At 62.0% G+C, this 56,166-nt stretch carries 53 protein-coding genes, 2 tRNA genes and 1 pseudogene (1 of these 56 only partly in view); 38 read left to right on the top strand and 18 right to left on the bottom strand.

What is annotated here, in order from left to right:
- The first annotated feature begins 112 nt into the window (after positions 1-112).
- The gene (locus EJ076_RS18645) at positions 113-370 is read left to right on the top strand and encodes a hypothetical protein (protein WP_126068882.1); all 258 of its coding nucleotides are present in this window, start codon (positions 113-115) and stop codon (positions 368-370) included.
- A 26-nt stretch (positions 371-396) separates the two neighbouring features.
- On the opposite strand, the gene EJ076_RS18650 is transcribed toward EJ076_RS18645, so the two are convergent.
- On the bottom strand, positions 397-603 hold the full coding sequence (locus EJ076_RS18650; RefSeq protein WP_126068883.1) for a hypothetical protein: 207 nt from the start codon (positions 601-603) through the stop codon (positions 397-399).
- A gap of 226 nt (positions 604-829) precedes the next feature.
- Between EJ076_RS18650 and EJ076_RS18655 the strand changes: the two genes are divergently transcribed.
- The 4 genes and pseudogenes from EJ076_RS18655 (at position 830) to EJ076_RS18670 (ending at position 4,275) form a co-directional block, all read left to right on the top strand.
- Positions 830-903, top strand: a tRNA-Cys gene (locus tag EJ076_RS18655).
- A 90-nt stretch (positions 904-993) separates the two neighbouring features.
- Positions 994-1,661 (top strand): annotated as a pseudogene (locus tag EJ076_RS18660) (protein-L-isoaspartate O-methyltransferase).
- A gap of 181 nt (positions 1,662-1,842) precedes the next feature.
- The gene (locus EJ076_RS18665; protein WP_109668830.1) at positions 1,843-3,234 is read left to right on the top strand and encodes a TolC family outer membrane protein; all 1,392 of its coding nucleotides are present in this window, start codon (positions 1,843-1,845) and stop codon (positions 3,232-3,234) included.
- 216 nt (positions 3,235-3,450) lie between these two features.
- Entirely contained in the window at positions 3,451-4,275 is an 825-nt protein-coding gene (locus tag EJ076_RS18670; RefSeq protein ID WP_126068884.1) for a PopZ family protein, read from the top strand.
- Between the two features lie 61 nt (positions 4,276-4,336).
- Here the strand turns inward: EJ076_RS18670 and EJ076_RS18675 are convergent, their stop codons facing one another.
- On the bottom strand, positions 4,337-4,984 hold the full coding sequence (locus tag EJ076_RS18675; protein WP_126068885.1) for a VOC family protein: 648 nt from the start codon (positions 4,982-4,984) through the stop codon (positions 4,337-4,339).
- Between the two features lie 306 nt (positions 4,985-5,290).
- Between EJ076_RS18675 and EJ076_RS18680 the strand changes: the two genes are divergently transcribed.
- The 5 genes from EJ076_RS18680 (at position 5,291) to EJ076_RS18700 (ending at position 14,148) form a co-directional block, all read left to right on the top strand.
- The gene (locus EJ076_RS18680) at positions 5,291-8,074 is read left to right on the top strand and encodes a valine--tRNA ligase (protein ID WP_126068886.1); all 2,784 of its coding nucleotides are present in this window, start codon (positions 5,291-5,293) and stop codon (positions 8,072-8,074) included.
- 358 nt (positions 8,075-8,432) lie between these two features.
- Positions 8,433-9,719, top strand: coding sequence for an outer membrane protein transport protein (locus EJ076_RS18685; protein WP_109668836.1), 1,287 nt, complete (start codon positions 8,433-8,435; stop codon positions 9,717-9,719).
- Between the two features lie 368 nt (positions 9,720-10,087).
- Complete coding sequence (locus EJ076_RS18690; RefSeq protein WP_109668838.1) at positions 10,088-11,308, top strand: OmpP1/FadL family transporter; 1,221 nt, start codon at positions 10,088-10,090, stop codon at positions 11,306-11,308.
- A 289-nt stretch (positions 11,309-11,597) separates the two neighbouring features.
- Positions 11,598-13,322, top strand: a complete 1,725-nt coding sequence (ilvD, locus tag EJ076_RS18695; protein ID WP_109668840.1) for a dihydroxy-acid dehydratase — start codon at positions 11,598-11,600, stop codon at positions 13,320-13,322.
- On the top strand, positions 13,309-14,148 hold the full coding sequence (locus tag EJ076_RS18700) for a tetratricopeptide repeat protein (protein WP_126068887.1): 840 nt from the start codon (positions 13,309-13,311) through the stop codon (positions 14,146-14,148). Before ilvD ends, EJ076_RS18700 begins: the two co-directional genes overlap by 14 nt.
- A gap of 48 nt (positions 14,149-14,196) precedes the next feature.
- Here the strand turns inward: EJ076_RS18700 and EJ076_RS18705 are convergent, their stop codons facing one another.
- The 4 genes from EJ076_RS18705 to erpA are packed head-to-tail and all read right to left on the bottom strand — an operon-like array spanning position 14,197 to position 16,125.
- Positions 14,197-14,514 (bottom strand): hypothetical protein, encoded by a 318-nt coding sequence (locus EJ076_RS18705; protein WP_164548680.1) that lies wholly within the window; start codon positions 14,512-14,514, stop codon positions 14,197-14,199.
- Between the two features lie 53 nt (positions 14,515-14,567).
- A complete protein-coding gene (xth, locus tag EJ076_RS18710; RefSeq protein WP_126068889.1) occupies positions 14,568-15,362 on the bottom strand; it encodes an exodeoxyribonuclease III in 795 nt (264 codons plus the stop codon).
- 17 nt (positions 15,363-15,379) lie between these two features.
- A complete protein-coding gene (locus EJ076_RS18715; RefSeq protein ID WP_109668846.1) occupies positions 15,380-15,775 on the bottom strand; it encodes a VOC family protein in 396 nt (131 codons plus the stop codon).
- Positions 15,776-15,777: 2 nt separating this feature from the next.
- Entirely contained in the window at positions 15,778-16,125 is a 348-nt protein-coding gene (gene erpA / locus EJ076_RS18720; protein WP_027024881.1) for an iron-sulfur cluster insertion protein ErpA, read from the bottom strand.
- A 105-nt stretch (positions 16,126-16,230) separates the two neighbouring features.
- Here erpA and EJ076_RS18725 point away from each other — a divergent pair, with 105 nt between their 5' ends.
- The 14 genes from EJ076_RS18725 (at position 16,231) to EJ076_RS18790 (ending at position 32,798) form a co-directional block, all read left to right on the top strand.
- Entirely contained in the window at positions 16,231-17,445 is a 1,215-nt protein-coding gene (locus EJ076_RS18725) for a deoxyguanosinetriphosphate triphosphohydrolase (RefSeq protein WP_109668849.1), read from the top strand.
- A 75-nt stretch (positions 17,446-17,520) separates the two neighbouring features.
- Complete coding sequence (gene argS / locus EJ076_RS18730) at positions 17,521-19,278, top strand: arginine--tRNA ligase (RefSeq protein ID WP_126068890.1); 1,758 nt, start codon at positions 17,521-17,523, stop codon at positions 19,276-19,278.
- A gap of 103 nt (positions 19,279-19,381) precedes the next feature.
- A complete protein-coding gene (locus EJ076_RS18735) occupies positions 19,382-22,723 on the top strand; it encodes an SPOR domain-containing protein (protein ID WP_126068891.1) in 3,342 nt (1,113 codons plus the stop codon).
- A gap of 132 nt (positions 22,724-22,855) precedes the next feature.
- Positions 22,856-23,875, top strand: coding sequence for a beta-N-acetylhexosaminidase (nagZ, locus tag EJ076_RS18740; protein WP_056581993.1), 1,020 nt, complete (start codon positions 22,856-22,858; stop codon positions 23,873-23,875).
- 62 nt (positions 23,876-23,937) lie between these two features.
- Entirely contained in the window at positions 23,938-24,738 is an 801-nt protein-coding gene (locus EJ076_RS18745; protein WP_126071092.1) for a ScpA family protein, read from the top strand.
- Positions 24,735-25,502 (top strand): SMC-Scp complex subunit ScpB, encoded by a 768-nt coding sequence (gene scpB, locus EJ076_RS18750; protein WP_126068892.1) that lies wholly within the window; start codon positions 24,735-24,737, stop codon positions 25,500-25,502. Before EJ076_RS18745 ends, scpB begins: the two co-directional genes overlap by 4 nt.
- Before the next feature lie 169 nt (positions 25,503-25,671).
- Positions 25,672-25,893, top strand: a complete 222-nt coding sequence (locus tag EJ076_RS18755; RefSeq protein ID WP_013531295.1) for a twin-arginine translocase TatA/TatE family subunit — start codon at positions 25,672-25,674, stop codon at positions 25,891-25,893.
- Positions 25,894-25,923: 30 nt separating this feature from the next.
- The gene (tatB, locus tag EJ076_RS18760) at positions 25,924-26,742 is read left to right on the top strand and encodes a Sec-independent protein translocase protein TatB (RefSeq protein ID WP_126068893.1); all 819 of its coding nucleotides are present in this window, start codon (positions 25,924-25,926) and stop codon (positions 26,740-26,742) included.
- A complete protein-coding gene (gene tatC / locus EJ076_RS18765; RefSeq protein WP_109668862.1) occupies positions 26,739-27,614 on the top strand; it encodes a twin-arginine translocase subunit TatC in 876 nt (291 codons plus the stop codon). Before tatB ends, tatC begins: the two co-directional genes overlap by 4 nt.
- Before the next feature lie 108 nt (positions 27,615-27,722).
- Positions 27,723-29,027 carry a serine--tRNA ligase gene (serS, locus tag EJ076_RS18770; protein ID WP_109668864.1) on the top strand — a complete coding sequence of 435 codons (1,305 nt, stop codon included), beginning with the start codon at positions 27,723-27,725 and terminating at the stop codon, positions 29,025-29,027.
- Entirely contained in the window at positions 29,027-29,785 is a 759-nt protein-coding gene (surE, locus tag EJ076_RS18775; protein WP_024503850.1) for a 5'/3'-nucleotidase SurE, read from the top strand. The genes serS and surE overlap by 1 nt, the downstream gene beginning before the upstream one ends.
- A complete protein-coding gene (locus tag EJ076_RS18780; RefSeq protein WP_109668866.1) occupies positions 29,782-30,435 on the top strand; it encodes a protein-L-isoaspartate(D-aspartate) O-methyltransferase in 654 nt (217 codons plus the stop codon). Before surE ends, EJ076_RS18780 begins: the two co-directional genes overlap by 4 nt.
- Positions 30,436-30,730: 295 nt before the next feature.
- Positions 30,731-32,251, top strand: coding sequence for a peptidoglycan DD-metalloendopeptidase family protein (locus EJ076_RS18785; protein ID WP_126068894.1), 1,521 nt, complete (start codon positions 30,731-30,733; stop codon positions 32,249-32,251).
- A gap of 262 nt (positions 32,252-32,513) precedes the next feature.
- A complete protein-coding gene (locus EJ076_RS18790) occupies positions 32,514-32,798 on the top strand; it encodes a hypothetical protein (RefSeq protein WP_126068895.1) in 285 nt (94 codons plus the stop codon).
- Between the two features lie 132 nt (positions 32,799-32,930).
- On the opposite strand, the gene EJ076_RS18795 is transcribed toward EJ076_RS18790, so the two are convergent.
- Entirely contained in the window at positions 32,931-33,806 is an 876-nt protein-coding gene (locus EJ076_RS18795) for an ATP-binding protein (RefSeq protein WP_126068896.1), read from the bottom strand.
- Between the two features lie 277 nt (positions 33,807-34,083).
- Between EJ076_RS18795 and yajC the strand changes: the two genes are divergently transcribed.
- The 6 genes from yajC to EJ076_RS18825 all read left to right on the top strand — a co-directional run bounded on the left by yajC (position 34,084) and on the right by EJ076_RS18825 (position 39,755).
- On the top strand, positions 34,084-34,422 hold the full coding sequence (gene yajC / locus EJ076_RS18800) for a preprotein translocase subunit YajC (RefSeq protein ID WP_109668872.1): 339 nt from the start codon (positions 34,084-34,086) through the stop codon (positions 34,420-34,422).
- A 51-nt stretch (positions 34,423-34,473) separates the two neighbouring features.
- Positions 34,474-37,023: a protein translocase subunit SecDF gene (gene secDF, locus EJ076_RS18805; protein ID WP_109668874.1), complete on the top strand. Its 2,550-nt coding sequence runs from the start codon at positions 34,474-34,476 to the stop codon at positions 37,021-37,023.
- Between the two features lie 28 nt (positions 37,024-37,051).
- The gene (locus tag EJ076_RS18810) at positions 37,052-37,444 is read left to right on the top strand and encodes an Mth938-like domain-containing protein (RefSeq protein ID WP_109668876.1); all 393 of its coding nucleotides are present in this window, start codon (positions 37,052-37,054) and stop codon (positions 37,442-37,444) included.
- Between the two features lies 1 nt (position 37,445).
- Positions 37,446-38,288 carry a phytoene/squalene synthase family protein gene (locus EJ076_RS18815; RefSeq protein WP_164548681.1) on the top strand — a complete coding sequence of 281 codons (843 nt, stop codon included), beginning with the start codon at positions 37,446-37,448 and terminating at the stop codon, positions 38,286-38,288.
- Positions 38,289-38,370: 82 nt separating this feature from the next.
- A complete protein-coding gene (locus tag EJ076_RS18820; RefSeq protein ID WP_109668880.1) occupies positions 38,371-38,805 on the top strand; it encodes a hypothetical protein in 435 nt (144 codons plus the stop codon).
- Complete coding sequence (locus tag EJ076_RS18825; protein WP_206438727.1) at positions 38,805-39,755, top strand: sterol desaturase family protein; 951 nt, start codon at positions 38,805-38,807, stop codon at positions 39,753-39,755. The genes EJ076_RS18820 and EJ076_RS18825 overlap by 1 nt, the downstream gene beginning before the upstream one ends.
- Positions 39,756-39,760: 5 nt before the next feature.
- Here the strand turns inward: EJ076_RS18825 and trmFO are convergent, their stop codons facing one another.
- The 3 genes from trmFO to EJ076_RS18840 form a co-directional block, all read right to left on the bottom strand.
- Positions 39,761-41,179 carry a methylenetetrahydrofolate--tRNA-(uracil(54)-C(5))-methyltransferase (FADH(2)-oxidizing) TrmFO gene (gene trmFO / locus EJ076_RS18830; RefSeq protein ID WP_126068898.1) on the bottom strand — a complete coding sequence of 473 codons (1,419 nt, stop codon included), beginning with the start codon at positions 41,177-41,179 and terminating at the stop codon, positions 39,761-39,763.
- Positions 41,180-41,748: 569 nt separating this feature from the next.
- Positions 41,749-41,889, bottom strand: coding sequence for a DUF1127 domain-containing protein (locus EJ076_RS18835; protein ID WP_013531314.1), 141 nt, complete (start codon positions 41,887-41,889; stop codon positions 41,749-41,751).
- A gap of 49 nt (positions 41,890-41,938) precedes the next feature.
- Complete coding sequence (locus EJ076_RS18840; protein ID WP_013531315.1) at positions 41,939-42,079, bottom strand: DUF1127 domain-containing protein; 141 nt, start codon at positions 42,077-42,079, stop codon at positions 41,939-41,941.
- 236 nt (positions 42,080-42,315) lie between these two features.
- Between EJ076_RS18840 and EJ076_RS18845 the strand changes: the two genes are divergently transcribed.
- The 3 genes from EJ076_RS18845 to EJ076_RS18855 are packed head-to-tail and all read left to right on the top strand — an operon-like array spanning position 42,316 to position 45,490.
- The gene (locus tag EJ076_RS18845) at positions 42,316-43,434 is read left to right on the top strand and encodes a DUF2157 domain-containing protein (protein WP_109668887.1); all 1,119 of its coding nucleotides are present in this window, start codon (positions 42,316-42,318) and stop codon (positions 43,432-43,434) included.
- Positions 43,431-44,015, top strand: a complete 585-nt coding sequence (locus EJ076_RS18850; protein WP_126068899.1) for a GDYXXLXY domain-containing protein — start codon at positions 43,431-43,433, stop codon at positions 44,013-44,015. Before EJ076_RS18845 ends, EJ076_RS18850 begins: the two co-directional genes overlap by 4 nt.
- 26 nt (positions 44,016-44,041) lie before the next feature.
- Complete coding sequence (locus EJ076_RS18855) at positions 44,042-45,490, top strand: aromatic amino acid lyase (RefSeq protein WP_126068900.1); 1,449 nt, start codon at positions 44,042-44,044, stop codon at positions 45,488-45,490.
- A gap of 157 nt (positions 45,491-45,647) precedes the next feature.
- Here EJ076_RS18855 and EJ076_RS18860 read toward each other — a convergent pair.
- Together EJ076_RS18860 and EJ076_RS18865 are read right to left on the bottom strand one after the other, a co-directional pair.
- Positions 45,648-45,730: transfer RNA gene (locus EJ076_RS18860), tRNA-Leu, on the bottom strand.
- 254 nt (positions 45,731-45,984) lie between these two features.
- Positions 45,985-46,995: a zinc-binding dehydrogenase gene (locus EJ076_RS18865; protein WP_164548682.1), complete on the bottom strand. Its 1,011-nt coding sequence runs from the start codon at positions 46,993-46,995 to the stop codon at positions 45,985-45,987.
- 564 nt (positions 46,996-47,559) lie between these two features.
- Between EJ076_RS18865 and tig the strand changes: the two genes are divergently transcribed.
- The 4 genes from tig to EJ076_RS18885 all read left to right on the top strand — a co-directional run bounded on the left by tig (position 47,560) and on the right by EJ076_RS18885 (position 51,392).
- Entirely contained in the window at positions 47,560-49,050 is a 1,491-nt protein-coding gene (tig, locus tag EJ076_RS18870) for a trigger factor (protein WP_109668895.1), read from the top strand.
- Positions 49,051-49,212: 162 nt separating this feature from the next.
- Complete coding sequence (locus EJ076_RS18875; RefSeq protein WP_126068902.1) at positions 49,213-49,737, top strand: hypothetical protein; 525 nt, start codon at positions 49,213-49,215, stop codon at positions 49,735-49,737.
- 195 nt (positions 49,738-49,932) lie between these two features.
- Positions 49,933-50,313: a cytochrome c family protein gene (locus EJ076_RS18880; RefSeq protein WP_109668897.1), complete on the top strand. Its 381-nt coding sequence runs from the start codon at positions 49,933-49,935 to the stop codon at positions 50,311-50,313.
- 149 nt (positions 50,314-50,462) lie between these two features.
- On the top strand, positions 50,463-51,392 hold the full coding sequence (locus tag EJ076_RS18885) for a heme o synthase (protein ID WP_109668900.1): 930 nt from the start codon (positions 50,463-50,465) through the stop codon (positions 51,390-51,392).
- A 103-nt stretch (positions 51,393-51,495) separates the two neighbouring features.
- On the opposite strand, the gene EJ076_RS36050 is transcribed toward EJ076_RS18885, so the two are convergent.
- Complete coding sequence (locus EJ076_RS36050; RefSeq protein WP_281036065.1) at positions 51,496-51,624, bottom strand: hypothetical protein; 129 nt, start codon at positions 51,622-51,624, stop codon at positions 51,496-51,498.
- A 245-nt stretch (positions 51,625-51,869) separates the two neighbouring features.
- On the opposite strand from EJ076_RS36050, the gene EJ076_RS18890 reads away from it, so the two are divergent.
- A complete protein-coding gene (locus tag EJ076_RS18890; protein ID WP_109668902.1) occupies positions 51,870-52,682 on the top strand; it encodes a DUF2189 domain-containing protein in 813 nt (270 codons plus the stop codon).
- Positions 52,683-52,738: 56 nt separating this feature from the next.
- On the opposite strand, the gene EJ076_RS18895 is transcribed toward EJ076_RS18890, so the two are convergent.
- The 5 genes in view from EJ076_RS18895 to ctaD are tightly spaced (at most 38 nt apart) and all read right to left on the bottom strand, a layout consistent with a single transcriptional unit that may run on beyond the window.
- A complete protein-coding gene (locus EJ076_RS18895) occupies positions 52,739-53,212 on the bottom strand; it encodes an aminoacyl-tRNA deacylase (RefSeq protein WP_126068903.1) in 474 nt (157 codons plus the stop codon).
- Between the two features lie 38 nt (positions 53,213-53,250).
- Entirely contained in the window at positions 53,251-53,652 is a 402-nt protein-coding gene (locus EJ076_RS18900; protein WP_126068904.1) for a cytochrome C oxidase subunit IV family protein, read from the bottom strand.
- A gap of 9 nt (positions 53,653-53,661) precedes the next feature.
- A complete protein-coding gene (locus EJ076_RS18905) occupies positions 53,662-54,381 on the bottom strand; it encodes a heme-copper oxidase subunit III family protein (protein ID WP_126068905.1) in 720 nt (239 codons plus the stop codon).
- Positions 54,382-54,394: 13 nt separating this feature from the next.
- Positions 54,395-55,099 (bottom strand): cytochrome c oxidase subunit 3, encoded by a 705-nt coding sequence (locus EJ076_RS18910; protein WP_126068906.1) that lies wholly within the window; start codon positions 55,097-55,099, stop codon positions 54,395-54,397.
- Positions 55,096-56,166 carry the 3' portion of a cytochrome c oxidase subunit I gene (ctaD, locus tag EJ076_RS18915; RefSeq protein WP_126068907.1) on the bottom strand. Its footprint extends 699 nt past the window's final position, so 1,071 of the gene's 1,770 nt are visible here — the last part of the coding sequence; its start codon lies off the right edge, out of view — the gene reads right to left on this strand; the stop codon is at positions 55,096-55,098. The genes EJ076_RS18910 and ctaD overlap by 4 nt, the downstream gene beginning before the upstream one ends.

Genomic DNA, 56,166 nt, shown 5'->3' on the forward strand with positions numbered 1-56,166 from the left:
ACAGATGCCCTCATATTAGCCGTCTTGGCAGGGGCAGGGAACCGAAAGCGTGGCTGCGGCCTTAGTTTAATGGTGCTCCTGAATGATCAAAACGGATTAACCTTTCGAGACGATGACAGCACAAGACAACCGGATGCCAGCGCGAAAAATCTCGGTTCTCGGGCGTGAGTTCAAGATGCCGCGCTCGCGCGGGCTCAGAATCACCATCGGTATCCTGCTGACCATCGGCGGCATCCTCGGTTTCCTGCCGATCCTCGGCTTCTGGATGGTTCCGCTCGGATTGCTGGTGCTGTCCTATGAATTCGCCATGGTTCGGCGTCACCGCCGCCGCTTTGTCGTCTGGTGGGAACGGCGCCGCCGGCCGGATTGACGGCCGATATCGCAAGATGACGCGCCTTAGCGTCCAGCGTGCTCTTCCAGTGCCTCACAGATCTGTTTGAGAATTGCCGCGGCTGAGGCAAGTCTTGCCTTGTCGTGCGGCGACAGGCTGCCCGCACCTTCGATGGACAGACGATCGATGGCGTAGTGCAAAAGCTCTCCGCACTGCGGCAGAGACAGGCTGGCCGGCGCGTTCTTGTCTTTTGCCACCGTTGCCTGATGCATGGCTTTGCCTCCTGGCGTGCTCAACGCATGGGCCGTGGATGCGTTTCTTCCGACGACAAGCCATGCTTAACAATCCGCTAATATGCCGTTGTGTTGCCTGGGTAATGAGGATTTGACGGATGCTCCCCGCGCTGGTGCAGAGGAAACCGTTCGGAATGCACGGTCGCCGCTTGACGGCATTTTCGCCGCAACCTATTGGAACCGGGTGGAACGCCGGGAGCAACGAGGCCTCGTGGCGGAGTGGTTACGCAGAGGACTGCAAATCCTTGCACCCCGGTTCGATTCCGGGCGAGGCCTCCAATGCCCGGGCCCCCGCGCAGCAGCGCAGGGGCCTGAAGTTCCTGACATAATGAACCGCGGTTCTGGCGCGGCAAGCGGATTGGTTGGGACATGAGCGCTGATTTCTCCGAGCTTCGCGTCAAGATGGTCGACGGCCAGGTTCGCACCACCGATGTGACCAGCGCGCCGCTGCTCGACGCCATGCTTGTCGTGCCAAGAGAGGTCTTTGTCGGCGCCGCCCAGCGCGATCTCGCCTATATCGACGAGGACATCCGCATTGCCGCCGGCGCCGACGGCGCGCGCTACCTGATGGAAGCCTCGCCGCTCGCCAAGCTGATCCAGCTGGCTGAGATCAACCCGACCGATTCGGCGCTCGATGTCGGGTGCGGCACGGGCTACGCATCGGCCATCCTGTCGCGGCTGGCCGGATCCGTAGTGGCGCTCGAAAGCGATTCGGCGCTGGCCGAAACCGCTAGATCGACGCTTTCGTCGCTTGGCTGCGGCAATGTGACCGTCGTTCAGGGGGCGTTGCCGCAAGGGTATGCAGCCAACGCGCCATATGACGTCATCTTCATCGGCGGCAGTGTCGCGGAAGTGCCGGCCCCGCTGCTCGACCAGCTTGCCGAAGGTGGCCGACTCGTCGCCGTCGAAGGACAGGGCAATTCCGGCGTGGCCCGACTTTTTTTCAAAGCCGGGGGGTTGTAACCGGAAGACGCGCGTTTAATGCGGCAATTAAGCCACTACCGGGGTTCGAACGTATTCGCGCCTTCGAATTCTGAATGATTTTGCCTTGCAGGAGAGACGTTGTCATGGTCGCTTGCATTTGAACGATCATTGCTGATCCCAGACTGGGGGCACTTTGGGGCTGAGCAGCAGGGAACATGAAACACGCCGCTACAGCTGCTCAAAGGAGAAGCTGGGGCGGCGCGGTTCCCATGGAAAACGAATGAGGGTTTAACCGTGCCGTCTGTACGAAAGTCACTTTTCACCGCCGTCCTCGTTTCGGCGACCATGCTATCCCCATTGGCCGCTTCGGCCGAAACCATCTCCGGCGCGCTTGCAAAGGCCTATCAGTACAATTCTTCGCTGAATTCGGCCCGCGCCGGCGTCCGTGTCACCGATGAGGGCGTCGCCATCGCCAAGTCGGGCTGGCGCCCGACTGTCACCGGCTCGGCGAATATCGACTATTCGAGCAGCCATCTCAACGGCACCAACTCAAGCGTGCGGCTGACCACCGGCAATTTTGGCGTCCAGATCAATCAGACGCTGTTCGACGGCTTTCAGACCAGGAACAATGTCGCTGCCGCCGAAGCGCAGGTCCGCGCGTCGGTCGAAAGCCTGCGCAACACTGAAGAGGGCATCCTGTTCACTGCTGCCCAAGCGTATATGAACGTCATTCGCGACCGGCAGGTCGCCGTGTTGACCGAGCAGAACCTGCAATTCCTGACCGAAACGGCGCGCGCGGCGCGGTCGCGCTTCGAGGTTGGCGAAGGCACACGCACCGACGTCGCGCAGGCCGACGCTTCGCGGGCCGCCGCAGTGGCATCGCTGAGTGCTGCCCGGGCGCAGGCGCTGGCAAGTGCGGCAAGCTATCGCCAGATCGTCGGCGACGAACCGGGCAAGCTCAAGGGTGCTTCGCCGGTTGCAAAATTGTTGCCGTCGAGCCTCGCCGCCGCCGTCGGGGTGGCCGCGAACGAGCACCCGGCCATCCTTGCCACCCAACACCTGGTCGATGCCGCCGCGTTTTCTGTGAAATCGGCTGAAGGTGCGCTACTGCCGCAGCTGTCGGCTTCCGCCGGCGTTTCGAGCGCCTATCGCAACACCTCGCCCTTGCCGGGCGTCAGTTCGCAGGACGGCACCACCAATTCGGCCAGTGTCGGGGCAACGCTGACCATCCCGATCTATTCTGGTGGCCGCACCTCGGCGATCGTGCGCCAGGACAAGGAATCGCTCAGCCAGGCTCGCATCGAGGTCGACGTCAGCCGCGACCAGGTCCGCCAGGCCGTTACCGCCGCCTGGACCGAGTACACCGCCGCGCAGCAGCAGCTGACGGCCAACAGGCAAGTGATCGAGGCCGCGAAGCTGGCGCTGAACGGTGTCATCGAAGAACGCAATGTCGGCCAGCGCACCACGCTCGACGTCCTCAACGCGCAGGCGACGGTCATCACCGCCCAGATCAACCAGGCCGGCTATGAGCATGATGTGGTGGTGGCGAGCTACGCCATCCTGCAGGCGACAGGCCGTCTGTCCGTCGACCGGCTTGGCTTGCAGGTGACGAAATACAAGCCTGAAGAGCACTACAACGCGGTCAAGGACAAGTGGTACGGCCTGCGCACGCCGGACGGCCGCTGAGGGCGTTCGGCCCGGGCTTTGCCGTCTCCCTGTTTGAGCGGGCTCTTTTGGCTCCGCTGCTCTTGGGTTCGGGATCGCGCTAATCTGTTGAAATCCCACAAGTCCCCAGATTGGGGATTCTCGTGCGGCGCTCTGTCGGTTACGCTGTCGCCATGATTCGATCCGGCTTTGCCGGAACGGAAACCCACAGGGGTCACAAAGGCGGCGGATGTGACGATGGCAACGGCAAGCAGCGCACAGCGCGAACCTTCCATGGAAGAGATACTGGCTTCCATCAGGCGGATCATTGAGGACAGCGACGGCGGCCGCAAGCAGCCGGGCGATGCCGATGAACTGCTCCAAGATCTGGAGCCGGCGTCGAGCGCCGCCGCAGCCCCCGACGTCGAAGCATTTCGTGCCGACCTGCATGCTGCTCCCGAGGTCAGGAAGCCGGTCACGTTGGCGGAAGTCCAGGCACAATTGCCGGCGGCCGAGCCGGTGATCGCGCGCATGGAAACGCCGGTGCGCCCCGATCCCGCCCCGGCAAAGCCAACAATGACACTTGCCGAGGTCAGCGCCCGCGTTGCCGCCGAGCCGGCTGCGGTCGATGCACCAGCACCGCGTCCTATCCCTGCTACCGAGGCCCCCGTCGCCGATTGGCGGCGCGAGATCGCCGCGGTTGGTGAGCAGGCGAGGGCGGTGTCGGACACGGGCGAGGTCCGCAAGGCGGTTGCCCAGCCACCGGTGGACAATCTCAGGGACGAGTCGGCCACGGAACCGGTCGTCGAGCCGTCTCGTCCGGATGCAAGCGTGGTGCGGCCGGCGGCGGCCAGTGATGCGCCGCGTCCGGCGATCGTTTCCGAGCACACCGGCCGGCAGGTCGCAGCGGCCTTTGGTGAGCTTTCCGACGCGTTTGCCAGCCGCAGCAAGAAGACGTTCGACGAGATGGCCGAAGAGATGCTGCGGCCGATGCTGCAGGATTGGCTCGACAACAATCTGCCGACACTGGTCGAAAGGCTGGTGCGCGAGGAGATAGAGCGCGTGGCGCGCGGGGCACAGTAGTCCCCATACCGATTGCCCAGGAGAAACGGCGCCTTCGTGGCGCCGTTTCTCTTTGGTGAGGTCAGTTCGCGCTGGTGGCGAAGCAGATGAGGTTTCCGTCGGGATCCCTGACGATGAACGTGCGGGCGCCCCACGGCTCGGTTCGCAATGTCTGGTGGAAAGGGGCCATCGCTACCTGATACTCCAGAAACAGCGCCTTGATGTTGTCGACGGCAATCGTCGCCGCCAGCAGATCGTCGCCGTGGCTGTTGGTGAAAGGCGGCTTGTCAACATGGCGCAGGTTGAGCCGCGCACCGTCCCGGAACACCTGTGCGTAGAAGGGCGGTTCGCCATAGGTGAAGCGTGTCTTGAAGCCGAGTATTCGCCGGTAGAAATCACAGGCTGCTTCGATATCGGAGACAAAGAGCTGCGGCTCGGCGAAGGCGAGGTGCGGTTTTGCGACATCTGTTGCTATGCGGTCAGTCACGGTTTGAGGGCCTTTCTTCAGCGCCTGCCAGCTATCGAAGCCTGACTTCCTGGCAACCAGTTCCTGGGCATCGGCAAGCTTGAAACCGTGATCGAGGATCTGACTATCGGTCAAATTGCGGAAAAGCGGCAAAATCCATCCAATCACAGCGGCGACGGGATAGTACCGTTCGCGGTGCCATTTGAGATAGAGCTTGTTGAGATAGAGCTTGGCCTGTTTCTTGTGGTGTTCGAGCGTTGGCATGGGCGCATTGCGGGTTGAGGTGGCGTAGGCGGGCAATGCCCCTCCGGCCGGAAGCCGATGCGCCCTACAGCAGCGTTGGTACGGTATTGGGATGACGCTTGGCGGTCAAGGCGGTCAAGCCCCCCTTTTCCCAGGCAACAAGTGGCTGCTTTCTTTGAAGGACGATCGCAAGTGGTCTTCCTTGATCGGATCATGGCCATGCCTATTTGACGTCTAGGGTCCAAGACAGCCGCGGCGGTTGACTTGGCCAAAACCTTCCGATTTACACCGGACCAGCAAAACTCCCGACAGCGCGGACCATTTCCCATGCTTGAAAAGACCTACGACGCCAAAACCGTCGAGCCGAAGATCGCCAAAGTCTGGGAAGAGGCCGACGCGTTTCGCGCCGGTGCCGGGGCCGAGGAGGGGGCCGAGGCCTTCACCATCGTCATCCCACCGCCGAACGTGACCGGTTCGCTGCACATGGGCCACGCACTCAACAACACGCTGCAGGACATATTGGTGCGCTTCGAGCGCATGCGCGGCAAGAACGTCTTATGGCAGCCAGGCATGGACCATGCCGGCATCGCCACGCAGATGGTGGTCGAGCGCCAGCTGATGGAAAAGCAGATCCACCGCCGCGACCTGACCCGCGAGCAGTTCATCGAGAAAGTGTGGGAGTGGAAGGCCGAATCCGGCGGCGCCATCTTCAACCAGCTGAAGCGCCTCGGCGCCTCGGCCGACTGGTCACGCGAACGCTTCACAATGGACGAAGGCCTGTCCAAGGCCGTGCTCGAAGTGTTCGTCACGCTCTACAAGGAAGGGCTGATCTACAAGGACAAACGCCTTGTGAATTGGGACCCCAAGCTGTTGACCGCGATCTCCGATCTCGAGGTCGAGCAGCAGGAGGTCAACGGCAATCTCTGGCACTTCCGCTATCCCATCGAGGGCCAGGTCTTCGACCCGGAAAACCCGAAAACCTTCATCACCGTGGCGACGACACGCCCCGAGACGATGCTGGGCGATACGGCCGTCGCGGTGCATCCCGACGACGAACGTTTCCGGCATCTGGTCGGCAAGAACATCGTTCTGCCGATCGTCGGCCGCAAGATTCCTGTGGTGGCGGATGAGTATTCCGATCCGGAGAAAGGCTCGGGCGCGGTCAAGATCACGCCGGCGCACGACTTCAACGACTTCGAGGTCGGCAAGCGCCACAAGCTGCCGGCGATCAATATCCTGACCACGGAAGCGGCGGTGAGCCTCAAGGACAATGAGGATTTCCTCGCCGGTCTCGAGGTGACGCCGGAGCGCCAGGCGGTCTGGGATGAACTCGACGGCCTCGATCGCTTCGTCGCGCGCAAGAAGATCGTCGAGCTGATGGACGAAGGCGGCTTCCTCGAAAAGGTCGAACCGCATCGCCACGCGGTGCCGCATGGCGACCGCGGCGGCGTGCCGATCGAGCCGTTCCTGACCGAGCAGTGGTATGCCAACGCGGCGGAACTGGCCAAGCCGGCGATCGCATCGGTGCGCGAAGGCCGCACGAACTTCGTGCCGAAGAACTGGGAAAAGACCTATTTCGACTGGATGGAGAACATCCAGCCCTGGTGCATCTCGCGCCAGCTCTGGTGGGGTCACCAGATCCCGGCCTGGTACGGACCGGACGGTCGTGTCTTCGTCGAGAAGACCGAGGAAGAGGCGCTGGGCGCGGCGATCGAATATTATCTGGCGCTGGAAGGCCCATGGAAGGCCTGGGTCGAAGACAAGCTCGAGAACTACAAGCCAGGTGAGATCCTGACCCGTGACGAGGACGTGCTCGACACCTGGTTCTCGTCGGCGCTGTGGCCGTTCTCGACCTTGGGATGGCCCGATGAGACGCCCGAGCTGAAGACCTACTACCAGACCGACGTGCTGGTGACAGGCTTCGACATCATCTTCTTCTGGGTCGCCCGCATGATGATGATGGGCCTGCACTTCATGGACGAGGAGCCGTTCCACACCGTCTATGTCCATGCGCTGGTGCGCGACAAGAACGGGCAGAAGATGTCGAAGTCGAAAGGCAACGTCATCGACCCGCTCGACCTGATCGACGAATACGGCGCCGATGCGCTGCGCTTCACGCTGACGGTGATGGCGGCGCAAGGCCGCGACGTGAAGCTCGACCCGGCGCGCATCGCCGGCTATCGCAATTTCGGCACCAAGCTTTGGAACGCGACGCGTTTTGCCGAGATGAACGAGGTCGCGCGCAATGACGATTTCTGGCTGAACGACGCCAAGCTGGCGGTCAACCGCTGGATCTTGACCGAGTTGACGCGGGCCGCGCGTGAAATCACGGACGGCATCACCTCATACCGCTTCAACGAGGCGGCGGGCGCTGCCTACCGCTTCGTCTGGAACCTGTTCTGCGACTGGTATCTGGAACTGCTGAAGCCGGTGTTCATGGGCACCGACGAGGCGGCCAAGGCCGAAAGCCGCGCCTGCGTCGCCTTCGTGCTCGACGAGATCTACAAGCTTTTGCATCCGATGATGCCGTTCATGACCGAGGAACTGTGGGCGCAGACCGCAGGCGAAGGCAAGGAACGCCCCTCACTGCTGTGCCATGCTGCATGGCCGTCGCCAGATTTCGAAGATGCCGAGGCTGCTGCCGACATCAACTGGCTGGTCGACCTTGTCTCCGGCATCCGCTCCGTGCGCTCGGAGATGAACGTGCCGCCGGCAGCCATCGCACCGCTCGTCGTCGTCGGCGCCAATGATGTGACACGTGAACGGCTCGTTCGCGAGGAGTCTGCGATCAAGCGGCTGGCGCGGGTCGGCGACATCTCGCTCGCCGATGTCGCGCCAAAGGGTTCGGCCCAGATCGTGCTCAACGAGGCGACGATCTGCCTGCCGCTCGGCAGCCTGATCGATCTTGCCGCTGAGGCTGCGCGGCTGCAGAAGGAACTGGCCAAGGTGACCGAGGAAATCGCGCGCCTGCACAAGAAGCTGTCCAACGAAAGATTCGTCGCCAGCGCACCGGCCGAGATCGTCGACGCCGAGCGTGAAAAGCTCGCCGAGTACCGCGACGCGCAGGGCAAGCTATCGGTGGCGTTGACCCGGGTTCGGGACGCCGGTTGAGGATGGATTCGAGAGACTTTAGTTCTCTTTAAAATGGCGGTGTTTTGCCTGGAAAATAGGCATTCCGTTGCGTTAATGTTGACGTAAACGGAAGTTTTAGCCCCATTGTTGCCATAATGTAACAATGGGGCCATATACCCCGCAAAACACCCTCTTCTAGAGCCGTTTTGCACAAGTTTGCCGATTTTATTGATCCATTCGCACCCAAATGGCGGGTTTTCGGTCTTAAGGGGAACGTCGGAACTTTGCCGAAAACGCACTCTGATCAACTGTACGCGTACGCTTCTAGAATTCGTTGTTGCACCGTTAACCTGAATTGGTTCTAGCTCGATGCACTAGTTATTCGGGGAGGACATTCATGAACAATCTGCGTCTGAAAGCACTGCTGGGGGCAGGGTGCTTTTCGCTGGCTTTGATGGGCTCAGTGCACGCTGGCGGTTTCTCGCGCGGCTCGGCCGACACCGACATTATTTTTGAAGACGGCAACTTCAACATGCGTACAAGCGTGACGTATGTTTCGCCGCATCGCGAATTCACCAAGAACCCGAATCCAGCGCTCGTCGGCACTGAATACACAGACGATTACGTTATCCCGTCCGCCGCGGTGAAGTTCAATCTCACCGACAATTTCCGCTGCGCCGGGACCATGGTCGACAACAATGGTGGTTCGACCACTTATGATTTCCCGAAGGTGAGCGGCAAATTGGCCGAGGAGTTTACCACCAACGAAAAAGCGGTGACCTGCGGCGTTAAATTTAGCCTTGGACGCGGCAATCTGTGGCTTCTGGGCGGTGGGTTTGTCGAAAATCTTGATTACAACCGAGTGAATGCGCTTGGTTCTCTTCCGGGTAACGTCGTGCTGCCGAATGCAAACCTCGAGCTGGCGGGGCAGGATTATGGCTATCGCCTCGGGGTGGCGTATGACATTCCTGAGATTGCCTTGCGGGCTCAACTTATGTACCGGTCCGGAACCAGCTATGGTGCAGACGGGAACCTGACCGTGCCGACGGCGGCATTGCTGGGTGCGCAGGCCAAGCAATTGCAGGCAGCCGCTGTAGCTGCCCTGGGGCAGGGCAATATACCGCTTGCCCAGCAGTTGGGTGCGCAAGCAGCAGCGACGCTGCAGCAAGCCTATCTCGCCGCCGCCAATGGCTTGGACACGACGGCGCCTGCCACGGGAACCGGCAATCTACCCCAGAGTGTTGAATTGAAACTTCAGTCTGGCATCGCGCCTGGCTGGCTGGCTTTTGGTTCGGTGAAATGGATGGACTGGAGCGTTCAGCAGGCGTTGATCGTAAACTCCCCCATAACCAACACTATCGATACTTATAACTGGAAGGACGGATGGACCGTCACCGGCGGCGTCGGGCACGCGTTTACGGAGCGCCTCTCTGGTCTTGTCAGCCTGACCTGGGATCAGGGCGTTGGGACTGGTTGGGATCTGACGAGCGACACCTATACGCTCGGCATCGGCGGCTCCTACAAGGACGGGATCGGCGGAGAATTGCGCGGCGGCGTTGGTTTGAGCTATCTGACATCTGCAACCGAGACGCAATACGCGGAAGTTCCGGGCGTATCCGGGAACCAGGCCGTTAAGGCTGGCTATGCTGTTGCGCTGAACCTGGGCTACGCCCTGAAGTGGTAAGCTCTTTTGTATGTTAAAAAGGCCGGGCACCGCCCGGCCTTTTTGTTGCCTTGCCGACTTCGAAGAACCTTCAAACGGGGCACTCCGGTGCGTTGCTGTTGACGTAAGCGGAAGTTTTTGCCGTATTGTTGCCATAATGTAACAGCGGGCAGGCCGGCTATCGAAGGTATCATTTTTGAGCGGTTTCGGGCGGATTTTCCTTGGTTTCTTGCCAATGCATGCGCGCAGACGGGTGCTTTTAGACTCGGTGGCATCAGGTTGAAAATGCGCTCCGCGAATATGTACGTGTACGCCCCTTGAAATCGTTGTTGCGTCACCTAGGCGAATTGGTTCTTGCTTGGGTTGTGCTCGAATTCGGGGAGAGACTCATGAACAATCTGCGTCTGAAAGCGCTGCTGGGGGCAGGGTGCTTTTCGCTGGCTTTGATCGGAACGGCGATCGGCCCGGCGCATGCCGGCGGCCTGGAGCGCGGTGGCTACGACATCGACCTGCTGTTTGATCCGGCACCGTTCGCTTCAGACGTTGGTGCGACTTACGTTATGCCGCAACGTGATCTCAAAAACGCGGTGGATACATCCGGTGGAGGGCTGACGGGCAAGAGCTCGGCCCGTAACACCGAGGGCTACTGGGTGCCCTATGTTGGCTTCAAGGCCTCGCTTGGTCATGATGTCGACTGTCTGGTGGATTATTCGCAGCCATGGGGGGCCAGTTCCAACCCCGGCATCTGGAACGGCTCCTATTCCAACATCAACACCCAAATCAAAAGCAACAACTATGCTGGCACCTGCTCCTACAAGATGGATGTCGGCAAGGGGCAGCTTCGCTTTATTGGCGGCGTGTTCTACCAGGAAGTCTATGGCTTCAAGGAGAGCTATGCCAGCCCGGCTCTAGGCACTACGCTTGGCCGGGTGGATCTCGATAGCAGTGGCTGGGGTTGGCGCGCCGGCATCGCCTACGAAATTCCGGACATCGCGCTGCGCGCCAGCCTCGTCTACAATTCGCAGGTGAAGCTCGACAATATCGCGGGTACTCTGAACATCGGTGGCAGCATCGCTGACATCTATGCTCCGACGGAGTCGATGCCGGATTCGTTGGAACTGAAATTGCAGTCTGGCATTGCGCCCGGTTGGCTCGCCTTCGGTTCGATCAAATGGGTTAATTGGAGTGTGCTGCAGAGCGTTCCGATTTGCTCGCAGGCGACCAAGCCTCTTGGATGCACAACGGTTTCCCCATATCCGATCAGGTTGACGTCGCTCGACCTGATGTACCGTGATGGTTGGACGGTTACCGCCGGCATTGGTCACCAATTCAATGAGCAATGGAGCGGCGCCGCGCAGATTTCGTGGGATCGTGGCACGTCGCATGGCTACGGCGACCAGACCGATACCTGGACGTTCGGCGGCGGTGTTGCCTACACGCCAAGACCCAATATCGAACTGCGTCTCGCCGGCGCTGTCGGAGTGCTAACCAGCGGCCATTCTGGAGTGCTGGTTGATGGTAATGGCTATCCAGCCGGCACTGACGTCAGCTACGATTTCGGCAATGATCTGGTCACTGCGATTTCCGGTGGTCTCAAGATCAAGTTCTAAGCTTTTGAAAATTTAGACGAAAGGCCGGGCAACGCCCGGCCTTTTCTATTGAGCTGGCATTGCCTGCGATCCTCTCATCCAAGCGGCGTTGCATATTAGCCGCACCGCTTTCGCCTCGTGCGATTGTGACGTTTTGGCAACACTTTCTGAACAACCCCTGCGCTAGAAGTCAGGCTGAAGAAATTGCCCATTTCCCGCCATAAACCCGGCGCACCTCGATCTTGTCTCGGGACACGCGCCAAAAGGCTCGGCGATGGGGCAGGCCGCACCGCCCGCGGCAAGGAAGAGTATGGACGCCAAAGTCGTTTCCAAGGCCAAGCTCCCCAGCCGCTATGTGACCGTCGGTCCGGCGCGTGCGCCGCACCGTTCCTATCTCTATGCGATGGGCCTGTCGGCGGCCGAGATCGCGCAGCCGCTGGTCGGTGTCGCGTCATGCTGGAACGAGGCGGCACCCTGCAACATCTCGCTGATGCGTCAGGCGCAGGTGGTCAAGAAAGGCGTCGCGGCCGCCAGCGGCACGCCGCGCGAATTCTGCACCATCACCGTCACCGATGGCATCGCCATGGGCCACCAGGGCATGAAGTCGTCGCTGGTGTCGCGCGAGGTCATCGCCGATTCGGTCGAGCTCACCATGCGCGGCCATTGCTACGATGCGCTGGTTGGCCTGGCCGGCTGCGACAAGTCGCTGCCCGGCATGATGATGGCCATGGTGCGTCTCAACGTGCCGTCGATCTTCATCTATGGCGGCTCGATACTGCCCGGCAGCTATCGCGGCCGCCAGATCACCGTGCAGGACGTGTTCGAGGCGGTCGGCCAACACTCGGTCGGCACGATCGACGATGCTGAACTGCTTGAAATCGAGCAGGCCGCCTGTCCTTCGGCCGGCTCCTGCGGCGCCCAGTTCACCGCCAACACCATGGCCACCGTTGCCGAGGCGATCGGCCTGGCGCTGCCCTATTCCTGCGGCGCGCCGGCACCTTACGAGATGCGCGACCGTTTCAATTTCGCCTCGGGCGAAAAGATCATGGAGCTGATCGCGAAAAATATCCGGCCGCGCGACATCGTCACGTTGAAGGCGCTGGAGAATGCGGCGACCGTGGTGTCGGCAACCGGCGGCTCGACCAACGCAGCACTGCATCTGCCGGCGATCGCGCACGAGGCCGGCATCAAGTTCGACCTGTTCGACGTGGCCAAGATCTTCGAGAAGACACCTTACATCGCCGACCTAAAGCCGGGCGGCAAATATGTCGCCAAGGACATGTTCGAGGCCGGCGGTATTCCGCTGTTGATGAAGACGCTGCTCGACAACGGTTATCTGCATGGCGACTGCCTGACTGTGACTGGCCGCACTTTGGCCGAAAACATGCAGCACGTTGCCTGGAATGAACATCAGGATGTGGTCCGCCCGGCCAACAGACCCATTACCCAAACCGGCGGCGTCGTGGGCTTGAAGGGAAACCTTGCCCCCGAAGGCGCGATCGTGAAGGTCGCGGGCATGGCGGAGTTGAAGTTCTCCGGCCCGGCACGCTGCTTCGATTCGGAAGAGGAATGTTTCGAGGCGGTGACGCATCGCAACTACAGGGAAGGCGAGGTTCTCGTCATCCGCTACGAAGGGCCGCGCGGCGGTCCTGGCATGCGCGAGATGCTGTCGACGACGGCAGCGCTCTACGGCCAGGGCATGGGCGGCAAGGTGGCGCTGATCACCGACGGGCGCTTCTCGGGCGCGACGCGCGGTTTCTGCATCGGCCATGTCGGCCCCGAGGCAGCCGTGGGCGGTCCGATCGGGCTGCTCAGGGATGGCGACGTGATCTCGATCGACGCGGTGAACGGCACGATCGACGTGGCGTTGTCCGATAGCGAACTGGCGGCGAGGGCAAAGACATGGAAGGCGCGCACGACAGACTATCAGTCGGGCGCGATATGGAAATATGCACAGACGGTAGGGCCGGCGCGCGATGGCGCGGTGACCCATCCGGGCGGTGCGAAAGAAACACATTGCTATGCGGACATCTGAGTTGTTGAGGTCGTCTGTCTTTTCGGCACTGGTCGTGATCGCCACTTTTGGCGCGACCTTTGGCGCCGTAGGCCAGGCCATGGCCTTCGACGACAAGGTGTTCGACGACAAGACCGGCGTGAAGCCGCAATCCAGCCCCTGGGCGGTGTTCCAGTTCGGCTTCTCCGCCTACAAGAACGGCCACAAGGAACAGGCCGCCGAGGCCTACAAATACGCCGCAGAGAACGGCCAGATCGGTGCCACCTGGAAGCTTGCCCGCATGTATGCCGAGGGCGATGGCGTGGCGCGCGACGACTATGAGGCGTTCAAGTTCTTCTCGGAGATCGTCGACCAGGATGTCGAGCCCGGCTCGCCCGAGGAAAGCTATGTCTCCGATGCGCTGGTGGCGCTTGGCGACTATCTGCGCAAGGGCATTCCCGGCAGTCCGGTCACCGAGAACGAGGTCGCGGCCCAGGAATATTACATGCGCGCCGCCGCCAACTATCGCAATCCGAACGCGCAGTTCGAAATGGGGCAGATGTTCCTGAAGGGCGAGGGCGGCGTGAAGGCCAGCGTCAAGCAGGCCGGGCGCTGGTTCCAGCTCGCTGCTGAAAAGGGTCATGCCGGCGCCCAGGCGACGCTGGGCCACCTGTTGTTCCAGAGCGGCAAGATCGTTCGCGGCCTGGCGATGATGACGGCAGCGCTCGAACGCGCTTCGCCGGCCGATCAGCCGTGGATTCGCGGCATGCAGGAGGAGGCATTTGCCACCGCCGGCGAGGCCGATCGCCGCACCGCGATCTCGTTGGCTGATGACATCCTCACCAAAGGCGGCAACGCGGACCAGTAGTCTCGCGGCCGCGCTGGCCTCGCCAAAAGCACTCGATTTCGATCTTGATCAGTTCTCGGTCGGCTCCGTCGGCACCATGCTGGGAGCCGGCGTTGAGATCGGCGTGACGTGCAGGTGCGGCGCCATCGTGTTTGCGGGGCAGCTGTCGCCGACCTTCGTCCACGACGTGTTGTTGAGCACCATGTCGCAGCGGGCCAGATGGCTCTGCTCGGCAACCGTCAGGCAGGCGACCTGGCCAAGCTGGTAGGATTTTCCATTGGCCAGGCATTCCTGGTCGGCAAGTGCCGCCGCAGGTGCGGCCATGGCAAATGCCAGGCCGATCGGACAAAGAGAAAATCGAATGGTCATGGGAACCCCAGCCGCCATGCTGGCCCGCAATGAACGGCGCGAAATGTGGCGATATGAGGGTTTAGCCGCTGTCAGGCCGGCTGCAGCGCGAGATCAATCGCCACCGGCACGTGATCGGACGGCTTCTCCCAGGCACGCACATGCTTTTCGATCGAGGCCGATGAGAATCGGTTGGCGGCTTCCGGCGACAAAAGCAGATGGTCGATGCGGATGCCATTGTTCTTCTGCCAGGCGCCGGCCTGATAGTCCCAGAACGTATATGTATCGGGCGCGTCGGTGACCGCGCGCACCGCCTCGGTGAAGCCAAGGTTGAGCAGCCGCCGGAAGGATTGCCGCGTCTGCGGCTGGAACAGCGCGTCGCCCAGCCAGTTCTCCGGAAACCGCGCGTCGATCGGCTCGGGAATGACGTTGTAGTCGCCGGCCAGTACCAAGGCCTCTTCAAGCCTGAGTCGCTCCTGCGCCCAGCGCTCCAGCCGCGCCATCCAAGACAGCTTGTATGGGAACTTCTTCTCGTCATCGATTGGATTGCCGTTCGGCAGATAGAGCGAGACGACGCGCAGCGCGCCCTTGTCGGTGGAGAAAACGCCTTCGATGAAACGCGCCTGCTCGTCGGCATCGTCGCCAGGCAGGCCGCGATTGACTTCATCGAAGCGCAATTTCGACAGGATGGCGACCCCGTTGAAACCCTTCTGGCCATGGGTTTCGACGTTGTAGCCAAGCGCCTCGATCTCGGCGCGCGGGAATTGCTCGTCGACGGTCTTGATCTCCTGCAGGCAGACGATGTCGGGCGCGCTTTCGGTCAGCCAATGGGTCAGGTTGCCGATGCGGGCGCGGACGCCGTTGATGTTCCAGGTGACGATTTTCATGACGGTCTCGATGCTGTTCAGTTGGGCTCTTGCGGCGGATGGCGTTCGACCAATCCGATCGTATTGCCAGCCGGGTCCTTTAGGAAGGCCATCCATTCGCTTTCCCCTGCTGGACCGAACTGGCCCTGGGTGTCGCGATGGACAAGCGTCGGCGGCGCGGTGAAGGGCATGCCCGCCGCGACCGCCGAGGCATGGAAGTCGTCAAGGCCCGATATGTCGAGATAGACGGTTCCGGCCGGTATGCCGTCGGTGAACAGCAGCCTGATATCGCCGGCCATGATGAAGGCGATGCCCGGCGGATCAAAGCGCGCGTGGACAGCCATACCGAGTACGTCGCGCCAGAAAGCCAGCGTGGCGTCGAGGTTGCGTCCGGCCGCCAGCGCGATCTGACGGACCGCGCCGATGGCAGGCATGGCTATATGGAGAAGCTCGTGCCACAGCCGCAGGAGGCGACTGCATTCGGGTTCCGGATCTGGAACGACTGGCCCATCAAATCGTCGACGAAGTCGATTACCGAGCCGCCCATATAGACCAGCGACAGATCGTCGATCAGCACCGTGGCGCCGTCCTTCTCGATGGCGACGTCATCGTCATTGCGAGTATCGACCAGGTCGAACTTATAGGAGAAGCCCGAGCAACCGCCGCCTTCGACCGAAACGCGCAGCGCAGTCTTGCCGGCCTCGCCCGAGACAATCTTGGCGATCCGCCTGGCGGCGGCCTCGGTCATATCGACTTTCATGGCAGTCTTGGCATCAGCGCCCATGGGCGTCACCTTGCTTTCGGTTTCACATGATAGGTATGAAGCGCGAGGGGCCAAGTCAACTAGACCCAAATTATCTAGACCAAGTCAACTGCGGCAGCATCAGCCATGACCAATGAGTTGGGCGACATAGGATTCGGTTATCGGCCACGCGCCGCCTATGCCTGCGATCCGGCAAAGTCGCGCGGACGACTGTTCGACGAGGTGGAAAGCCCGACACGCACGCCGTTCCAGCGCGACCGTGACCGCATCATCCATTCGACGGCCTTCCGCCGGCTGAAACACAAGACGCAGGTCTTCATCGCGCATGAAGGCGACCACTACCGCACCCGGTTGACCCATTCGATCGAAGTGGCTCAGATCGCGCGCGCCCTGGCACGGGCGCTGCGTGGCGACGAGGATCTGGCCGAGGCGGTGGCACTGGTGCATGATTTCGGCCACACGCCCTTCGGCCACACCGGCGAGGACGCGCTGAACGAGAAGATGGCCGCCTGGGGCGGCTTTGACCACAACGCGCAATCGCTGCGCATCGTGACAAGGCTGGAGGCGCGCTACGCCGAATTCGACGGGCTCAATCTGACCTGGGAAACACTGGAAGGCCTGGTCAAGCACAATGGACCGCTGACGGATGCCAACGGCAAGGGTCTGAAAGGGCCGGTGCCGCAGGCGATCCGTGATTACTCTGAGCTGCATGATCTCGAACTGGACCGGTTTGCCGGCATCGAGGCGCAATGCGCGGCGATCGCCGACGATATCGCCTACAACACGCATGATATCGATGACGGGTTGAGGGCGGGGCTGCTGACGCTGGACATGCTGGAGACGGTTTCGCTGCCGGGAACCATTCTGAAAGGCGTGCGCGCACGCTATCCTTCCCTCGATGACGTGCGCACCGGCCACGAACTGATGCGGCGGCAGATCACAGCCATGGTCGAGGATGTCATTGTCTCCACGTCAGCTAATCTGGAGCGCATCAAGCCGCAGAGCGCCGACGCGGTGAGAGCGGCGGGCGAGACGATGGTCACCTTTTCCGCGGAAATGGCCGCCTTGGAGAAGGAACTGAAGGCCTTTCTCTACAAGCATCTTTATCGGCATGCCGAGGTGATGCGGGTGCGCGCGGACGCCGAGCAGATCGTCAAGCAGCTGTTCGACGCCTATTTCGCCGATCCGCGAGCCATGCCGGACGGCTGGCGCGAGGGGCTGGATCGGGCCGACGATCGCATCAAGGCGCGCAGCGTTGCCGACTTCCTGGCGGGTATGACCGACACCTACGCGCTCAAGGAACACCGGCGTTTGTTTGACCATACGCCTGAATTGAGCTAGGGCGGGCTCGATTTTGCCGGCCAACGAGCCGGATTCGCTGCAAAGCCGCCAGAGCCAGACCCCAGAGTCACACAAATGAACATCTTCGCCGATTTCACCGCGCGAATCATAAAAGCCGTCGAAGCGCTTGATCTGAAAGACAATGATGGCGTTTCGCCGGATTTGTCGCGCATTGCCGTCGAGCCGCCGCGCGACGCCAGCCATGGCGATCTGGCGACCAATGCGGCCATGGTGCTGGCCAAGCCCACCGGCCAGAATCCGCGCGCACTGGCCGAAAGACTGGCGCAAGCGCTGCGCGACGACAAGGATGTCGCCGCGACAGAGGTGGCCGGTCCTGGTTTCGTCAATCTCAGGCTCAAGGACGGCTTCTGGCAGACACATCTGACCGCACTGCTTGGCGAGGGCCGCAACTATGGCCGCTCGACGGTTGGCGGCGGCAGGAAGACCAATGTCGAATATGTCTCGGCCAATCCGACGGGGCCGATGCATGTCGGCCATTGCAGGGGCGCTGTCGTCGGCGACGCGCTCGCCAATCTGATGGCCTTCGCCGGCTACGACGTGACCAAGGAATATGTCATCAACGATGCCGGCTCGCAGATCGACGTGCTCGGCCGTTCCGCATTCCTGCGCTACCGCGAAGCGCTTGGCGACGACATCGGCGAAATACCTGCCGGCCTCTATCCCGGCGATTACCTGGTGCCAGTCGGTCAGGCGCTGGTCACGGAATTCGGCCGCTCGCTTCTGCAGATGCCGGACTATGAGGCGCTCGCCATCGTCAAGGACCGCACCATCGATGCGATGATGGCGATGATCCGCGAGGATCTGGCGATGCTCAACGTGCATCACGACGTGTTCTTCTCCGAGCGCACGCTGCACGCCGACAATGCCAAGAAGATTCGCTCGGCGATCAACGATTTGACTCTGAAAGGCCATATCTACAAGGGCAAGCTGCCGCCGCCCAAGGGCGAGAAGCCCGACGATTGGGAGGACCGTGAGCAGACGTTGTTCCGCTCGACCGCGGTCGGCGACGACATGGATCGGGCGCTGGTCAAGTCGGATGGCTCATTCACCTACTTCGCCGCCGACGTGGCCTATCTCAAGGACAAGGTCGATCGTGGTTTCGTCGACTTGATCTATGTGCTCGGCGCCGACCATGGCGGTTACGTCAAGCGGCTGGAAGCCCTGGCGCGGGCGATCGCCGGCGAAGAGTTGAAGCTCACCGTGCTGCTTTGCCAGTTGGTGAAACTGTTTCGCGATGGCGAACCGGTGCGCATGTCGAAGCGGTCCGGTGATTTCGTGACGCTGCGCGAAGTGGTGGAGGAGGTCGGCCGCGACGCGATACGCTTCATGATGCTCTACCGCAAGAACGATGCACCGTTGGATTTCGATTTCGCCAAGGTGACCGAGCAGTCCAAGGACAATCCGGTGTTCTATGTGCAGTATGCCTCGGCGCGCTGCCATTCGGTGTTCCGTCAGGCGAGCGAGCAATTGGGCGAAGCCAATTTCGACCGCAACAGCCTGGCGTCCGCCGTGGCTTTGCTGACCGACGAGGGCGAGATCGGCCTAATCCGCAAGCTTGCCGAGTACCCGCGTCTGATCGAGTCAGCGGCACTTGCGCTCGAGCCGCACAGGCTGGCATTCTACCTCTATGATTTGGCTTCCAGCTTCCACGGACACTGGAACCGTGGCACGGATAATCCGGACTTACGTTTTGTTAAGGTTAACGACCGACAATTGACGCATGCCAGACTAGGGCTGGTGCAGGCTGTTTCGGACGTTTTGACGTCCGGCCTGACGTTGATCGGAGCCGCCGCGCCCACCGAAATGCGTTAGGTTTGACTAAATAACCTGTCACCTTTTGCCCACATTGCGCTGGTAAGGGCCAACCCTACGCGACGTCCATGGCGTCCGAATGAGTGCGAGTTCGGGAACAATAATGGCAGACAGAACCCAGCTGAGAGTAGCCGACAACAACGACATCGCTGACGATGATCCGTTCGCGGAACTGACCAGGATCATGGGGTTCGACCCGCGCCAGCCGGTCAAGCCGCAATCGCCCGCCCAGCCGAAAGCCCCCGCCGTCGACCACGTGGCGGAAGAGGGCGATTTCGATATCGATCTCGAAAAGGAAATGATGGGCGAGTTCGGCGCTGACGACAGAGACGCCGCTCCGGTTGCCGGGGCCCATGAGCCGAGATTCGGACATGAGCCGGCGTTCGAAGCGGCTGACGCCGGCGCAATGGACGACGAGCTTTCGGTGTCGCTCGACGACGATTTCCATCTGGATCTGGACGAAGTCGACGACCAAGCAGCCGGCGCCAGCCATGCGGCCGCCGCTGAAACCTTGCCGTCTGTCGAGCCGGCTTTCGAGTCTGATTTCGACAATGCCGTCGCCAGTTCACTTGAGGATGTCTCGCCCTTCGAGGACGATCAGCCGATGGCGGACGAGCTTGCCGCGTCGCTCGACCAGGACTTCCGGATCGATGAGGAAGCCGAAGAGGCCCGGCACCCGGTTGCCGTCGCCGACGCGCCAGCTTCAGTCGAGACGGCTTCCAATCATGAATTCGACGATGCGGTTGCGATCTCGCTCGAAGACGAGCTGATGCTCGACGACCATTCGGCGGTGGAACAGTCCCACACGGCTGCCGATCCCGTCGAGTATCCCATGCCGGAGCAGGCGGCTGCGCGTGATGCCCAGGCAATCTCCGGTGAGTATCTTGCCGGCGACTTCGACGACGCCATGGCTGATGTCGACATGGATTTCGATAGTCGCTCGGATGAGCCGGTCGCATTCGATGAGCCGCAAGCGCATGACATGCCTGCCGATTCCGCTGACACGAAGGGCGAGATTTCTAGCCCCGAAGGCGCGTCGGATGATGCTTTCGACCTGAATTTCGACGACTCGTTTGCCGAGACGATCGAAGAGCCGGTCACAGAGGTTGCGGCCGCTACCGTCAAGCCGGTGGCGCCAGCCGCTGAGGTGGCCGAGCCGGTGCAAGCCCCGATCGCGGACGAACGAAGCCTGGAAGACGAGTTGAATGCGCTGCTGGGCGCCATGACGGCGCGCGCAGTGCCCATGGCCAGCGAGCCCGCCACTGCTCAGCCAGCTGTCGCCTCCCCGCCGCCTGCCGAAGCAGCAGAGACCGCGGAAGAACCGGCCGAACTTGTCGGCGACCTCCACTGGGATCTTGATGAATCTTCGCCTGAGCAGCCTCAGCACCTTGGTGATGCGCAAGCGGCCGACGTGAATCTCGACGATCTTCTGCTTGATGAAGTTGAGGGCATGGATTCGGGCTCGGAGGCTGCCGGGCAAGGTGATGTCGGTTTCGACAACGATGCGTTCGACGCGGCTTTGGCCAAAAGCCTTGACCCGCGTGAGGTGGCCCGGGACAATTCGGCGGATTCTCTCGATTGGCTGGCGGAACGTTCCACGCCGCCAGAGCCGGCCCGTTCGTGGAGCCGCGTGACGCCGGTTCCGCAGCAGCCGTCATTCAGCGCTCAGCCTGCGTTTAGCGCTCAGCCGGCCGCTTCGATGGCATCCATGGCCGCAGCGCCGGCAGTCGCCGCGGCGACTGCCTACCGTTCGGCCGAGCCGGTCGAGACCGTCACGCCCGCAGCCCCTGTATCGGCGCCGCAATCCCGCCAGCCCGCGCGTTACGAAGACATGCCCGATGTCGAGACCGTCGATGTGCCCGAGCGTGTCGTTGCGCTGGCGGACGATCTCGATATTCCGGAACTGCACTTCGAGGAAGATCAGCCGGCGACGTCTGGCTATGACGATCTCGACGCCGAGTTCTCCAGCCTTCTCTCCGAGATGAACGCGGTGGAGGTCGCTGCCGCTCCCGCAGGCAGCGTTGCCGGCGCATCTTACGATGATGACTCCTACGCCACGGGCTTCAAGCCGGGCTATGACAGCGTCAGCCCTGGCTACGACAGCGTCAAGCCGGGTTATGAGCCGGAAGCGCGGACATATGCGGCGCGGCCGATGGACGTGTCTGCCCGCGCGGCGGCGCCCACGGGTTATGCCGATGCCTCTGATGGCTTCGATCTCGACAGTCTGCCCGGCAGCCAGCCGGTTTCACAGGCGGATGATTTCACCGTCGATGAACTGGACTATGATCCCGAACTCGACGAGGCAATGGCTGTTCCGGGTCTCGGCGAGCGCGAGGCCGCGAGGCCTTCGCGCGGGCGTGGCCTGTTCATTGCCGCGATTGTCGGCGCGGTGGCGGTGGCGGGCGGCCTCGGTGCCTTTGCGCTGTCTTTCGGCGGCAAGGGCGGCAGCGATGCGCCGGTGATAGTCAAGGCCGACAACGCGCCGATCAAGGTCAAGCCGGAGAATCCGGGCGGTGCCGTGGTGCCGAACCAGGACAACAAGGTCTACGACGCGGTCAGGGGCGCGAAGCCCGCCGAGCCGGTCCAGGAAAAACTGGTCACCAATACCGAAGAGCCGGTGGACGTCCAGGCGAAGGATCCGGCCCGCGCGATCGATCTTTCACCGGACCAGAACGCAGGTGCCGTTGGCACCGATGTCGGCAACGCCGCGCCAACGGCCGGCGACGCTTCGGCCGACAACATGGCGGCCGCGCCCAAGTCCGAGGATCGCATCGCGCAGGTGCTGCAGGAAGCCGACAAGGGCACCAATGCCGATGTCGTCGCTGTTGCGCCGCGCAAGGTGAGGACCATGGTGGTCAAGTCGGACGGTTCGCTGGTGCCGCGTGAAGATCCGGCGCCCGTCGCCCCGCAAGTGGCCGCAACGGAGCCGGTCGACCCGGCGCCGCAGCATGTTGCCCCGTCGGCGCAGGCCGATGCGGACCAGACCGGCACCGTGGCGCCCGCAGCCGCCCAGGCGGACGACGAGCCGGCTCTCAAGCCGGCGGCCAAGCCCAAGGCTGAGGCCAAGGCGCAGTCGGCCAACACGCCGGCCAAGGTTCCGCTCGCGCCGCAGCGCCCGTCCGACCAGCCGGTCGACGTCGTCGGCGAGGTCAAGCCCGATCAGGTTGCATCCATCGATCCGGCATCGACCGCGACCGGCGGTGGTTCGTGGTCGATGCAGATCGCTTCACAGCCGACGGTCGAAAGCGCCCAATCCAGCTATCAGGACCTGCAGCGCCGCTACGGCAGCGTGCTCGCCGGGCGTACCGCCAACATCGTCAAGGCCGAGATCGCCGGCAAGGGCACGTTCTACCGCGTGCGGGTTCCGGCGCAGTCGCGCAATGACGCGATCAATCTGTGCACCAGCTACAAGGCCGCCGGCGGCAACTGTTTCGTCTCGCGCTAAAGCCTGAGCCACCCAATCAAAACCCGGCGCGGTCACCGCGCCGGCTTTTTTCATGGGGAAAGCAGATCCGACGTTTGACCGCTTGTGATCCGGATGATTCCCTTTGATCGCGTGAAGCTTTAGACTCCTGACATGACCGAATCAAAATCCATGATCCTCGGCTGTGCCGGGAAATCTCTCACCCGCGAAGAAATCAATTTCTATCGCAATGAATGCCCATGGGCCTTCATCCTGTTTGCGCGCAACATCGGCGAGACCGAACAGATCCGCGATCTGGTCGCCTCGATGCGCGACTGTATCGGGCGTCCGGACGCGCTGGTGTTCATCGACCAGGAAGGCGGCCGTGTGCAGCGCCTGCGGCCGCCGCTGGCGCCGAACTATCCGGCCGGCGGCGCGCTCGGCGCGCTGTGGCGCGACGACCATGATGCCGGTGCGCGTGCGGCCTGGCTGATGGCGCGGCTGCATGCCTTCGACCTGCTGCGCTACGGCATCACCGCCGATTGCCTGCCGGTGCTCGACGTGCCGATCGAGGGCGCCAGCGATGTCATCGGCGCGCGCGCCTATGGCAAGGACCCAAGACCGGTGATTGAACTTGGCCGTGCCGCGGCGGAAGGGCTGATGGCAGGCGGCGTGCTGCCTGTCATGAAGCATATTCCGGGCCATGGACGTGCCTTTGCCGACACGCATTTCGAATTGCCTGTGGTCAACGCCTCGCTCAGCGATCTGCAGCGGCATGATTTCGCCCCGTTCCGGGAGCTCAACCATCTGCCGATGGCAATGACGGCGCATGTCGTCTACAGCGCGATCGACCCCAACAATCCGGCGACCACCTCCGGCAAGGTCATCGACGAGATCATCCGGCGCGAAATCGGCTTTGACGGGCTGCTGATGAGCGACGACACGTCGATGAAGGCACTTTCTGGGGATTTCCCGACAAAGGCGGCCTCGATCCTTGCGGCGGGCTGCGATCTGGTCCTTCACTGCAATGGCGTTTTCGAGGAGATGGCAGGCATTGCATCGCGCACCACGGGGCTTGAGGGCACGTCGCTGGAGCGCGCAAAGCGGGCGCTGACCTATATAAAGAACCGTGACACGGTCGAAGAAACCGAAATTCGTGCCGAATTCGCCACCTACTTCGATGCGGTGGCATAGCAAAGGGAAAGTGACAGGCGGTGGCGGAGACATTGGAAAGCAAGGCCGCAAAGGCCGCACCGATGGACCGTCTGTGGGCCGAGAATGACGATTCACGCGTCACCGGCGACCCGTCGCTGGTCGTCGACGTGGCCGGCTTCGAAGGCCCGCTCGATCTTCTGCTGCATCTTGCCCGTACCCAGAAGGTCGATCTGGCGCGCATTTCGATCCTGGCGCTGGTCGAGCAATATCTGACCTTTGTCGAGACGGCGAGGGCGCTCAGGCTCGAGCTCGCCGCCGACTATCTGGTGATGGCGGCGTGGCTGGCTTTCCTCAAGTCGAAGCTTTTGATCCCCAAGCAGCCGGGCGACGAGGGCGAAAGCGGCGAGGAACTGGCGGCGGTGCTGCAGTTCCGGCTCAAGCGGCTGGAAGCCATGCGCGACGCCTCGGCGCGCCTGGTCAACCGCAACCGGCTCGGCCGTGACGTGTTCGCGCGCGGCATGCCGGAAATGGTCATCGTCGAAAAGCGCAATGCCTATTCGGCCTCGCTCTACGATCTGTTGACCGCCTACGCCCAGCAGCGGCAGAAGCAGGCGATCAACAATGTCACGATCGCCAGGCGCGGTGTCTGGTCGCTCAAGGATGCGCGCGATATCCTGACCCGTCTGGTCGGGGCTCTGCACGACTGGGCGACGCTGGAAAGTTTTCTGATCGTGTACATGACCAGCCCGGAGGAGCGGCGCACGGCGATCGCCAGCTCGTTTGCGGCTACGTTGGAACTGGTGCGTGAGGGCACGATGGACATGCGGCAGGATGAAGAGTTCGCGCCGATCTATCTGCGCGGCCGCACGCAGGCAATCAAGGCAGTCGAGGTGGCATCATGAGCGAACACGCCAACGCTTCGGTTATCCCGTTCAAGGTCGGCGATGAAGCCGAAGAGGAGTCGCTTTCCCAGGACCCGACCGAGCAAAAGGTACACAATCCGGCGGAGCGGCTGCATCTGGCGGAAGCCGTGCGCATGGCCGAGGCGATCGTGTTCGCCAGCGCTGAGCCTGTCAGCGAAAAGCAGCTTGCGGCCCGCCTTCCAGATGGCATCAACATCGCCTTGGCCATGGCCGAGCTGCAGCAGATCTATGCCCGGCGCGGCGTCAATCTGGTGCGTATCGGCGACGCCTGGGCGTTCCGCACGGCCGGTGATCTCGCTTTCCTGATGAGCCGGGATACCGTCCAACAAAGGAAGCTCTCCCGCGCGGCCCTCGAAGTGCTGGCGATCATCGCCTATCACCAGCCGGTGACGCGCGCCGAAATCGAGGACATCCGGGGCGTCGAAACCTCGAAGGGTACGCTCGACACGCTGCTGGAAACGGAATGGGTGCGCATGCGCGGCCGGCGCAAAACGCCGGGACGCCCTGTCACCTACGGCACCACGGACACCTTCCTCGACCATTTCGCGCTGGAGGAGATCCGCGATCTTCCCGGCATGGAGGAACTGAAGGGGGCGGGGCTGCTTTCGGGCCGCATGCCGTCGAATTTCGCCATTCCGGTTCCGCCGTCCGATCCCGATGCGTTGACCGACGATGAGGATGCGCTGACCGACATCGATCTCGAGGAACTCGGCCTGTTGACGCCGCGCGTCACGGAAGATTGACTGGCATTGGCCGCCGATCTGTCGAGGATGCGCGGATTCGTAGCGGGCCATCACGTTGAAAATGCGTGACATCCGCCACCCTTTCATAAACTCTGTCGCAGTTGTGTTTGAATCCCAACGCGAAAACGCATAGATCATCGCCAGGGAAAACATTCGAGAGAGATTTGCTATGGGTTCATTTTCGATTTGGCACTGGATGATCGTGCTGGTGATCGTGCTTTTGGTGTTCGGCCGCGGCAAGATTCCCGAGCTGATGGGCGACATGGCCAAGGGCATCAAGAGCTTCAAGAAGGGCATGGCCGACGACGACGTTGCCGAAGACAAGCGCACTGTCGAACACCGCGCCGACGAGACCGTTGCGGCCGCGAAGGAAAAAGCCAGCAAGAGCTGAGCCAAAGGTTTCTAGTCGGAACAGAGTGCCATGTTTGAAGTCGGCTGGACCGAAATGCTGGTCATCGCGATCGTCATGATCGTGGTCGTCGGGCCCAAGGATTTGCCCAATATGCTGCGCACCTTCGGCCGCACGACGGCGAAGCTGCGCGCTATGGCGTCCGATTTCCAGAAACAGTTCAACGAGGCGCTTAAGGAAGCCGAGCTCGACGACGTCAAGAAGTCGGTCGACGAGCTCAGGGGTCTCAGCCCGATGGCCGAGATCAGGAAGCAGCTCAATCCGTTCGAACAGGCCGCGGCCGACGTTCGCTCCGGCGTCGACGCGGCGATGAAGCCGAAGCCGGCGGCTGATCCGGCAACACCTGCCGCCTCGACCCCGCAGGCGGCCGAGCCGTTGAAGAATGGTGCAACGACCATGCCTGGCGTCAACGGGCCGGAAGCAGCGCCAGCAGCGCCGATTTTCCCGGCGATGACCGACGAATCGGTGGTGACGTCGTCACTGCCGACGGCACCTGTTGCGGAGCCGAAGGCGTCCACAGCGAAGAAAGCAGCCAAGCCTGCGCCGGCAAAGGCGACGCCGGTTGCAAAGGCACCGGCCAAGGCTTCGGTACATAGCGCAAAGGCTCTTGCGTCGGCGAAAACCGTGACCGCCAAAGCCACGCCGGTCTCCAAGGTGCCAGCGAAAGCAGTGCCCGCGGCAAAGCCTGAAACGCCCAAGGCCGCCAAGCCTGCTGCGGCCAAGGTGATCGCGACCAAGACCGTAGCAACCAAGACGGGGGCGAAAGCCGAACCGAAGCCTGCTGCGGCGAAGAAGCCGGTTGCCAAGAAGACGGCTGGAGCCGCCAAGTGAGTGTTTCGGACAAGGAAAAGGACGAGATCGAGAAATCGTCGGCGCCGCTGATGGAGCATCTGATCGAGTTGCGCCGGCGGCTGATCTGGTCGATCGGCGGCTTCTTTGTCGCCTTCCTGGTTTGTTTCTTCTTCGCCAAGAAGCTGTTCAACCTGCTTGTGATCCCGTTCAAATGGGCAACGAAGTGGGCAGGGCTCGATCCGCACAAAGTCGAGCTGATCTACACCGCGCCGCAGGAGTTCTTCTTCACCCAGGTCAAGCTCGCCATGTTCGGCGGCATGGTCATCGCCTTTCCGCTGATCGCCACGCAGATCTACAAGTTCATCGCGCCCGGCCTCTACAAGAACGAGCGCAACGCCTTCCTGCCGTTCCTGATCGCATCGCCCATCCTGTTCCTGATGGGCGCGTCGCTGGTCTATTTCTTCTTCACGCCGATGGTGATGTGGTTCTTCCTCGCCATGCAGCAGGCCGGCACCGACGATCAGGTGCAGATTTCGCTGCTGCCGAAAGTGTCGGAATATCTCAGCCTGATCATGACACTGATCTTCTCCTTCGGCCTGGTGTTTCAGCTGCCGGTGGTGACCAGCCTGATGACACGGGTCGGCATGCTGTCGTCCAAGGGGCTGGCCGAGAAGCGCAAATGGGCGATCGTCATTGCCTTCGTCGTCGCGGCCGTGCTGACGCCGCCAGATCCGATGAGCCAGATCGGCCTGGCCATTCCGACCATCCTTCTCTACGAGGTCTCCATCTGGGCTGCCCGGCTGATCGAGCGCGATCAGGAAAAGCAGCGTGTGGCGCGCGAGAAGCAGGACGCGGCGGAGACCGTGGCGGACAAAGCCCCGGACGAGCCTCCGGCGCCGGCTGCCTCGTAGGCAACAGAGCGGCGGCAGCGGCGGAAAAAGACAGTCGCCGCCCCGCCCATCTTGCATCGATCTCAGATGCGGTTTACGCCCTCTGGCCTAGCTCAGGAGCGTTCAAACATGCTTGACATCAAATGGATTCGCGACAACCCGAAGGCCCTAGTCGAGGCGCTGGTGAAGCGCTCGTGGTCGGCGGGTGAGGCGCAGTCCACGGTCGACGGACTGATCGCCTCGGACGAGGCGCGGCGCGAACACGTCACCGAACTGCAGACCAAGCAGGAGCGCCGCAACGCCGCCTCGAAGGAGATCGGCAATGCCATGCGTTCGGGCGACGCGGCACTTGCCGAAAGGCTGAAGGCTGAAGTCGGCGAGATAAAAACCTTCATCCAGAACGGCGAGGCGCGGGAACGCGATCTCGACAAGGCGCTGAACGATGCGCTGGCGGTGCTGCCCAATGTGCCGTTCGATGACGTGCCTGTCGGCAAAGACGAGCACGACAATGTCGTCAAGCATATCGTTGGCCAGGTGCCGACGCGGCCCAATTGGGTGAAGGAGCATTTCGAGATCGGCGAAGCGCTCGGCATGATGGATTTCGAGCGCGCCGCGAAGCTGTCGGGCTCGCGCTTCACCGTGCTGAAGAGCGGGCTGGCGCGGATGGAACGCGCGCTCGGCCAGTTCATGCTCGATTTGCACACGACCGAGCATGGCTATGAAGAAGTCATCCCGCCGCTGATGGTCAAGGACGACGTTCTCTTCGGCACCAACCAGTTGCCGAAGTTCGAGGAAGATCTGTTCTTCACGCCGCACGGGGAGGGCAGGCTTGGCCTGATCCCGACCGCCGAGGTGCCGCTCACCAACCTTGTGCGCGAAGAAATCACCGCGCATGAAAAACTGCCGCTGCGCTATACCGCGCTGACGCCATGCTTCCGTTCGGAAGCGGGTTCGGCCGGGCGCGATACGCGCGGCATGCTGCGCCAGCACCAGTTCTACAAGGTCGAGCTGGTGTCGATCACCGACCAGGAATCGTCACTTGCCGAACATGAGCGGATGACGCAATGCGCCGAGGAAGTGCTCAAGCGGCTCGGGCTGCCGTTCCGCACCATGACGCTGTGCACCGGCGACATGGGCTTTGGCGCGCGCAAGACCTACGACATCGAGGTCTGGCTACCCGGCCAGAACGCCTATCGCGAGATTTCGTCCTGCTCGGTGTGCGGCGATTTCCAGGCGCGCCGCATGGATGCCCGCTACAAGGACAGAGACGGCAAGGGCAACCGTTTCGTCCATACGCTCAACGGTTCGGGCACCGCGGTTGGCCGCGCGCTCATCGCTGTCATCGAAAACTACCAGAATGAGGATGGCAGCGTAACCATTCCTGAAGTGCTGCGGCCTTACATGGGCGGTCTGGAAAAGATCGAAGCGAAATAATGCGCATTCTTCTGACCAATGACGACGGCATTCATGCCGAGGGCCTGGCGTCGCTCGAACGCGTCGCGCGTACGCTGTCCGACGATGTCTGGGTGGTGGCGCCGGAGCAGGACCAGTCCGGTTATGCTCATTCGCTGTCGATCTCGGAGCCGCTGCGGCTGCGCAAGATCGGCGAGAAGCACTTTGCCGTGCGCGGCACGCCGACCGATTGCGTCATCATGGGCGTCAAGAAGATCCTGCCCGGCGCACCGGACCTGATCCTGTCCGGCATCAATTCCGGCGCCAACATCGCTGACGACGTCACCTATTCCGGCACCGTCGCCGGCGCCATGGAAGGCGCGCTGCTCGGCATCCGCTCGATCGCGCTCAGCCAGGGCTACAGCTATGTCGGCGAAGATCGCGTCGTTCCCTATGAGACGACCGAGGCGCTGGCGCCGGCGCTGCTGAAGAAGCTGGTCGCAACACCGCTGCCGGACGGCGTGCTGCTCAATGTCAATTTCCCTAACTGCACTCCCGAAGAGGTCGCCGGTACAGTGGTCACCTCGCAAGGCAAGCTCGTGCACAGCCTGTGGGTCGACGAGCGCCGCGACGGGCGCGGCCTGCCTTACTATTGGCTGCGCTTTGGCCGCGAGCCGGTCGAAGGCAAGCAAGGTACTGACCTCTACGCCCTGCGCAACAGGCTGGTGTCGGTGACGCCATTGCAGCTCGACCTGACCGCGCATGAAATCCGTGACCAACTGAGCAAGGCGCTTGCATGAACCAGGGGATCGATGACCGCGAAGGCTTTGCCGCCTTTCTGCTGCGCCTGCGTGGCCGGGGGACGGTGCCGAAGGCGCTGATAGCGGCGTTCGAGGCGACGCCGCGGCGCGGTTTCCTGGCTGCCCAGTTCCATCAGATCGCCTGGTCGGACCGCATGCTGCCGATCGAATGCGGCGAGGCGATCGAGGGCGCCGACATGCAGGCGGCGGTGATCGCGGCGCTCGCCATCGAGCAGGGCAACCGCGTGCTCGAGGTCGGCACCGGCTCCGGCTATACCTCGGCGGTGATGTCGCGGCTGGCGGCGCGGGTCGTCACCACCGATCGCTACAAGACGCTCGTCGAGCAGGCCAGGCAGCGCTTCGAGGCGCTCGGCATCGGCAATGTGATCGTGCGCCACGCCGATGGGTCCGGCGGCCTGCCGAACGAAGGGCCGTTCGACCGCATCGTCGCCTGGGCTGCCTTCGACAGCCTGCCGCGCTTCCTGCTGGATCAATTGTCGAGCGGCGGGATTGTTATCGCCCCGATCGGACCCGAGGAGGGCGAGCAGGTGCTGGCCAAGCTGACCAAGGTCGGCAGCCGGTTCGAGCGCGAGGACATCGGCCTTGTCCGCCTGCAGCCGATCCTGCGCAGTGTCGCCGCCGTCATTTAGGCGGTGTCGATATTCAGGTGATGCCGGCCTGCAAACGGTAGTTTCCTGCGCTTCCGGTGCTCAGGTACCAAAAGTACGCTCCGCTCGTCGCAAGGGCGACCCCGGAAGCCACCTTGTTTGGTCGCTTCGCGCCCGTCTTCGACTCCGGCTCGGCCTGACCTGAATCTCAACACCCTTCAGCTCGCTCTCTAATATTTTAAGAAAATTGCGCCGGATTCCATGAGGTTAACCGTCGAGTAACATTAACGCGCTTTAATCATGCCTAGTTTGTACCGGGTATGTGCGGGTCAGTGCGATGCAACTCAGTGTTTTGAAGGCAAATGGACGCAATCTGGCGCGAGGCTGCGCCGTCCTCATGATTGCAGGCGCCGCGGCCGGGTGCAGTTCCCAGGTTTCGCGGTTCAATGGCGTCGACGACGTCTTTACATCCTCGACCAACAATCAGCGCGCCATCATCAACAAGCAGGACGCCGTGCAACAGCCCTATCCGGGCGATGTCGCCGCCGCTCCACTCGATGGCAGCCACACACAATCGGTCAGCCGTTCCAGCCTCGAGCCTGTCTCGACGCGGCCGCTGCCGCCGCCCGTTGCCCAGGCACAGCCGGCTCCCGCACTGGCGCCCGCAGCGAAGCCGATGCGCACCGCATTGGCTCCGGCACCGCATGTCGACAGGACCACGACCGGCACCGTCGCTCCGGCCGCATCGCCTTTCAAGGTTGCGCAGCCCGATGAAGCGCGCGTGGCGTCCTCTGGTAAGCCGCATGCAACCGAGATTGTCGTTCGGGACGGCGAAACGATCGGCGGCCTGGCGCAGCGCTACAAGGTGCCGTCCGACGTGATCATGAAGGTCAACGGGCTGAGCGCGACCAAGGGGCTGAAGACCGGCCAGAAGCTGATCATTCCGGCCTATGCCTATTCGAGCAAGGGCGAGGCGAAGGTCGCCGATGCCAAGCCGGCGAAGGACGGCAAGCACGATCTGCCGGCCACTGCGCCGGACAAGGTCGCCGTTCTGCCGCAGCAGCCGAAGCTCAAGGAAGGTAAATCCGCCGCTCAGGTCGACACGTCGGCCGCAGCAAGCCAGCCCAAGGAGCCCAAGCCGCAGGTGGCGGCAGCCAAGGCGACTGGCGCTGCTGGCACCTACACGGTCCAGTCGGGCGATACGATGTCCTCGATTGCCAGGAAGACCGGCGTCGGCGTCGTTGCGCTGAAGCAGGCCAACGGGATGAAGGATGGACTGCTCAAGATCGGCCAGACCCTGAAGGTGCCGGCGGGTGGGACCGCGACCGTCGCCAGCGCCAAGCCGGCCAAGACCGATCCGGTGACCACGGCCACCACACAGCCAGCGGCAAAGACCACGCCGTCGGAAACGCTGGCGTCCTACACGCCGCCGAAGAAAGATTCGAAGGTCATCCAGCAGGCCGAGGACGATGACGCCGTCGCGCCCGACGCCACCGGCATCGGCAAGATGCGCTGGCCGGTGCGCGGCCGTGTGATCTCCGGTTTCGGCTCGGGCAAGGATGGTGTCGACATCGCCGTGCCGACGGGAACGCCGGTCAAGGCGGCCGAGAACGGCGTCGTCATCTATGCCGGCGACGGCCTCAAGGAATTCGGCAACACGGTGCTGGTGCGCCACGAGAATGGCCTGGTCACCGTCTACGGCCACGCCAGCTCGATCGAGGTGCAGCGCGGCCAGAAGGTCAAGCGCGGCCAGGAAATCGCGCTGTCAGGCATGAGCGGCACGACGGACTCGCCGAAGCTGCACTTCGAAGTGCGCAAGAACTCCGCCCCGGTCGATCCCTCCGGCTATCTCGAATAGTCGGGGGTTATCTCGAATAGAAGAAAAAAAGCTATTTGCGGGACGTCTGACCTCCAGTCCGCCCGCCGGCTCAGCCCGCTCCGCAAGGAACGGGCTTTTTCAGTTGATTGTGGGATTTCATGTCTTTCCATGCATGGTGGTTGTCCCGAAACCGAGACCACTTTCGGGGCGTGAAAACCCCATCAGGCATTCAGTAATTTTCTTTGCCTATGATCGCCGGCATGTGGGACTAACCGCAAGGCAAATCGTGGCAAGTTTGGACATGTGGCGTCAGATCAGGATGCGGCTGCTAATTGGCGTGCCGCTCGTAGTTGGCGGCACGCTTCTTCGCCACTACAGTTTTCATGCCTTCGAGCTTTTAATGTTCGGATTCTCGATTGCGCTGACCTTTTTCTCGATCTGGCTTATCTGCCGCAGTTGGCCCACTCGAGAGCAAAGACTGGAAGGCAAGAGCAGCGCCGCCTATGCCGGCGTGATCATGGCTTCATTCCTTCTTATTGTGTCCCTCTACGGAAACTACATCGTCCTGCCTGTAGTGACTGGCTGAGCGAGATTGTCTCGGACGCGTGAAGGAAGCTGCGAACGCTCGACCGACCTCATCCGAGGATGACAAGCGGCAAGGTGACCGCTTCCCACCCATCTCGGACATTTGCCGCAACCAGCCGATTGAGTTTCGACGCTAGTCCTTCAGGGGCTTGCCGAGCCGACCGGCCAGGTCCTGGGTGAACTGCCAGGCGACTCGGCCCGAGCGGCTGCCGCGCGTCGTCGCCCATTCCAGCGCTTCGGTGCGTAGCTGCTCGGGATCGATGGCCAGGCCATGATGGCTGATATAGCCGTCGATCATGTCGAGATATTCGTCCTGCGAACATTTGTGGAAGCCGAGCCACAGCCCGAAGCGGTCGGACAGCGACACCTTTTCCTCCACCGCTTCGGACGGGTTGATCGCGGTAGAGCGTTCATTGTCGATCATGTCGCGCGGCAACAGATGGCGGCGGTTCGAGGTGGCATAGAAGATGACATTGACTGGCCGACCCTCGACACCGCCCTCGAGCGCTGCCTTGAGCGACTTGTAGGAGGTGTCGTCGTGGTCGAAGGAGAGGTCGTCGCAAAACAGGATGAAGCGGAAGGGGGCCGCCTTGAGCAGGCCCATCAGCTTCGGCAGCGTGTCGATGTCCTCGCGGTGGATTTCGATCAGCTTTAGCGGCAGGTCGGACTTGGCCTTGGCGTTGATCTCGGCATGCACGGCTTTGACCAGCGACGATTTGCCCATGCCGCGCGCGCCCCACAACAGCACGTTGTTGGCCGGATAGCCGGCGGCGAAGCGTTCCGTGTTGTCGACAAGGATGTCGCGGACGCGGTCGACGCCACGGATCAGGCCGATATCGACGCGGTTGACCTTGCGCACCGGCTCCAGATAGCCCGGATCGGCCTGCCAGACGAAGCAATCGGCCTCGCCGAGGTCGGTTTGGGGCACCGGCGGCGGGGCGAGGTGGCTCACCGCCTCGATCAGCCGGTCGAGTTTCTGGTTCAGGGCTTCAATGCTGCTGTCGGTCATGTCTGTCTTTTGTTTTCGCGTTTTTGAAGTGTGGGAGCGTGGTCGTGGCCGATTCCGTCTGATACAAAACCGGTTGCAACCTTTTGTTCGAACGTGATCTTTTCCGAAAACCGTCTCGCGCTTTTCGCGCTCATGCTCTAACACGGCTCAACAGGCCGGAAAAGCAGCCGATTTGGCCGGCCGCGCAGTTGCATTGACAACTTTACCGACTATATTCCGGCCAAATTTCAAGGGGCCGCCAAATTGGCGGCTGTTTTCAAAATTCAGGAGTACCTCGATGTTCGTGACACCGGCATACGCCCAAGGTATCGGCGCCTCTCCCGACATGTTCATCAGCATTTTGCCGTTTGTCCTGATTTTCGTGATCATGTATTTTCTGATCATCCGGCCGCAGCGCACGCAGTTGAAGAAGCGCGGCGAGATGCTGGCCGCGGTCCGTCGCGGCGACACGGTCGTCACCGGCGGCGGCTTCGTCGGCAAAGTGACCAAGGTGATCGACGACAACGAGCTCGAGATCGACCTCGGCGGCGGCATGAAAGTGACCGCGCTGCGTTCGACGATCGCCGATGTGCGCGTCAAGGGCGAGCCGGTGGCAAACCAGAACGCCAAGAAATAATCCAATTTTAGGCGGAGCGATCCGCGGACACGCTCTGACGGACGACGCCATATGCTGTATTTTTCGCGCTTCAAGATGATCCTGATCTGGGTGGCCGTGGCCATCACAGTGATCCTCGCCGCGCCCAACCTCATCCCCGCAAGCACCTTGGCCCAACTGCCCAGCTGGGTGCCGAAGCGTCAGATGACGCTCGGCCTTGATCTGCAGGGCGGCTCGCACATCCTGCTGGAGATGAATCAGAACGATCTGATCAAGGACCGGCTGGAGACGACGCGCGACGAGATCCGCACGCTGCTGCGCGACGCCAAGATCGGCTATACCGGCCTTGCCGGTACCGGACGGACCTTGCAGGTCCGCATTACCGATCCCGCCCAGGTCGCTGCCGCCAAGACGGCGCTGAAGACGCTGACCGATCCGGTCGCTGCCGGCCTGTTCACCGGCGGCTCCATCCAGGAAATGACGCTCGACGACTCCGAGCCCGGCCTGCTCAAGTTCAACGTCACCGATGCCGGCATCAAGTATCGCACATCGACCGCATTGACGCAGTCGATCGAGGTGGTCGAGCGCCGCGTCAACGAACTCGGCACGACCGAACCCATCGTGCAGCGGCAGGGCGACGACCGCATCCTTGTCCAGGTGCCGGGTCTCCAGGACCCGCAAAGGCTGAAGGAAATCCTCGGCCAGACCGCCAAGCTGACCTTCCAGATGGTCGACCAGTCGATGCCGGTGCAGGACGCGCTCAATGGGCGTCCGCCTGCCGGTTCGTCGGTGCTGTATTCGCAGGACGATCCGCCGGTTCCCTATCTGATCGAGAACCGCGTCATCGTCTCGGGTGAAAACCTCGTCGATGCCCAGGCGACATACAATTCGCAGAACAACGAGCCGGTGGTGTCGTTCCGCTTCGACTCGAAGGGCGCCGCGCGCTTCGGTCAGGCAACTGCGCAGAATGTCGGCAAGCTGTTCGCCATCATCCTCGACAATCAGGTGATTTCGGCGCCGCAGATCCGCGAGCCGATCCTCGGCGGCACCGGCCAGATCTCCGGCAATTTCACCGCCCAGAGCGCCAACGACCTCGCGGTGCTGTTGCGCGCCGGCGCCTTGCCCGCGACGCTGACGGTGATCGAAGAACGCACAGTGGGTCCCGGCCTCGGCCAGGATTCGATCCATGCTGGCAAGGTGGCCGGCATCATCGGTTCTATCCTCGTCGTCGCCTTCATGTTCGTCGCCTATGGCTTCCTCGGTTTCCTCGCCAACATCGCGCTGGCGGTGCACGTGGCGATGATCGTCGGCGTGCTCTCGCTGCTTGGTGCGACGCTGACCTTGCCGGGCATCGCCGGTATCGTGCTGACCATCGGCATGGCAGTCGATTCCAACGTTCTGATCTACGAGCGCATCCGCGAGGAGCGACGCGCGGGCCGCTCCGTGATCCAGGCGATCGATACCGGTTTCACCAAGGCGCTGGCGACCATCGTCGATTCCAACATAACCTCGCTGATCGCCACCGTGGTGCTGTTCTATCTCGGTACCGGGCCGGTGAAGGGCTTTGCCATCACTTATGCGATCGGCATCCTGACAACCGTCTTCACCGCCTTCACCTTCACCCGACTGCTGGTCTCGATCTGGTTGCGCCGGGCACGTCCAAAGGAGTTGCCGCGTGCCCCGGTAACCTTCGTTCCGCCCGGCACCAAGATCCCCTTCATGGGCATCCGTCGCTGGACGTTCACGCTCTCGAGTGCACTTTCGATCCTGTCGGTGGTACTTTTCATGACCGTCGGCATCAATTACGGCATCGATTTCAAGGGTGGTTCGCTGATCGAGGTGCAGGCCAAGAGCGGCAATGCCGATCTCGCCGACCTTCGCGCGCGGCTGACCGAACTCAACATCGGTGAAGTCCAGGTCCAACAGTTCGGTACGCCGAACGACGTGTTGATCCGCGTCGGGACGCAGGATGGTGGCGAGAATGCCGAGCAGACCGTCATCGACAAGGTGCGCGGCGAGTTGCAGGACAGTTATGACTTCCGCCGCGTCGAAGTGGTTGGACCGACGGTTTCAGGCGAACTCGCGAAGCAAGGCACGATCGCCATGTTGATCGCGCTGCTTGGCATCCTGATCTATGTCTGGTTCCGCTTCGAATGGCAGTTCGCTGTCGGCGCCATCGTGGCGACGGTGCACGATGTGGTCATGACACTTGGCTTCTTCGTCATCAGCGGACTGGAGTTCAACCAGTCATCGCTGGCGGCGATCCTGACCATTATCGGCTATTCGCTGAATGACACGATCGTGGTCTATGACCGCGTTCGCGAGGATCTGCGAAAATACAAACGCATGCCGCTGCCGCAACTCTTGAACAACGCCATCAACGAGACGTTGTCGAGAACGACGCTGACCTCGGTGACGACGATCCTGGCGCTGCTGGCGCTGGTGCTGTTCGGCGGCGAGGTGATCCGCTCGTTCACCATGGCCATGCTGTTCGGCGTCGTCTTCGGCACCTATTCGTCGATCTTCATCGCCGCACCGCTGCTGATCCTGTTCAAGCTGCGGCCGCAGACTACGGCCGACGAGGAGAAGCCGGTCGGTGGCGGCAAGGCGGTCGCGACCTGACGCGCCGCCCCGAAGGGGTGACAAAACGGTGACCAGCAAAGGCATCGTCATCCGCGAGGCGCATTTTCCAGGCCGCGCGCCTATCGAAGCCTACGGCAATGGTGGGTTCCGCTTTGCCGACATGTCGCATCGCGGCTCGCTGCTCTGTCTGCCATCCGGCATCCATGGCTGGGAGCCGGCGGATCCCCTGGCGCTGACGGTGGCGGACTTCGACAGGCTGCTGACTGAGGCCGACAAGGTCGAGATCCTGCTGGTCGGCATGGGTAGGGATCTCAGGCCATTGCCCGCCGCGCTGCGGGCCGCGCTGAAGGCCGCCGGCATTGCGTCCGACCCGATGTCGACCGGTGCCGCGGTACGGACCTACAATGTCCTTCTGGCGGAAGAGCGCGCCGTGGCTGCCGCGCTCATTGCCGTCGATTGACATGTCTCAAAGCGCCAAAATCGTCATGGACGCGGTGCGCGCCGCCGATCATGACCGCTATCTGACCGCGCTTTATGCGCCGGCGGACAAGCGCGACGCGCTGTTTTCGCTCTACGCCTTCAATGCCGAGATCGCAGGCATTCGCGATCGCATCCATGAGGCGCTGCCGGGCGAGGTGCGGCTGCAATGGTGGCGCGATGTCATTGCCGCCGGCGGCGAGGCGGGCGCCGGCCATCCCACAGCTGAAGCCTTGAATGCCACCATAGCGACATTCAACCTGCCGAAACTGGCCTTCGAGAACATGCTCGATGCGCGCATCTTCGACCTCTACGACGACTCGATGCCGTCGCGCACCGATCTGGAAGGCTATTGCGGCGAGACGGCCGCCGCGCTCATCCAGCTTGCGGCGATGATACTCGATCCCGGCGAGGCGCCGCGCTTTGCCGCACTGGCGGGCAGGGCAGGCTGTGCGCAGGCGATGACCGGCCTGCTGCTCCTGTTGCCGCTGCACCGCAAACGCGGGCAATGTTTTATCCCGGCCGATATCCTTGCTGCGGCTGGCTCTTCGCCGCAGGAGTTCATCACCGGCGATGGCGGTCCTGGCGCCAAGCGCGCGGTGGCGGCAATGATCGCGCTGGCACGCGACCATCTTTCCGCCTTCGAACAGGGCGCATCGGCCTTGCCTGTCTCGCTGCGCCCGGCATTCCTGCCACTGGCCCTGTCGCGCGCCTACCTGACAAAAATGGAAAGTGGCTCGCCGCTCGATGGTGTGGCGCGGCTATCGGCTTTGCGCCGGCATTGGCTGCTGCTGCGTCGTGCGACCAAGGGCTGGCCGGCACTTTGACGTAAACGTCAATCATGCTAAGAGCTTTCCGAGTCAGAACTGTTGCCGCAGACAACAGGCCGGCCGGAGGAGATACCGATCCATGAGCTTGCCTGTGCTGGTCGCGATCGTCGCCCTTGGCATTGCGCTGTCGGTCGCCGCGGTGCATTTCACCGGCGGCAGCAAGACGGCCACGCTTGCCGGAACGGATCAGGCGCTGAGCCGTTTCGCCGAGGATTTTCCCGACGAGGTGGCGACCGTGGTGCGCCTGACGGCGGATGCCAGGACGGCGTTTCTGGATATCGGGCGAGGGCGCATCGGGATCGTTCACAGCATCGGCGACTGCTTCTTGACCCGCATCGTCACGCCTCAAGATGTCGCAGTTTTGAACGCCGGAGATGTGAATACGGTCTCGTTCCGGCTCGCCGATTTCACCTGGAAGGGCGGCCGCTTCCGCTTTGCCAGCGCAGCGGATGCGCAAGGCGTGCTGGAAGCGCTTGAGCTGCAACATCCGAATTCCGCTAGGGAGGCCGCGTGATGGACAGCTACAATTTCCCGCAAGTCACCCAACTGGCCATCCCGTTCTTCGTTGTCGCGATCCTGATCGAGCTTTGGTTGGTGCGCACCGGCCGTGCCAAGGGTTCGTTCGAGACGCGCGACACCTTGACCAGCCTGATGATGGGCACCGGCAATGTCGTTGCCGGGCTGCTGCTTGGCGTCGTGTCCTACTGTGCGCTGCTGTGGCTCTGGCAATTCCGCGTCTTCAATCTCGGCCTGTCGGTCTGGGTGTTCCTCGCCGCCTTCCTGCTCGATGATCTGCGCTACTATGTCTATCACCGCATCGCGCACCGGGTGCGCTGGGTGTGGGCCGAACACGTCAACCACCATTCCAGCCAGCACTACAATCTGTCGACGGCGTTGCGACAAAGCTGGACGGGCCTGTTCACCTTCATGTTCGTGCTGCAGGCGCCGCTGGTGCTGCTTGGCTTTCATCCGGCGGTGATTGCCTTCACCTTCGGCTTCAATCTGGTGTGGCAGTTCTGGATCCACACCGAGACCATCGGCAGAATGTGGGGCTGGTTCGAATTCGTCTTCAACACGCCGTCACACCACCGCGTCCACCACGCCACCAATCCGCGCTATCTCGACGCCAACTATGCCGGCACGCTGATCATCTGGGATCGCATGTTCGGCACCTTCGTCGGGGAACTGGAAGAAGACCGGCCGCGCTACGGCATCGTCAGAAACCTCGGCACCTTCAATCCGCTGAAAGTGGCGTTCCATGAATGGATCGGCATGTTCAGCGATGCCTTTGCGCCGGCCCTGACCTTGAGTGATCGCCTGAATTATCTGATCAAGCCCCCCGGCTGGAGCCATGACGGCTCACGCGAAACGTCGGAGACTCTCAAGGCTGCCTATGTCAGACGGAATCCAGGTGAGGCCGGCAAGCCGGGGCTGCCGATGGCAGGTGCCGAGCCAGTCGAATAGGGAGTTTACTCCGCCGCTTCGGCCGTTTCCGTTTGTACCGGCAGTCCCAGCCATTGCCGGCAATCGGCGCGTGCGCGCGATGTGATGGCGTGGCGCTTGGCGACAGTCTTGTCCTTGCCACGCATGCGTTTGCCCTCGATCTTCGGGGCTTCGACGGGCGGGAACAGGCCGAAATTGACATTCATCGGCTGGAAGGAGCGCTTTCCCGGCTCGTCATCGGAGACGATGTGGCCACCGGTGATGTGGTTGAGCAAGGCGCCGAAGGCCGTGGTGAGCGGCGGCAGCGACGGTGCCTGGCCAAGCCTTTCGGCGGCGGCGAAACGGCCGGCGAGCAGGCCGATCGCAGCACTTTCGACATAGCCTTCGCAGCCGGTGATCTGGCCGGCAAAACGCAGGCCAGGGCGCGACTTCAGCTGCAGCGAGGCGTCCAGCAAGGTCGGCGAGTTGATGTAGGTGTTGCGGTGCAGGCCGCCGAGGCGGGCGAAATCGGCGTTTTCGAGACCCGGTATGGTGCGGAACACACGCACCTGCTCGGCATGCTTCAATTTGGTCTGAAAACCGACCATGTTGTAGAGCGTGCCCAGCGCATTGTCCTGCCGCAGCTGGACGACGGCATAAGCCTTTACCGTCGGATTGTGCGCATTGGTCAGCCCCATCGGCTTCATCGGCCCGTAGCGCAGGGTCTCGACGCCACGCTCGGCCATGATCTCGATCGGCAGGCAGCCGTCGAAATAGGGCGTGCCTTCCCATTGCTTGAATTCAGTCTTCTGGCCATCGACCAGCGCCTGCACGAAGGTTAGGTACTGGTCCTTGTCCATGGGGCAATTGATGTAGTCCTTGCCGGTGCCGCCCGGCCCAACCTTGTCGTAGCGCGACTGGAACCAGCAGGTATCCATGTCGATCGTGTCGAAATGGACGATAGGCGCGATGGCGTCGAAGAAGGCCAGCGCATCGGCGCCGGTCGCTTCCGCGATCGACTGGGCAAGCGAGGGCGCGGTCAGCGGACCCGTGGCGACGATCGCCTGATCCCAATCCGCCGGCGGCAGCCCCGGCACTTCCTCGCGCTGGATGGTGATCAGCGGGTGGGCTTCGAGTTTTTTCGTTACGGCGTCGGCGAATCCGTCGCGGTCGACGGCAAGCGCGCCGCCGGCCGGCACCTGGTTGGCGTCGCCCGCGCTCATGATCAACGAGCCGGCCAGCCGCATTTCGGCGTGCAACAGGCCGACGGCGTTGTTGTCGGCGTCGTCGGAGCGGAAGGAATTGGAGCAGACCAGCTCGGCCAGGCTATTGGTCTTGTGGGCATCGGTGCCGCGAACAGGCCGCATTTCATGCAGGATGACGGGAACGCCAGCTTGCGCTGCCTGCCAGGCGGCTTCGGAGCCGGCGAGGCCGCCGCCGATGATGTGGATGGGATTTTTGCTCATGAGCGCCGGAATAATCGCTTGGTGCGGCGATTGCAATTGCCGTGCGTGGTGCGGGGCAAACAGCAGCTCGGGGATCAACCCCTGAAAACAACAACACCCGCCGGGGGAGGAGGTCCGGCGGGTGTCGTTTTTGGGGTCGACCCTCGGGAGGAGGTGAAGGCCGACCATATTCGCCATCGCCGGGGAGGAGGTCGGCTTTGGCGAAAACTCTTTCGCCATTTTTACAAGGGCGAAGCCTCTAGGGCAAAATTCGTTTTGCCCCGGGGAAACAGCGCCCGCCGCGGGAGGAGGTGCGGCGGGCGCCGTTTTGGTGGCCGACCCTCGGGAGGAGGTGAAGGTCGGGCCTACTCGTCATCGCCGGGGAGGAGGTCGGCTTTGACGAAAACTCTTTCGCTTTTTTACAAGGGGCGAAGCCTCTGGGGCAAAATTCGTTTTGCCCCGGGGAAAACAACGCCCGCCGCGGGAGGAGGTGCGGCGGGCGCCGTTTTGGTGGTCAACCCTCGGGAGGAGGTGAAGGTTGACCGGATCCGTCAGGGTCGGGGAGGAGGTCGACCCTGGCGAAATTCTGGTTAGATCGCCTGGCGGGCGATGATCTTGATTTCGTCGCGGACGATACCGAGGTCATGCAGCTGGCGGTTCGAAAGGCGACCCAACTCGGTAACCGTCTCGCGATAAACGCGCCAGTTACGATAGTTGCGGATCAGGTTCATTGTCGTTCTCTTTTTCAAAACTGGTTCGGACCATTTGCGGTCCGAAGAATTAGACCGCCTTGCGAGCGACGTAAGGAATGTCGCTGCGGCTGATGCCGAGGTCGGTCAGTTCACGGTTGCTCAGGCGGCTCAGCTCGGACACGGTGTCCCTGTAGCGGCGCCAGTTGCGGTAGTTGCGGATCAGGTTCATGGTAGTTCTCGTTTCGTCTTTCTTGCGGATCATTCCGTTTGTGTACGAAGCATAAATAGGCGGACCCATATCGATTTAAAAGCGCTATGGCTGCATGGCAGCAATGCAAATTGTGCAATGCAGCATTAACGAGCGTTCACGGACCTGACACAAAGAAACCCGAATCGGAAAATGCCGTCGCGTCAACGGTTTGACCGGATCGGCTGAAAAAAAGACCAAACTGGGGGAGAAGCGGGATGGCGAGTTATTCGTCGCGGGTCAGGGCGGATATCGCGCGCTGGCAGCAGGCTGGCCTGATCGACGCCACCATTGCCGATTCCCTGGCGCGCGATGTCGAGGCCAACGAGCGCAAGTCGCTCAGCTTCGGCTCGATCCTGGCGATGATGGCTGCCTTGCTGTTCGGCGCCGCCATCCTGATTTTCGTCGCCGCCAACTGGGACGCGATCCCGCGGCTGGCGCGCGTCCTGGCACTCTTTGCGGTCATCCTTGGCGGCTATGTCGGCGGCGCGCTGTTGAAGACGCGCGACCATGCGGCGATCGGCGAGGCGTTGTGGATCGTGGCGGCGGCGGCTTTCGGCGGGTCGATCGCGCTGATCGGCCAGATGTATCATCTGTCCGGCGACGAGGCGTCGGCTCTGGTCACCTGGGGTGCCGGCACGGCACTCGCGGCTGTGGCGCTGCGTTCGAACCCGCTGACCGTGGCTTCGGTCGGCATTGCCGATGCCTGGCTGTTCCTGAAGGGCTTCGATTATTACAGCCGTAGCGAATTTCCGCATGCCTTCGTCGTCATGGCGATCGTGCTGTTTGCCGTCTCGTTCTGGACCCGCAGCCAGCCGGCGCGGCACCTGATCATCCTGTCGGTGCTGTTCTATCTTGTGCTGCTGGTCACCAACCACGACACGCTGCAGGTGGCGATCCCGCTGGTCGTTGCGTCGGCGCTGCTGTTCGCGGCCTCGGTCTTCGCGCCAGATACGGTTGACAGGATCGTGCAGCTCGGCGGTCGCTTGCCCTTGCACGCGCTGCTCGGCTTCCTCACCGGCCTGGCCATGATCCAGTTCGAACTGGCTGGCGAGAGCACCTACAACAGCGGTTTCGCCATCGCTTCGGTCGTCGCGCTGGCCGGCATCGTCGCGGCAATCGTGCTGGCAGGACGGGAGAGCCGTGGTTTGCGCTGGCTTGCCTATGCCGGCTTCGCCTTCGAACTCGCCATCATCTATGTGGTGACGTTGCAATCGATGCTCGATACGGCCGGCTTCTTCCTTGCCGCCGCGGTGCTGCTCGGCATCCTTGCACTGGTCATCATCCGCGTGGAAAAACGCATGAAGGGCCCAGTTGCCATGGGAGCCACGGCATGATGACCGGAAAAAGACTTATTGTCTCGGCGCTGGTGCTGGCACTTGTCCAGATCGGCTTCCTGAGCTGGATCATCGCCGGCCGCGCGGCGATCCTGCGCAACGGCAAGGAAGTGCTGCTGAAGATCGAGCCCGTCGATCCGCGCGACCTCCTGCGCGGCGACTATATTATCCTGGGCTACGAGATTTCGCGCATACCGGCGAAAATGATCGCCAACATTCCGCCCGACAAACTTTCCAGCGACGACACCTCGATTGTCGTCCGCCTCAAGAAGGGCGCCGACGGCTATTGGCAGCCGACGACCGCCTGGTTCGGCAAGGCGCCGATGCCGGCCGCTGCCGACGAGGCCGATATATCAGGCCACGTCGCAGAGGGCTGGGATCTTCGCAGCGAAGGGGCGACCATCGCGCCGGACTACGGCATCGAGCGCTTCTATCTGCCGGAAGGCGAGGGGATGGCGATCCAGAACGACATGCGGGTGCGCCCGTTCGGCATCCGCCTGGCGCTCGCCGGCGACGGCACCGCGCAGATCAAGGCGCTGGTGGACGGCGACAAGACGCTGTTCGAGGAACCGCTTTATTAATGTCCTTGTTTGCCGTGGTGTGAAGCATGCCAGTTACCTTGTCGACGCGTGAGGACATCAACCTCGACACTGTTTTCCGCGTCGCCTGGGAGAAGGACACGGTGGCGATCTGCGAGAAGGCCCTGCAGCGCATTGCCGAATGCCGCGCCTCATTCCTCAAGCTCATTGAAACCGATCCGCCGCCGGTCATCTATGGCGTCACCACCGCCATGGGGGAGTTGGCGAGCCGCAAGCTCGAACCTGATGAGCGAGACCGCCATGCGCGCATCAAGGCGTTCGCCGCCGCCACTTCCTTCGGCGATCCCTTGCCGGATCGTGTGGTCCGGGCAATCGTGCTTGCCCGCCTGACGAACTTCGTCGAGGGCAACGCCGCCACCACGCCGCGCATCGCGCTTGCCGTTGCCGCAATGCTCGATGGTCGGCCGATGCCAACGGTACCGGCTTCGGGCCAGGGCGGCGCCGGCGAGATCCTTGCGCTCTATCCGCTGTTTGCCGAGCTTACGACGCGCTTCGACCTCGAGGTAAAGGAACGCGGCTCGCTGATCAACGGCTCGCCCTGCGCTGCCGCTCTGGTGGCTGATGCCGCGCTGGCGGCGCGTCGCCGCATCCGCATGGCGCAAAAAGTGTTCGCGCTGTCGATCGAGGCGTTTCGCGCGCCGCTCGAACATTATGACGCGGCGCTCGACGCGCTGTGGGGCGATGAGCATGAAGCTGCGGCCCTGCAGGGGTTGCGGGAATTTCTGGTCGGCGCCGGCGATGGGCGACGCAACTACCAGGCGCCGGTCAGCTACCGCATCGTGCCGCGCGTCCTCGGCCAGGCGCATCGAGCGTTGTCGACGGCGGAGCAAGCGGCCACCGTGTCGCTGGCCTCGATATCGGACAATCCGGTCTATATCCCGCCCGATGATGGGCATCCGTTCGGGCGCTGTATCAGCACGGGCGGCTATCACAATGCCATGGCGACGCCGGCGCTGGACGATCTGGCGGCGATATGGGCCGACATCTGCCTGCTCTGCGATCGCCACGCCTCAAAACTCCTGAACGGCAAGGTGTCGCTGCTGCCGGATCTCTTGATGGCCGGACGGCACTCAGCCGACAGCGACGGCCACGGCAATGTCGGCTATGTGCCGATGGCGATCACCGGCTATCTCGAGCAAGCCAAGCTGGCGGCGCAGCGCACCTTCATTCCCGGAACGGAGTCGGCCGGCGCCGGACAGGACGATGTCGCCACGACGGCGTTCTTCGCATGGACCAAGGAAGCGACCGCCGGCCGCTGCGTCGATGCCGCCATGGCGATGCTGGCGATGATCGCTTCCCAGGCGCTGCACGTCACCGAACGCGCGCCACCGCCGGCGCTTCAGGCCTTCGTCGATGAGATCAGAAATATTGTGCCGCCAGTCGGCGACGATCGCGTGCTGGGGCCGGAGCTGGCACAGCTGGCCGCGTGGTTCACGAGGAGGGTGTTCGAGGCGTAGACGCCGATGCCGGGACGGTCGCGGCCGGCGGCCGTGGTGCGCGCGAGCGGATGGGGTTCGAACCTGGACCGGTCCTCCTTCGCCAAGGCTTCGGAGGACACTCCTTCGCGCAAAGAGCTTCAGGTGGCCTGCCACCCGAAGCTCGAAGAGCGAAGGGTGGTGCGGGTAGAGGGACTCGAACCCCCACGTTTTCACGCCAGAACCTAAATCTGGTGCGTCTACCAATTCCGCCATACCCGCCGATCTGGTGACCTGTGCCACGTCTATGTCACAAGCCATGACACAAGTTCAAGCGACTAAAGCCAACGGACACAGGGTGTGGGGCTGGTCAGCGTGTCTTGCTCGACCCATGGCCCAAAGTTTGTTCGAACTGGGGCGCTGACGTCGCCCCCCAGTTTCTATCCATCTTTGAGTTCGTTTCAGGCATTGGCTTTGCCCTGATGGGCGGGTGGAGCAACAGGCGCTGGCGCGGGGCCTTTGGCAGTGCGAAGCGGTTACTTGTCGGTAGCCACCTGCGTCGCCAGCCAGGGCAGCATGACGATTTTGCCGCCGAACCCGCCAGCGTCGATACGTGTGTGGATATCTTTCGCCGCGGCTAGTGGTTCGCGACCGACAACCATCGGATGAATGGCGCCGTTGCGGAGCAACTCGAACAAGGCAGCCATGTCAGTCCTAAACTCTTCAGGATGCGACAAGCGGCGGTCTGTGATGCTGTACCAAAGCGCCGTTCGGCCACGGAACAGGAAGCTCAATGCGCCCCATAGCTTCAGGCGTGCCAAACCTAGCCCCGCCGCGATCAAGTTTTCGCGCCCGATCGCCATTGTCTGGGAGCCGTAGCCGATGAGGGTGCCCCCCGGCGCGAGACAGGCGAATGACCGGTTGAAATGCGCCCCTCCGATGGCATCGAATGCCGCATCGACACCGGCGCCGCCAATCCGCCCAGTCGTGAGTTTGCGGACCACATCAACGAAGTCGCCAGCCCGATAGTCGACTGCTTTACCGCCAAATCGCTCAACCGCGGCGAGGTTCGCCGCCGAACACGTGCCGATTGCCTTGAGGCCAAGATGACGCGAGAGATCGAGTAGCGCCGTACCGACCGAGCCTGATGCGCCGATAACGAGGATCGTATCGCCGGGTGATAAGCGCCGATAGCGCGTGAGCATCTGAAAGGCTGTAAGGTAGGCGAGCGGTATGCAAACGGCCTCTGCCGCATCGACGCCGGCTGGAACCGGCACAAGAAAACGCGCGGGACGAATCGCATATTGCGCGTAACCACCGACTACGCAGAGATCGGCAACGATTTGCCCCTCACGCGGCAAGACAACGTCGGGACCAGCCTTCTCCACAACACCTACGAGGTCGTAGCCGGGAGTAAACGGCAGCGGTCCTTTGAAGTCGGGGTAACGGCCACGCCGAATGAAGCTATCCGTGAAACCGGTTCCGGCTGCCAGAACCTTGATGCGTACCTCGCCAGCACCCGGATTTGGGATTGTTGGCTCGCTCACCAGTTCCAGGACCTCGGGGCCACCGAAGTGGGATATGCGAACGTGTTGCCAAGACATTGCGGAACCGTAGCACATTCGATTCCATAGGTGATGCCTGATATTGTGCGTCCACCCTCCACGAGGTGTCCGAGCCACCGTGGCAGCTCCGGTAGCGAGCTGGCTGGGGGCAACCTAAATCTGGTGCGTCTACCAGTTCCGCCATACCCGCATGGACCGGCAATCCCATGTAGCCATCATTCCGTCAATGTCGGGAACAAGGCTGGGTCAGGGCTAAAATGATGGTTGTTCGCCGAAATGCGAAGACTGTTGAAAATTAGCCTCGCCTGTGACAAAAGGCGTGTCAAATGTGACGGGACGCGACGATCCGCTTCTACAGAATGTGATAAGAAGTAGGAAAAACAAGAACTTATTCACATTTTGGAACGCAGTTTGGGAGAGTTTGAGCCGTATTTTCGGTCAAATCGCCAGGTTCCGTACCAAAAGCCATTCCCGGCAAGAATATACCGGCAGGCTGTAAACGGCAGAGGCCGTGGCAGTCTCATTGGTGAAAACAAAGGTTTTACGATGCAGGTCACCGAAACGCTCAACTCCGGTCTCAAGCGCGAGATCAAGATCACCGTGCCGGCTGGTGACATGGAAGCCAAGCTGATGGCGCGGCTCTCGGATGCCAGGAACAAGGTCCGCATCAACGGCTTCCGTCCCGGCAAGGTGCCGGTGCAGCACCTGCGCAAGGTCTACGGCAAGTCGTTCATGGCCGAAGTGGTCAACGAAATCCTCAACGATTCGACCCGTTCGATCATCACCGGGCGTGGCGAAAAGGCTGCCATGCAGCCCGAAGTCATCATGACCGAGGACGAGAAGGAAGCCGAGAAGATCTTGGCCGGCGGCGCCGACTTCGAGTTCCGCCTCAACTACGAGATCATCCCGGCGATCGAGATCAAGGACTTTTCCGACATTAAGGTGACGCGCCAGGTGTTCGACGTGCCGGATACGGAGATCGACGAGCAGGTCCAGCGCGTCGCCGAATCGGCGCGCAGCTACGAGCCGAAGACCGGCAAGGCCGCCAATGGCGACCGCGTCTCAATCGACTATGTCGGCAAGATCGACGGCGAGGCCTTCAATGGCGGTGCCGGCACCGATCAGCCGCTGGTGCTGGGCTCGAAGGAGTTCATCCCCGGCTTCGAGGATCAGCTTGTCGGCGCCAAGGCCGGTGACGAAAAGCAGGTCACCGTGACCTTCCCGGAAAACTACCAGGCAGCGCATCTGGCCGGCAAGGAAGCGACCTTCGACGTCACCGTCAAGGAAGTGTCCCAGCCCGGCGCGTTGGAAATCAACGACGAGACCGCCAAGAACCTCGGCCTGGAGTCGCTGGAGCGCCTGCGCGACGTCGTGCGCGGCCAGATCGAGAACCAGTTCGGCGCCATGACGCGGCAGAAGGTCAAGCGTCAGCTGCTCGACCAGCTCGACGCGGCCTACTCGTTCGAGGCGCCATCGAAGCTCGTCGACGCCGAGTTCAACAACATCTGGGCGCAGGTCAATCGTGACCTGGAAGCAGCCGGACGCACCTTCGCCGACGAAGAGACGACGGAAGAAGAGGCGCGTGCCGAGTATCTGCGGCTTGCCGAGCGCCGCGTGCGCCTCGGTCTGGTGCTGGCTGAAATCGGCGAGAAGGCCGGTGTCACCGTATCGGACGAGGAGTTGCAGCGCGGCTTGTTCGAGCAGGTGCGCCGCTACCCGGGTAACCAGCAGCAGGAAGTCTTCGAGTTCTACCGCAACAACCCGGAAGCGTTGAACACGCTGCGGGCGCCGATGTTCGAGGAGAAGGTGGTCGACCATCTGCTCGGCCAGATTTCGGTCACCGACGTCAAGGTCAGCAAGGAAGAGCTGATGGCCGACGACGACGAGGACGAGACCGCCGTCAAGGCGAAGCCGGCGAAGAAAGCCGCCGCCAAGAAGGCCGACGACAAGGCGAGCGACGCCAAGTCTGGCGACGACGCGGAAGAGCCCAAGAAGAAGGCCGCGCCGAAGAAGAAGGCCGCCAAGGACGCCGAATAACACAAGCGTTCAGCTGAAACAGGAAAGGCCGCCCTCCGAGGCGGCCTTTTTCGTTGCCAAACTGCAACAGCCGGCACGCTTCGCGAGCGATGGCCTGTGGCGACCAAGCTTTGATCATTATCTGCGCTCCTATTGAAAGCCGGTTGGCTGTTGGAGGGCGTGTTGAGGCTGTTCGTCGAAATGGGACACGCTGCGGCAATCGCGTTAGTGCTTGTCTCGGTCTGCGGCATTGCCCGGGCCGAAACGGTGCTTGACAACTGGCGGTTCGACACGGGCGAGGATGGCCTCGTCACGGCGTCGCTCTATGCCACAAACAAGCTGATCACCGGCGGCGGCGCCTTGAGCTACAGCCCGATCCTGACGATTGCCTGCCGGGCAAACGGTGAGCCGCATTGGACCGAATGGCTGCAACTGAACGACACCGTTTCGGCCAGCCGCAAGATCACCATGTCGGTCACGGTCGACCAGGGCAGCAAGTTCGATGAAAGCTGGTCGGTCGGGCCGCGCGGCAGGATGCTGGTGCGGGACGGCGCCGACGGCATCAAGCGCCTTGTTGCCGCGAACCGGCTCCAGCTTTCGTGGCGGTTCGGGCTGCTGTCGGGACGCGGCGAGGCCGATTTCGACCTCGCCGGGTTCGGCGAAGCGGTCAACCAGGTTGCCGGCAGCTGCAACACGGATGTTCCTTGAGCCGCTGCAGACCACCTAAACCTTTGTACGGTCGACCTCTTCTACCTACCGGCCAGATTCGGTGGTATATAGGTGCCGCAACTCCATTTGGGGGTAGAAGCGGATAATCTGTTCTGCCGTGCAAGGCGCGTATTGCTGGTGGTAGCGGCAGCTCAGATCATCTCAGGCACATTTGACGATCAGGGAGGAAAAGTCATGCGCTTAGTCGCGTTTTTCGCCGTCGTGTCTGTTGCAACCTTCGTGGCCAATCCATCGCAAGCCCAGGATTCTGCGGCTGGCGAGAAGGTCTTCACCAAATGCAAGGTCTGCCACATCGCAGACGAGGACAAGAACAAGATCGGTCCGTCGCTGCACGGCGTCATCGGACGCACCGCCGGTACGCATCCGGATTTCAAATATTCCGATGCCATGATTGCGGCCGGCAAATCCGGCGTCAAATGGGACGAACCAACACTGACGACCTATCTTCACGATCCCAAGGCCATGGTCAAAGGGACCAAGATGACGTTTCCCGGCCTCAAGAACGATGCAGACGTGGCCAACGTCATTGCCTATCTGAAAACGTTCTCCAAATGAGCTGGCTCCTACGCCGTCCGTCTAACATCTTGTTTTTCTGTGATCTTATTCGAACCGAAGGGCGGCGTAAGCAAAGACCTGGTTTCAGTTTTCGCTCGAGCCTTCAGTTCGGGATCATGGCCTAGGTTGCCTGCTTCCATCGGTCTGAGATGTCGACTAGGGAAAACCGCCTCAAGGATACCGGCATCCGCCTCTCGGAAGCGACGGCGGGTGATTTCTTCGCGCTTTTGAAGCCGCGGGTCATGGCGCTTGCCGTATTCACCGCTTTCGTTGGCCTGATGGCGGCGCCTGGCGCGATGAATCCGGTCATCGCCGTGATTGCAATCGGTGCGATTGCGATCGGAGCAGGAGCGGCTGGAGCTCTGAACATGTGGTACGACGCGGACATCGACGCGCTGATGTCGCGCACATCAAAGCGGCCGGTTCCGTCGGGCCGCGTCACGCCGGGTGAAGCTCTCGGCTTCGGCCTGGTGCTTTCCGCACTTTCGGTCATGATGCTCGGCGTGCTGGTGGGCTGGCTTGCCGCATCGCTGCTGGCCTTCACCATCTTCTTCTACGTCGTCATCTATACGATGTGGCTGAAGCGCTCGACGCCGCAGAACATCGTTATTGGCGGCGCGGCGGGCGCCCTTCCTCCGGTCATCGGCTGGGCGGCTGCAACCGGCGCCATCGGCATTGAAAGCCTCATCCTGTTCCTGATCATCTTTCTGTGGACGCCACCCCATTTCTGGGCGCTCGCGCTGTTCAAGGTCGGCGACTACGCCGCTGCCGGCATCCCGATGATGCCGAACGTGGCCGGCCAGGCCTCGACCAGAAAACAGATATTCGCCTATTCACTGCTCCTGGCGCCAGTCGGCGTGCTGCCTTGGGCGTTCGGATTCGCGAGCGGGTTCTATGGAGTTGTTTCGGCTGCATTGGGCGCGGGTTTCATCTGGCAGGCCTGGAAGGTTCTGGTCGCTCCGGACAAGGAGACGAAGCCTGCAAAGGCGCTGTTTGCCTTCTCGATTTTCTATCTTTTCGCGATCTTTGCCATACTGCTTGCCGATACCATCGCAAAGCGAGCGTTTATGTCAGCCTGAGGTTGACGGCATGACCGCAGTTGTCGGAATACCCGCCGGGGTCGAGATGGCCGGTCTGTAATTTCTGCATTGAAGGCGTTGCAGATCAGGATTGGCTCGAACATCACGATGGTACTGCACAGAATCCCAGGATCAGCAGGGCGACGATGCCAAGGCCGAGGATGAGAAGCGTCCTTCCGTCCATGATCTTCACCTTTGACTTGGCGTGTGATCCTGTTTCGGACAGGATCATGCGCCAATCAACGCGGTGCAGCGTCCTTTACGCGCCCAAAGAGGGCGCGCGGCGCTGTGCGAGAATATCGAAAAAAGACCACCAGAGCTAGCCAGGCCCGCCGGAGCTCTTCTGACAAAGGGCGACAAGTCTCTGGCAAGAGAGTATGTTGATTGCGGTGCAGGTCGCGGTTTTGCGTGGCCATCACGCTGAACGGAAGCACCGCGAAACCGCGACCTTGCCGGACCAGGTCTGGAGGAACGGTCATGGCAAGCTTTCATGTGATAGCAGGCGCCAGCGAGACGCTGGAACATACCAAAATTCGAAAAATCGGTGTTTCCGACCTTTTCGACGCGCTCAAGCGGGGCGTCGACGATTTCATGGTCAAACCGTCGCACATCGTTTTTCTCTGCCTGATCTATCCGCTCGTGGGCGTCGTGCTCGCCGCCTGGACTTCTGGCGCCAATGCGTTGCCGTTGTTGTTTCCGCTGGTTTCCGGTTTTGCGCTGATTGGCCCATTCGCGGCGATAGGCCTCTATGAGATCAGCCGCAGACGGGAAGCCGGACTCGACACCTCCTGGAGGCACGCTTTCGACGTCAGGAAATCTCCGGCGCTGCCGGCCATCGCGGCGGTCGGGATCATGCTGTTTGCAATCTTCATCACCTGGCTTTTGACGGCGCAGATGTTCTACCAATATCTGTTCGGCCCGGCGCCGCCGGAATCGATATCCGGCTTCATCAATGAAATATTTGCCACCGGACGCGGCTGGACGCTGATTATCCTGGGGCACGCCATCGGCTTCGTCTTCGCTGTGGTGGTGTTGTGCACAACGGTCGTCGCCTTCCCATTGTTGCTCGACCGCGACGTCGGTGCGTACGAAGCCATCCACACCTCGGTGCGTGCGGTGCTGGCGAACCCGATCACCATGGCTGTCTGGGGACTGATTGTCGCCGTCGCCCTGATCATCGGCTCGCTGCCGGTGTTCGCCGGGCTGGCCATCGTATTGCCGATCCTCGGTCACGCCACCTGGCATGTTTACCGCAAGGTCGTGGAGTCGCCCGCCAGACCGGCGAGTTGAGGACATTCTGCCTCACCGCACCGGCGAGGGCGCCGGTGCAAGTTTGATCGAAGCCGTCAGTAAGCCGGGTGACTGAAGCGGGCTTGGTATGCGCCCATGGTCAGGCTGCGAAAGTCCTTGCCGCTGACATGCACCAGCGTTCTGTGGTCGCCGCCTTCGAAGTAGACGTCGGCGGCATCGCCAAGGCTTTCATCGACAATCACCGGCACATCGTAGGCTGCGCCGATCGGCGGAATGGCGCCGGTGTCGCAATCGCCGAAGAGAGAAATCACCTCGTCTTCTGAGGCAAGTCCAAGACGCTTGTCCATGACGTCTTGCAACCTGCCAAGCTCGATCCTGTGGGTGCTCGGAACCACGGCCAGCGTATAGCCAAGCTCGTGGTGAACGACCACGGATTTCGCCACGATGCTGCCGGGCACATGCGCGGCTATCGCCGACTGCCGGCTTGTTGAAGTGCGATGATGAGCGACGGTGTCGTAGGAAATTCCCTTGCCGTCGATGAAGTCCTTCAGTCTGGTTGCGATCGTCATCTTGGCCTCCCTTGCCGGAGTTCGTGACGTATGGGCCGTCAGGGCCCGGATCCGAAAAACGCCAGCCGGGTGAAAAGGGTGTAGTCGGCTTCGAAGATCATCATTGTCACGAACACCAGAACCAGTATCGGCGGCAGGATGATCGCATAGGCCAGCGCCAGCCGTTCCCAGGCCATGTGCATGAAGACGGCGACGATCAGCCCTGCCTTGAGGATCATGAAGATCAGGATCAGCGACCATCTGAGATAGCCGTGAAGGCCGAAATAGTCGACCAGGTAGGAGCATGTGCTAAGGATGAACAGCCATGCCCAGACCACCAGATAGAGCTTGATCGGATGTTCCTGATGCACGTCGGCACGGGCGGCGGCCGCCGGCGCTTCATGTGCATGACCAGCGTGAAGTGCGTGTTGTCCGAGGCCGTTTGCGGTTGCTTCAGCCATGTCTGCCTCTCACCAAAGATAGAAGAATGCGAAGATGAACACCCAGACCAGATCGACGAAGTGCCAGTACAGCCCCATGATCTCGACATTCTCGTAGCGACCCGTGCGGCTGGTGAAGAAGCCGCGCCGCCCGGTGTCGAAATCTCCGCGCCATACCTTTCGCGCCACGATGATCAGGAAGATCACCCCGATCGTCACATGGGTGCCGTGGAAACCGGTGATCATGAAGAAAGACGAACCGAATTGTGCGGCGCCCCAGGGATTGCCCCAGGGGCGCACCCCTTCAGTGATCAGCTTGGTCCATTCGAAGGCCTGCATGCCGACAAAGGTCGCGCCGAGTGCCGCGGTCAGAAGCATGAGGATTGCCGTCTTGCGGCGGTCGCGGCGATAGCCGAAATTGACCGCCATGGCCATCGTTCCACTGCTTGAGATCAGCACGAAGGTCATGATGGCAATAAGGATCAGTGGGATATCCGAGCCGCCGATACGAAGCGCAAAGACCTCGCTCGGATTGGGCCACGGCACGCGGGTCGAAATGCGCGCGGTCATGTAGGATAACAGGAAGCAGCCGAAGATGAAGGTGTCGCTGAGCAGGAAGATCCACATCATGGCCTTGCCCCAGGACACGTTCTTGAACGCGCGCTGATCCGAGGACCAGTCGGCTGCAATGCCTTGCCAGCCCGCGGGCCGTGGCTCCGTCTGGCTGATATGCGTCAGTGTCTCTGCCATCCGCTTGGTCCCCTTAGGTCAGCAACTGTCGGCAAATATCGATGAACGTCGCGGCCCAACCGGCCAGCAGCGCGAAGATCGCGAGCCAGACGAAGAGCAGGAAATGCCAGTACATGGCGCACAGTTCGACGCTGAGACGAAGCCGCTCCGGCCGCGCTCCATTCCAGGCGCCGGAGGTCGTTCTGCCGAGGCCCACCAGCCCGCCCACTATGTGCAGGCCATGCATGCCGGTGATCAGGTAGAAAAAGCTGTTGGCTGGGTTGGAGCTCAGCAGATAGCCATCTTCGGTCAGCTGCCGCCATGCGATGAGCTGTCCGATCAGGAAGGCGAGCGCCGTGAGCCCGGCCGTGGCAAGGCCGAGCCTGACCATGTCGATCTGCCGCTTGCGCGCGGCGACGACGGCGCATTGCAGCGCGACGCTGCTCAAGACCAGCACGCCAGTGTTCAGCCAGAGCAGCCCCGGCAGCGGCAGCGGCTGCCAGTCCGACACCGCCATCCGCATGAAATAAGCGCTGGTGAAGAGCGCGAACAGGCAGCCGACGACGGCGAGGAAGACACCGAGGCCGATCTTGGCGGTGGGCAACGCCGACCGGTCAAAGCCGACAAAATCGCTGGCCAGGCCTTGTTCGAGCCATGGCTTGGTCATCAGCCTCTGGTGCGAAAGCCACCATCCGGCAAAGCCGGCGATGACGAGCAGGAAGACCAGGATGACACTCATGCCGGCTCCCTTGAGGGACCGAAGGAGCCCGGCATGTTCTGCGGGATGAAGTCCTCCTTGGCGCCCGGTACGCTGTAGTCATAGGCCCAGCGATAGACGATCGGCAGATCCTTGCCGAAATTGCCGTGGGCCGGTGGTGTTTGCGGCGTCTGCCATTCGAGGGTCGTGGCCCGCCACGGATTGCCGCCGGCCTCGCGGCCATGGCGGATGCTCCAGATCAGATTGAATAGAAACACCATTTGGGCAAAGCCGACGATGAAAGCCATGATGCTGATGAACGAATTCAGATGGTGGGCCGACTCCGTCATAACAGTCATGTCGGTCAGTTCAGCATAGCGCCGCGGCACACCCATCAGGCCGAGGTAGTGCATGGGGAAGAAGATCAGGTAGGCGCCGAGGAAGGTGACCCAGAAATGGAACCGGCCCAAGGTCTCGTTGAGCATCCGGCCGGTAGCCTTCGGGTACCAGTGGTAGATCGCGCCAAAAACCACGAGGATCGGGGCGACGCCCATGACCATATGGAAATGGGCGACGACGAACATCGTGTCGGACAGCGGAACATCGACGACGACATTGCCGAGGAACAGGCCGGTCAGCCCGCCGTTGACGAAGGTGACGATGAAGGCCAGGGCAAAGAGCATAGGTATGGTGAGATGGATGTCGCCACGCCATAGGGTCAGCACCCAATTGTAGACCTTGATGGCGGTCGGAATGGCGATGATCAGCGTCGTGGTGGCGAAGAAGAAGCCAAAATAGGGGTGCATGCCGCTGACATACATGTGGTGTGCCCAGACCACGAAGCTCAGTGCGCCAATGCCGACGATGGCCCAGACCATCATCCGGTAGCCGAAGATGTTCTTGCGCGCATGGGTGCTGATCAGGTCGGATACGATGCCGAAGGCCGGCAGCGCCACGATGTAGACCTCGGGGTGGCCGAAGAACCAGAACAGGTGCTGGAACAGGATCGGGCTGCCGCCATTGTGCTGCAGTTGCTCGCCCATCTCGGAGATCGCCGGCATGAAGAAGCTGGTGCCGAGGACGCGGTCAAGCAGCATCATCACGCTGGC

The organism is Mesorhizobium sp. M7D.F.Ca.US.005.01.1.1 (assembly GCF_003952545.1).
GTDB classification, from domain to species: Bacteria; Pseudomonadota; Alphaproteobacteria; order Rhizobiales; family Rhizobiaceae; genus Mesorhizobium; species Mesorhizobium loti.

Excerpts from the sequence above, each read along its gene's own strand:
- erpA (WP_027024881.1), bottom strand. The coding sequence starts at position 16,125 with ATGGGCGCTGATGCCAAGACTGCCATGAAAGTCGATATGACCGAGGCC.
- EJ076_RS18725 (WP_109668849.1), top strand. The coding sequence starts at position 16,231 with ATGACCAATGAGTTGGGCGACATAGGATTCGGTTATCGGCCACGCGCC.
- EJ076_RS18845 (WP_109668887.1), top strand. The coding sequence starts at position 42,316 with ATGGCGAGTTATTCGTCGCGGGTCAGGGCGGATATCGCGCGCTGGCAG.
- EJ076_RS18715 (WP_109668846.1), bottom strand. The coding sequence starts at position 15,775 with ATGCCTGCCATCGGCGCGGTCCGTCAGATCGCGCTGGCGGCCGGACGC.
- trmFO (WP_126068898.1), bottom strand. The coding sequence starts at position 41,179 with ATGAGCAAAAATCCCATCCACATCATCGGCGGCGGCCTCGCCGGCTCC.
- xth (WP_126068889.1), bottom strand. The coding sequence starts at position 15,362 with ATGAAAATCGTCACCTGGAACATCAACGGCGTCCGCGCCCGCATCGGC.
- surE (WP_024503850.1), top strand. The coding sequence starts at position 29,027 with ATGCGCATTCTTCTGACCAATGACGACGGCATTCATGCCGAGGGCCTG.
- EJ076_RS18685 (WP_109668836.1), top strand. The coding sequence starts at position 8,433 with ATGAACAATCTGCGTCTGAAAGCACTGCTGGGGGCAGGGTGCTTTTCG.
- EJ076_RS18820 (WP_109668880.1), top strand. The coding sequence starts at position 38,371 with ATGAGCTTGCCTGTGCTGGTCGCGATCGTCGCCCTTGGCATTGCGCTG.
- EJ076_RS18735 (WP_126068891.1), top strand. The coding sequence starts at position 19,382 with ATGGCAGACAGAACCCAGCTGAGAGTAGCCGACAACAACGACATCGCT.
- EJ076_RS18885 (WP_109668900.1), top strand. The coding sequence starts at position 50,463 with ATGTCGACTAGGGAAAACCGCCTCAAGGATACCGGCATCCGCCTCTCG.
- EJ076_RS18895 (WP_126068903.1), bottom strand. The coding sequence starts at position 53,212 with ATGACGATCGCAACCAGACTGAAGGACTTCATCGACGGCAAGGGAATT.
- serS (WP_109668864.1), top strand. The coding sequence starts at position 27,723 with ATGCTTGACATCAAATGGATTCGCGACAACCCGAAGGCCCTAGTCGAG.
- scpB (WP_126068892.1), top strand. The coding sequence starts at position 24,735 with ATGAGCGAACACGCCAACGCTTCGGTTATCCCGTTCAAGGTCGGCGAT.
- nagZ (WP_056581993.1), top strand. The coding sequence starts at position 22,856 with ATGACCGAATCAAAATCCATGATCCTCGGCTGTGCCGGGAAATCTCTC.
- EJ076_RS18670 (WP_126068884.1), top strand. The coding sequence starts at position 3,451 with ATGGCAACGGCAAGCAGCGCACAGCGCGAACCTTCCATGGAAGAGATA.
- EJ076_RS18855 (WP_126068900.1), top strand. The coding sequence starts at position 44,042 with ATGCCAGTTACCTTGTCGACGCGTGAGGACATCAACCTCGACACTGTT.
- EJ076_RS18780 (WP_109668866.1), top strand. The coding sequence starts at position 29,782 with ATGAACCAGGGGATCGATGACCGCGAAGGCTTTGCCGCCTTTCTGCTG.
- EJ076_RS18850 (WP_126068899.1), top strand. The coding sequence starts at position 43,431 with ATGATGACCGGAAAAAGACTTATTGTCTCGGCGCTGGTGCTGGCACTT.
- EJ076_RS18690 (WP_109668838.1), top strand. The coding sequence starts at position 10,088 with ATGAACAATCTGCGTCTGAAAGCGCTGCTGGGGGCAGGGTGCTTTTCG.
- secDF (WP_109668874.1), top strand. The coding sequence starts at position 34,474 with ATGCTGTATTTTTCGCGCTTCAAGATGATCCTGATCTGGGTGGCCGTG.
- EJ076_RS18795 (WP_126068896.1), bottom strand. The coding sequence starts at position 33,806 with ATGACCGACAGCAGCATTGAAGCCCTGAACCAGAAACTCGACCGGCTG.
- EJ076_RS18785 (WP_126068894.1), top strand. The coding sequence starts at position 30,731 with ATGCAACTCAGTGTTTTGAAGGCAAATGGACGCAATCTGGCGCGAGGC.
- EJ076_RS18705 (WP_164548680.1), bottom strand. The coding sequence starts at position 14,514 with ATGGCGGCTGGGGTTCCCATGACCATTCGATTTTCTCTTTGTCCGATC.
- EJ076_RS18835 (WP_013531314.1), bottom strand. The coding sequence starts at position 41,889 with ATGAACCTGATCCGCAACTATCGTAACTGGCGCGTTTATCGCGAGACG.
- EJ076_RS18825 (WP_206438727.1), top strand. The coding sequence starts at position 38,805 with ATGGACAGCTACAATTTCCCGCAAGTCACCCAACTGGCCATCCCGTTC.
- EJ076_RS18700 (WP_126068887.1), top strand. The coding sequence starts at position 13,309 with ATGCGGACATCTGAGTTGTTGAGGTCGTCTGTCTTTTCGGCACTGGTC.
- EJ076_RS18745 (WP_126071092.1), top strand. The coding sequence starts at position 23,938 with ATGGACCGTCTGTGGGCCGAGAATGACGATTCACGCGTCACCGGCGAC.
- EJ076_RS18790 (WP_126068895.1), top strand. The coding sequence starts at position 32,514 with ATGTGGCGTCAGATCAGGATGCGGCTGCTAATTGGCGTGCCGCTCGTA.
- EJ076_RS18900 (WP_126068904.1), bottom strand. The coding sequence starts at position 53,652 with ATGGCTGAAGCAACCGCAAACGGCCTCGGACAACACGCACTTCACGCT.
- EJ076_RS18675 (WP_126068885.1), bottom strand. The coding sequence starts at position 4,984 with ATGCCAACGCTCGAACACCACAAGAAACAGGCCAAGCTCTATCTCAAC.
- argS (WP_126068890.1), top strand. The coding sequence starts at position 17,521 with ATGAACATCTTCGCCGATTTCACCGCGCGAATCATAAAAGCCGTCGAA.
- ilvD (WP_109668840.1), top strand. The coding sequence starts at position 11,598 with ATGGACGCCAAAGTCGTTTCCAAGGCCAAGCTCCCCAGCCGCTATGTG.
- EJ076_RS18880 (WP_109668897.1), top strand. The coding sequence starts at position 49,933 with ATGCGCTTAGTCGCGTTTTTCGCCGTCGTGTCTGTTGCAACCTTCGTG.
- EJ076_RS18815 (WP_164548681.1), top strand. The coding sequence starts at position 37,446 with ATGTCTCAAAGCGCCAAAATCGTCATGGACGCGGTGCGCGCCGCCGAT.
- EJ076_RS18910 (WP_126068906.1), bottom strand. The coding sequence starts at position 55,099 with ATGAGTGTCATCCTGGTCTTCCTGCTCGTCATCGCCGGCTTTGCCGGA.
- EJ076_RS18680 (WP_126068886.1), top strand. The coding sequence starts at position 5,291 with ATGCTTGAAAAGACCTACGACGCCAAAACCGTCGAGCCGAAGATCGCC.
- tatB (WP_126068893.1), top strand. The coding sequence starts at position 25,924 with ATGTTTGAAGTCGGCTGGACCGAAATGCTGGTCATCGCGATCGTCATG.
- EJ076_RS18905 (WP_126068905.1), bottom strand. The coding sequence starts at position 54,381 with ATGGCAGAGACACTGACGCATATCAGCCAGACGGAGCCACGGCCCGCG.
- EJ076_RS18650 (WP_126068883.1), bottom strand. The coding sequence starts at position 603 with ATGCATCAGGCAACGGTGGCAAAAGACAAGAACGCGCCGGCCAGCCTG.
- EJ076_RS36050 (WP_281036065.1), bottom strand. The coding sequence starts at position 51,624 with ATGATCCTGTCCGAAACAGGATCACACGCCAAGTCAAAGGTGAAGATC.
- EJ076_RS18840 (WP_013531315.1), bottom strand. The coding sequence starts at position 42,079 with ATGAACCTGATCCGCAACTACCGCAACTGGCGCCGCTACAGGGACACC.
- tig (WP_109668895.1), top strand. The coding sequence starts at position 47,560 with ATGCAGGTCACCGAAACGCTCAACTCCGGTCTCAAGCGCGAGATCAAG.
- EJ076_RS18890 (WP_109668902.1), top strand. The coding sequence starts at position 51,870 with ATGGCAAGCTTTCATGTGATAGCAGGCGCCAGCGAGACGCTGGAACAT.
- EJ076_RS18645 (WP_126068882.1), top strand. The coding sequence starts at position 113 with ATGACAGCACAAGACAACCGGATGCCAGCGCGAAAAATCTCGGTTCTC.
- EJ076_RS18755 (WP_013531295.1), top strand. The coding sequence starts at position 25,672 with ATGGGTTCATTTTCGATTTGGCACTGGATGATCGTGCTGGTGATCGTG.
- yajC (WP_109668872.1), top strand. The coding sequence starts at position 34,084 with ATGTTCGTGACACCGGCATACGCCCAAGGTATCGGCGCCTCTCCCGAC.